Origin of the sequence: Methylobacterium nonmethylotrophicum (assembly GCF_004745635.1) — a bacterium.
GTDB lineage: Bacteria > Pseudomonadota > Alphaproteobacteria > Rhizobiales > Beijerinckiaceae > Methylobacterium > Methylobacterium nonmethylotrophicum.
In genome coordinates this window covers 397,852-454,133 of the sequence record NZ_SRLB01000004.1, presented here as the reverse complement: position 1 = coordinate 454,133, position 56,282 = coordinate 397,852, and the positions used below count along the sequence as shown (strand labels likewise).

Sequence of the window (56,282 nt, the reverse complement as noted above, 5' to 3'; positions counted from 1 at the left end):
CCTCGACGCGGCCTGGACCTGGTACGGGATCGTGGCGCTCGTCGGCGTCGCGGTGGCCTATACGCTCGCCCGCTTCCGCCGCTCGGCCCTGGGCACCGTGCTGGAGGCGATCCGCGAGAACGAGCAGCGGGCGCGCTTCCTCGGCTACCCGACCAACCGCTACAAGCTCGTCGCCTTCACGGTCTCGGCCACCGTCACGGGCCTCGCCGGGGTCCTGAGCGTCTTCACCCACCGCTTCGCCTCGGCCGAGCCGCTGGGCTCCGCCTTCTCGGGCGAGCTTCTGGCGATGGTGGTGATCGGCGGGATGCGCAGCCTCGCCGGGCCGGCGATCGGGGCCCTGTTCTTCATCCTGTTTCGCGAGATGCTGTCGATCTGGACCGCCAACTGGCTGTTCTGGTTCGGCCTCCTGTTCGTCGGCTTCATCCTGTTCTCGCCCGACGGGCTCGTCGGCATCGGGCGCCGTCTCTACCGGATGGTGCGGCCGGCCGCGACCGAGGACGCCGCCATGGCGGGCCGCAGGGCCGGCGTGCCGGAGAACCTGCCGCCCTTCCTGCGGCCGGACGGCGTGATCGACGGGGTGATCCTGGCGGCGCGGGGCATCGCCAAGCGCTTCGGCGGCCTGAAGGCGGTCGACGGCGTCACCATCGCGGTGCGCGACCGGACGCTCCACGCCCTGATCGGCCCCAACGGCGCCGGCAAGACCACCGCCTTCAACCTGATCTCCGGGATGTTCCGGCCCGATGCCGGCACCGTGACGCTGGCCGAGACCTCGATCGCCGGCCTCGCGCCGGAGCGGATCTGCGCCGCAGGCATCGGCCGCTCGTTCCAGATCACCAACCTCTTCCCGGCGCTCACCGTCGAGGACAACGTGCGGCTCGCCGTGCAGGGCCGCCGCCCCGGCCGGTTCCATCCCTGGCGCGACGCCCGCGCCGACCAGGCGACCGCGGCCGAGACCGCCGAGATCCTGCGCTGGCTCGGCCTGGCCGGGCTCGAACGGGCGGAGGCCGGGTCGCTCTCCTATGGCGGCCAGCGCCTGCTCGACATGGGGGTGGCGCTCGCGACGAAGCCCCGGGTGCTGCTCCTCGACGAGCCGCTGGCGGGCCTCGCCGCCGCCGAGCGCACCCGCATCGGCGACATCATCAAGCGCGTCTCGACCGAGGTGCCGGTGCTGATGGTCGAGCACGACATCGACCGCGTCTTCCAGATCGCCGATGCCGTGACGGTGATGAACGAGGGCACGGTGCTGGTCGACGGCACGGTGGAGGATGCCCGCACCTCGCCGCGGGTGCAGGAGGTCTATATCGGCTCCGGCACCGCCGCGATGGCGGCGCGTCCCCGCCCGAGCGCCGCCGAGCCGCAGGTGGTGCTGTCGCTGGAGGGCGTCGACACCTTCTACGGCAAGAGCCACATCCTCACCGGCGTCACCTTCGCGGTCCACGCCCACGAGATCGTGGCCCTGCTCGGCCGCAACGGCGCCGGCAAGTCGACCTGCCTCAAGACCATCACGGGGCTCGCGCCCCACGCCGCCGGCCATCTCCGCCTCGGGACGGACAGCCTCGACGGCCGCTCGGCCGCGGCGATCGCCCGGGCGGGCATCGGCTACGTGCCGCAGGGGCGCGGCCTCTTCGCCGGCATGAGCGTCGCCGAGAACCTGGAGCTCGGCCGGCTGAAGCGCCGCACCGGCAACGGCGTGCACTGGGACGAGGAGCGGGTGCTCTCCTACTTCCCGCGCCTGCGCGAGCGCTGGCACACCCCGGCCGACTACCTCTCGGGCGGCGAGCAGCAGATGGTGGCGGTGGCCCGGGCGCTGTCCGGCGACGTACGGGTGCTGCTCCTCGACGAGCCGTTCGAGGGCCTGGCCCCGGCGGTGGTCGAGAGCCTGTTCGAGACCTTCGACGCCTTGCGCCGCGAGGTCTCGATCGTCATCGTCGACCACAACCTCGACCTCGCGCTCGCCCTCTCCGACCGCACCGTGGCGCTGGAGCGCGGCCGGGTGATGCATGACGGGCCCTCGCAGGCCCTGCGCGACGACCTCGGCCTACGCCGCCAAGTCCTGTGGCTGTGAGTTCCTGATCATGATCCGTTCCGAGGGAGATTCGTCGCCGATGCCAACCGTCGCCGTCGTCGGGGCCGGGCTGATCGGCCGGTCCTGGGCCGTGGTCTTCGCCCGGGCCGGGTTCGCGGTCCGCCTCACCGACATCCACCAAGCGGCGCTCGACGCCGCCCCCGGGCACGTCGAAGAAGCCCTGCGCCAGCTTGAGAGCCACGGCCTGGTCACGGACGTCCCGGCGGCGCTCGCCCGGATCCGGACCTGCCCCAGCCTGGCGGAGGCGGTCGCGGGCGCCGACCTCGTGCAGGAGAACGGGCCCGAGACGGTGGAGGCCAAGCGCGCGCTCTTCGCCGAGCTCGACGCCCTGTGCGATCCCTCGACGATCCTCGCCTCCTCGACCTCGGCCATCGTCGCCTCGCTGTTCACCGAACACCTCGCGGGGCGGGGCCGCTGCCTCGTCGGCCACCCGGTCAACCCGCCCCACCTCGTGCCGGTGGTGGAGCTGTGCGGCGCGCCCTGGACCGATCCGGCCGTGGTGGAGCGCGCCCGCGCCCTCTACGAGGCCGCCGGCCAGGCGCCGGTGACGGTGAACCGCGAGGTCGAGGGGTTCGTGCTCAACCGCCTCCAGGGCGCCTTGCTCTCGGAGGCCTTCCGCCTCGTCGCCGAGGGGGTGGTGAGCCCGGCGGACCTCGACAAGACCGTGGCCGAGGGTCTCGGCCTGCGCTGGTCCTTCCTCGGGCCCTTCGCCACGATCGACCTCAACGCGCCCGGGGGCGTGGCCGATTACGCCGCCCGCTACGGCGGCTTCTACGGCCGGCTCGCCGCCGACCCGGCCCCCGCTTCCGTCTGGTCGCCGGAGAGCACCGCCCGCATCGTCGGCGCCTGGGACGGCGGCCCCGATCCCGCCCCGCCGGCGGAGCGCAGCCGCCGCCGCGACGCGCGCCTCGCCGCCCTCATGGCGCACAAGCGCGCCCAGTCCTAAAAGGAGAGCCTCATGGCCAAGAGAAAAGTCGTCATCACCTGCGCCGTCACCGGCGCGATCCACACGCCCTCGATGTCGCCGCACCTGCCGGTGACCCCCGACCAGATCGCCGAGGCCGCGATCGGCGCGGCGGAGGCCGGTGCGGCGATCGTCCACCTGCACGCCCGCGACCCGAAGACCGGCAAGCCCGACCAGTCGCCTGAAGCCTTCGAGCCATTCCTGAAGGTGATCAAGCAGCGCTCGAACTGCGTGGTGAACCTCACCACCGGCGGCGCCCCGACCATGGGCATCGACGAGCGGCTCGGGCCGGCAGCCCACTTCAAGCCGGAGGTCGCCTCGCTCAACATGGGGTCGATGAATTTCGGCCTCTACCCGATGCTGGAGCGCTTCAAGAGCTTCCAGCACGACTGGGAGCAGCCCTATCTCGAGGGCTCGCGCGACCGGATCTTCAAGAACACCTTCGCGGACATCGAGCATATTCTCACCACCTGCGCCGAGAACGGCACCCGGTTCGAGGTCGAGTGCTACGATATCGGCCATCTCTACACCCTGGCCCACTTCGCCGACCGCGGCGTGATCAAGCCGCCGTTCTTCGTCCAGAGCGTGTTCGGCATCCTCGGCGGCATCGGGCAGCATCCGGAGGACGTGCAGCACATGAAGCGCACCGCCGACCGGCTGTTCGGCGCCGATTACCGCTGGTCGGTGCTGGGCGCGGGCCGCAACCAGATGACCATCGCCGCCCAGGCGATCGCGCTCGGCGGCAACGTCCGGGTGGGGCTGGAGGATTCGCTGTGGATCGGCCCCGGCCAGATGGCCGAGTCCAATGCCCAGCAGGTCCTGAAGGCGCGCCAGATCATCGAGGGGCTGGGGCTGGACGTGGCGACGCCCGACGATGCGCGCGAGATCCTGGCGCTGAAGGGCGGGGACCGGGTGAACTTTTAGGCGAAAGATCCGAGATATACTTCGGAAGGCTCCGCCCTCAACCCTCCCCCCTCTGCGGGGGAGGGTGCCCCACGGAGTGGGGCGGGAGAGGGGCAGCGCGACGCTGATCCAGGTGGCGCCTGTCACCACGGTCGCGACCTTTCCGGAAACGTGGTTCCCCTCTCCCGGCCCCTGCGCACGCAGGGACCACCCTCCCCCGCAGAGGGGGGAGGGTTCTTGCGCGGGGGCCGATGCCGTCTGCTTACGGCACCAGCGCCCCCTGCGTCTCGACATACACCGCGTAGACCGACGTACTGGCCGTCATGAACAGCCGGTTCCTCTTCGGCCCGCCGAAGCAGAGGTTGGCGCAGGTCTCCGGCAGGTGGATCTTGCCGATGAGGTCGCCGGACGGCGCGTAGCAGCGCACCCCGTCCTCCTTCGGGTCGGCCCAGCCCATCGAGCACCAGACGTTGCCGTCGACATCGGTGCGCAGGCCGTCGGTGAAGCCCGGCGCGAAGTTCTCCGCGAAGACCCGGTCGCCGGTGAGCCGGTCGCCCTCCACCGTGAAGGCGCGGATGTTCGAGCGCCCGCCATGGGTGAGGCCGGTATCGGCCACGTAGAGGGTCTTCTCGTCGGGCGAGAAGGCGAGGCCGTTCGGCCGGTCGATCCCTTCCGCCACCACCTTGGCCTGGCCGGTCGCCGGATCGAGGCGGTAGACCCGGGTCGGGAGTTCCGCCTTGTCCTTGTGGCCTTCGTAGTACCCGTCGATGCCGTAGCCCGGGTCGGTGAACCAGATCGCGTTGTCGGAGGCCACCACCACGTCGTTGGGGGCGTTGAGCGGCTTGCCGTCGAACTTGTCGATCAGCACCGTGATCTTGCCGTCGGGCTCCGTGCGGGTCACCCGCCGGGTGTCGTGCTCGCAGGTCAGCAGGCGGCCCTGCCGGTCGCGGGTGTTGCCGTTCGAGTAGTTCGAGTTCGCCCGGAACACGCTGACATGGCCGTTCTCGAGCCAGCGCATGATCCGGTTGTTGGGGATGTCGCTCCACAGGAGATAGCCGCCGTCGCGGAAGTAGACCGGGCCTTCAGCCCAGCGGAATCCGGTGGCGATGCGCTCGATGGCGGCGTTGCCGACCTTGTAGCGGAAGCGCTTGTCCAGCACCTCGACCCGCGGGTCGGGGTAGCGGGTGCCCGGCAGGTCGCCGAGGGGCAGCCGGTCGGCCCGCGCCGCGACCGTGGTGGCCGCGAGCGCGGCGGCGCCCGCGAGGACGTCACGTCGATTCATCACTCGTCTCCTCCCGTCCGGTGTCTTCGCGCCGGACAGGAGGATTGTAGGGGAGTGGAGCGCCGTGTCTCGTGGTTTTCCATGGGCCGACCGCCGTTGTGGCGATCGGGCCACCGATGTATATATAACGTGTATATACGGAGTCGTCATGACCATCGCGAAGCTCTTCATGTCCGGCGGGAGCCAAGCCGTCAGGCTGCCGCGGGAATTTCGCTTCGACGGCAGCGAGGTCGAGATTTTCCGCCGTGGCGACGAGGTCGTCCTGCGCGAGCGCCCGGCCAATCTCTCCGTGCTCCTCGACATTATCGACAGCATGCCGGCCGACATGCTGACCGATCTGCATGATGGCCCGCCGCAGGAGCGCGAGGGCCTGTGAAGCCTCGCTACCTGCTCGATACGAACGTCATCATCGCGCTCCGGCGCAGGCGGCCGCGCTCGGTCGTCGACCGACTGAATGGGCACCGTATCGGCGAAGCCGTCATGTCGGCGGTGACATACGGAGAGCTGTGCTTCGGGGCGGAGAAGAGCGTGGATCGAGACAACGCTTTCGCAGTCCTCGCCCGACTGGTCGCCGTCGTTCCAATCGAGATCGGCGAGCCGGAGCAGACCGGCCGCCGCTATGGTGAACTCCGAGCCACGCTCGGACGACAAGGTCAACTGATCGGCAACAATGATGTCTGGATCGCCGCGCACGCACTCGCGTCCAACCTCACGCTCGTGACCGGGAACGTCGGTGAGTTCAGCCGCGTGCCCGGTCTCGTCATCGAGGATTGGACGGCCCAATAAAGGCCGTCCGGGTCCATTGCATTACGTCCGGTACGCTTCCCCATCGAGCCCGTGCGGCCTTCCTGCCGCCATCAGCGTCTCCCACACCGGATCGGGCAGCGGCACGCCCTCGGCCAGGCGCTTGGCCCGCGTGCGCCGCTCCGGCTCGCCCGGCAGCAGCACCTCGCCGCCGGGTACCGGCCGGGCGCTCTTGAAGAAGTCGAGATAGGCGCGGGTCTCAGCCACCATCGCATCCTCGGAGCCGAAGGCCTCCGGGGTCATGTAGAGCGACAGCATCCCGTTGCAGAACCGCCGCGTCCCCGGCCCCGCGGTGCCGGACCCGGTGAGCGCGCCGGCGAGCAATTCGCACATCAGGGCCAGGCCCGAGCCCTTGTGCTCGCCGAAGGCCCGGATCGCGCCGGCGCCGTTGCGGTTGTCGCGCTCGAGGCCGTCGAGGGGGCCGTACAGGGTCGCGGGGTCGGCGGAGAGGCGCCCGTCGGGCTCGATCAGCACGCCCTCCGGCAGCGGCTTGCCGCCCTGCGAGGCGACCAGCACCTTGCCCTCGGCCACCGCCGAGGTGGCGAAGTCGAGGATCACCGGCTGGGCTCCCCGAACCGGAAAGCCCGCCGCGAAGGGGGCGGTGGAGAAGCGGCGGTCGACCGAGCCGAAGGGGGCGACCAGCAGGCTGCCCGCCACGTTGACGAAATGCACCGAGACGAGGCCGGCGGCGGCGGCCTGCTCGGCCCACTCGCCGATGCGGCCGAGATGCCCGGCATGCCGCAGGGCCACGATGGCGACGCCGTTCTCGCGCGCCTTGCGGATGCCGAGCTCGGTCGCGAAGGGACCGGCGGTCTGGCCGAAGCCGTAATGGGCATCGACCAGCGCGAAGGCCGGGCCGTCGCTCACCACCTCCGGCGTGCGGTCGGCCTCGACCTCGCCCTCCTGGAGCCAGGCGACGTAGCGCGGCACCCGGATCACCCCGTGGCTGTCGTGCCCGGTCAGGTTGGCGGCCACGAGATAGCGGCCGATCCGCTCGGCCTCCGCGTCCGAGCAGCCCTCGCGCGAAAAGATGTCCCGCACATAGGCGGTCAGGCCGCTGGCTGAGATCTGCATCGCAATCCTCCCGGTTTCTTGGTTCTGGCGGTCGAGACCGACCGCGTTCCGGCGGCCGCGACCGGCCGCATCGTGACGGCCGGGAGAATGGCCGCGGCGGCGCCCGAGGTCGAGGGCGTCCGGCGCAGGGGTGACCCGGCTTTTTCAACCCCGGGGGGTGGACATGGCAGCGCTGCCGGTGTCACATCCGCGCCAAGGCCGGGCCCTTGGAGCACCGGTCATTCTCCATGGGAGGAACAGGCTGATGAGGACGACGCGCCGCGTTTTCCTGAAGAGTGCGGCCACGGTCGCGGCCACCGGCCTCGTCGCGCCGTCGATCATCCGGCCGGCGAGCGCTCAAGCGGGCGGCACGATCCGCATCGGCATGGTGCTGCCGGTGACCGGGCCCGGGGCGGATGCCGGCCGCTTCGCCCTCAACGGCGCCAAGATCGCCCTCGAGGCCGTCAACAAGGCCGGCGGCGTCCTCGGCAAGCCGATGGAGCTCATCACCGAGGACGACCAGACCACCAATCCGGGCGCGGTGCTCGCCTTCTCCAAGCTCGCCTCGCAGCCCGATCTCGTGGCGTTCCTGGGCTCGATCCGCTCGACCCAGAACCACGCCATGGCCCCCGACATCCTGAAGACCGGCAAGCCGGTGGCCTTCGGCGGCACCGACCCGGTGCTGACCCAGCTCGGCAACCCCTGGCTGTTCCGGTTCCGGCCGAACGACAGCTTCTCGGCCCGGGTGATCGCCGAGTACGGCGTCAGCAACCTCGGCAAGAAGAAGTGGGCGATCATCCACTCGACCGACGCCTTCGGGACGAGCGGCGCCAAGGCGCTGACCGAGGCGTTGGGCAAGGCGGGCGCGACGGTGGCGCTCGACCAGGGCTACACCAACCAGAGCCAGGACTTCACGCCCGTCGTGCTGGCGATCCGCCAGTCGGGCGCCGACGTGATCGGCTCGTACTTCACCTTCGAGAACGACCTCGGCATCTTCGCCCGCCAGCTGCGCCAGCTCGGCGTGCAGGCGCCCTGGGTCGGGTCGCCCTCGATCGTCAACGTCACGGCGCTCAAGCTCGCCGGCCCCTCGCTCTACGGCACCTACGGCGTCGCCGACTACGCCGAGGAGTCGAGCAACGTGGCGCGCGACTTCGGCAAGGCCTACCGGGCGGTGATGAAGCTTCCGCCCGACAACCAGTCGTCCTGGACCTTCGACGCCGTGACGGTGCTGGCCAAGGCCATCAACGCCGCCGGCAAGACCGACCCGAAGGCGATCCGCGAGGCGCTGCTCGCGGTGCGCGGCCACGAGGGTGCGGAAGGCACCTACAACTTCGACCAGAACGGCGACGGCCTGCACGGCTACAACGTGGTGCGCAACGACAAGGGCAACATCGTCTTCGACAAGCGCATCGACTTCTACAAGGCCTGAACTCTCGGACAGTCGATCGGGACGGCGATGAGCCGTCCCGATGCCGTTTCGGCCGCTGCGTTCCCCGCGGCGGCGCGACCCTTTTCATCCGACCGGGGCGGGCCCGCATGGACCTCATCCTCCAGCTTCTGTTCACAGGGATCGGCATCGGCGCCGTCTACGCGCTCGTCGCGCTCGGCTTCGTGCTGATCTTCCGCGCCACCAACGTGGTGAACTTCGCGCAAGGCGAGTTCTCGATGGTGGCGGCGTTCCTGATGGTGGTCTTCGCCGTCGACCTGCAATGGCCGTACTGGCTGTCGTTCCTGCTCGCGATCGGCGGCATGGCCCTGCTCGGCGCGCTGTTCAACCTCGGCGTCTACTATCCGCTGCGCCATCGCACCTACCTGCCGGTGATCATCTCGACGATCGGCGCCTCGATCTTCCTCGCCAACACCACGCTCGCGCTCTACGGGCCGCAGCCGCAGGTGCTGCCGCCGGTCTTCGAGACGCAGGGCTTCCTGATCGGCCCGGTCTTCCTGGACACCCAGTACCTGCTGATCATCGCCGTCACCGCGGTCCTGGTGGCGTTCCAGTACTGGTTCTTCGAGCACACCCTGATCGGCAAGAAGCTGCAGGCGACCTCGCAGGACAAGGAGATGGCGGCCCTCCTCGGCATCCCGGTCGCCGGGATGATCATGCTGACCTTCGTGTACAGCGCGGTTCTCGGCGGCATCGCCGGCATCCTGGTGGCGCCGGTGCTGTTCGTGTCGATCCAGATGGGCGCCACCATCGCGCTGAAAGCGTTCGCCGCCACCATCATCGGCGGCTTCGGGGACGTCACCGGCGCGATCATCGGCGGGCTCGCTCTCGGCATCATCGAGACCTTCGGGGCGGCCTACGTGTCGGTGCCCTACAAGGACGCCTTCGCGTTCATCGTCCTCGTCGCCTTCCTGGCCCTGCGCCCGCAGGGCATCTTCGGCGAACGCATCGCGGAGAAAGCATGACCGGCTCCCCTCGCCCCGTCGCGGCGGACCCGGTGTCCGCTCACCCCGCCGCCCGCCGCTTCCCCCTCGGCAGCCTCGCCTATGCGGCGCTCGTGGCAGTCGCGGTGTTCCTCGCCGCCACGACGCCGTTCAGCGGCTACGTGCTCAACATCCTGATGCAGGCCGCGACCTACGCCATCGCGGTCATCGGGCTGACCGTCGTGCTGGGTCTCTGCGGGCAGATCAACCTCGCCCAGGCCGCCTTCTTCGGCATCGGCGCCTACGCGGTCGGCCTCGGCACCGTCGATCTCGGCATCAGCTTCTGGCTCTGCCTGCCGATCGGCCTCGTCCTGGCGCTGATCCTCGGCGCCGTCCTCGGCGCCTCGACGCTGCGCCTCGGCGGCCACTACCTCGCCATGGTGACGATCTCGTTCCAGCAGATCCTGACGCTGATCATGATCAACTGGATCCCGGTCACCCACGGCCCGGACGGCGTCCCGAACATCAAGCGCCCCGGGCTGTTCGCCGACGGCCAGAGCTATCTCGCGCTCTGCGTCTTCGTGCTGGCGGCGGTGGCCTACGCGGTCTGGCGCATGCCCAAGACCCGGCTCGGCCGCGCCATGCGGGCGGTGCGCGACAACGAGCTCGCCGCGGGCGTCACCGGCATCGACATCTACCGCACCAAGGTGATGGCCTTCGCCATCGGGGCGCTGCTCGCGGGCCTCGGCGGCGGGCTGTTTGCCGGCAGCTTCACCTATATCAGCCCGGACCAGTTCTCCTTCGCCGAGTCGGTGGTCTTCCTCACCATGGCGCTCCTCGGCGGCGTCGGCTCGCCGGTCGGCGCGGTGATCGGCACCGGGCTCCTGATCCTGATCCCGGAATGGCTGCGGTTCCTGAAGGAGATCCCGGGCCTCTACCTCGCGATCTACGGCCTCGCCGTCATCCTGATCGTGGTGTTCATGCCGGAGGGCATCTGGGGCTTCCTCGGCGACCAGGTGAAGCGCCTGCGGCCGCGCAGACCCGCGCCCCCGCGGGCCCAGGACCTCACCCTCACCCAGGACGCGGCGTCGGCCGCTCCTGTGCTGGAGGTCGAGGGCCTGTCGAAGCACTTCGGCGGCCTGAAGGCGGTCGACGAGGTCAGCTTCACGGTCACCCGCGGCGGCATCCACGCGCTGATCGGCCCGAACGGCTCTGGCAAGACCACGACGCTCAACGTGCTCTCGGGCCTCTACACCCCGACGGGCGGGCGGGTGCGCCTCAACGGGCAGGACATCACCCGCTTCGCGCCGCATCAGCGCGCCGCGGCCGGCCTCGGGCGGACGTTCCAGAACATCCGCCTCTTCCGCTCGATGAGCGCGCTGGAGAACGTGGTGATCGGCGCCGAGCGGCCGGGCAACGGCATCGTCGCCCATGACCGCGCCTCGCTGGAGGCACGGGCGCGGGCGGCGCTGGCCTTCGTCGGGCTGGAATCCAGGGCCGACGAGCCGATCTCGTCCTTCTCCTACGGCCACCAGCGCCTCGTCGAGATCGCCCGGGCGCTCGCCGGCAACCCCGTGCTGCTCCTCCTCGACGAGCCGGCGGCGGGCCTCAACTCGAGCGAGAAGAACGCGCTCACCGTGCTCCTGCGCCGGATGGCCGCCAAGGGCCTGACCATCCTGATCATCGACCACGACATGACGCTGGTGAGCGACGTGGCGAGCCACATCACCGTGCTGAACTTCGGCCGGCGCATCGCCGACGGGGTCACCGCCACGGTGTTGCGCGAGCCCGCCGTGATCGAGGCCTATCTCGGCCAGGAATCGACCGAGGGGCCGAGCGTCGGCCTCAAGACCGACCTCGCGCCGGCTTGAAAGACAGGAGACACGGATGGCACTCCTGGAAATCCGCGACCTGACCGTGCGCTACGGCGAGATCGAGGCCGTGCGCGGCATCTCGTTCTCGGTCGAGGCCGGCGAGGTCGTGACCCTGCTCGGCTCGAACGGGGCCGGCAAGTCGACGACGCTCAAGACCATCTCGGGGCTGGTGAAGCCGGCCGGCGGCGAGGTCCTGTTCGAGGGCCAGTCGCTCCTCGGCCTCAAGCCCGAGGAGATCGTGCGCCGGGGCGTGGCGCACGTGCCCGAGGGGCGCCGGGTCTTCCCGGGCCTCACGGTGCGCGAGAACATCATGCTCGGCGCCTCGAACCGGAAGGGGCTCACGAGCCGCCAGATCCGCGACGAGGCGGAGGGCATGTTCGAGCTCTTCCCCGACATCCGCCGCTTCGGCGACGCGCTGGGCTGGACGCTCTCGGGCGGCCAGCTCCAGATGGTGGCGCTCGCCCGCGGCCTGATGGCCAAGCCCCGCATCCTGCTCCTCGACGAGCCGTCGCTGGGCCTCGCCCCGGTGATCGTCCAGGCGGTGTTCGCGATCATCGCCGAGGTGCGCCGGCGCGGCACCACCGTGCTCCTCGTCGAGCAGAACGCCCGCATGGGCCTCTCGGTCGCCGACCGCGGCTACGTGCTGGAGACCGGCCAGCTGGTGCTCAGCGGCGAGCCGCAGGCCCTGTGGGCGAACGACGACATCCGGGCGGCGTATCTGGGCGGGCGGGCGAAGGCCGAGGCCCTGGCGCATTGAGGATCGGTCGAGCGCATCGAAGGCGCATCTCACCCGCGACCTCATCCTGAGGTGCGCGTGAAACGAGCCTCGAAGGAGGGTTCCAGGGATCGCGGAGCCTTCTGGAGCCCTCCTTCAAGGTTCGCTGCGCTCACACCTCAGGATGAGGTTCCGGGTCGGATGAAATTCCAAATCGCCCGGAACGGCCCTATACCTCGACAAAGGTTCTGAAGGTCCCGCCCATGTCCACCCCGACCCCCCTCCACCCCACCAATCCCCGCTTCGTCCGCCTCAGCCACGAGGACAACGTCGTGGTGGCGGTGGACCCGATCGTGCCCGGCGCCGCCGTCGAGGGCGTCACCGCCTCGGCGCGCGTGCCGCGGGGCCACAAATTCGCGGTGGTGACGATTCCCGAGGGCGCACCGATCCGCAAGTTCGGCCAGATCATCGGCTTCGCCAGTCGCGCGATCGCCCCGGGCGAGTGGGTGCACGAGCACAATGTGGGCCTCGGCGAGGACAAGGGCGACTTCGCCCGCGACTACCGCTTCTGCGAGGAGGCGAAGCCCGTCGCGATGGTGCCGGAGGGCCAGCGCGCCACCTTCGAGGGGTACCGCCGGGCGGACGGACGGGTCGGCACCCGCAACTACGTCGGCGTGCTCACCTCGGTGAACTGCTCGGCCACGGTGGCCCGCTTCATCGCCGAGGAGGCGCGCCGCTCCGGCCTCCTCGACGAATTTCCGGGCATCGACGGCATCATCCCCCTCACCCACGGCACCGGCTGCGGCTACGACATCCAGGGCGAGGGCGCCGACATCCTCAAGCGGACGCTGTGGGGCTACGCCGCCAACCCGAACATGGGCGGCGTCATCATGGTGGGCCTCGGCTGCGAGGGCCTGCAGATCGACCGCTGGAAGCGCGCCTACGGCATCGAGGAGAGCGAGACCTTCCGCAGCTTCACCATCCAGGACACCGGCGGCACGCGGCGCACCATCGCGGCCGGCGTCGCGGCGCTCCGCGAGATGCTGCCGGCCGTGTCACGCGCCAGGCGCGAGACCGTGCCGGCCTCCGAGCTGATGCTCGCCCTGCAATGCGGCGGCTCGGACGGCTATTCGGGCATCACCGCCAACCCGGCGCTCGGTGCCGCGGTCGACCGGCTGGTGGCCGAGGGCGGCACCGCGATCCTGTCGGAGACGCCGGAGATCTACGGCGCCGAGCACCTGCTGACCGCGCGGGCGGCGAGCCCGGAGATCGGCCACAAGCTCGTCGAGATGATCCACTGGTGGGAGGCCTACACCGCCCGCAACGGCGGCGAGATGAACAACAACCCCTCGCCGGGCAACAAGGCCGGCGGCCTCACCACCATCCTGGAGAAGTCGCTGGGCGCCACCGCCAAGGGCGGCTCGACCACGCTCCAGGGCGTCTACCGCTACGCCGAGCCGGTCACGGCCAAGGGATTCGTCTACATGGACACGCCCGGCTTCGATCCGGTGGCGGCGACCGGCCAGGTCGCGGGCGGGGCCAACGTGCTCTGCTTCACCACCGGCCGCGGCTCGGCCTATGGCTGCAAGCCGACCCCGTCGATCAAGCTCGCCACCAACAGCGAGATGTACCGGCGGATGCAGGACGACATGGACATCGATTGCGGCGACGTGCTCGACGGCGTCTCGATCGAGGAGAAGGGCCGGGAGATCTTCGAGACCATCCTGCGGGTCGCGTCGGGCGAGCGCACCAAGTCCGAGGGCTTCGGCTACGGCGATGCCGAGTTCGTGCCCTGGCAGATCGGCGCGGTGATGTAGCCGGCGCGATATGGCGGCGGCGGCCGAACCGTTCTAAGGGGCGCTCCGGGGGCACACCGACAAGAAGGCCCCGGAGGACACCACGATGACACCGGACGCAAGCCGCGGGAGCGATCTCACCCGCCGCCAATGGCAGATGACGCTGCTCGCGAGCCTCGGCGGCGGGCTCGAATATTACGACTTCATCGTCTACGGGATCTTCGCCAAGGACATCGCCGCGGCGTTCTTCCCGGCGAGCGATCCGGTCGCGGCCCTGACCCTGTCGCTGGCGGTGTTCGCGGTGGGCTACCTCGCGCGGCCGCTCGGCGGCCTGGTGCTGAGCCATTTCGGCGACCGCTACGGCCGCAAGACCGTGTTCGTGGTCACGGTCTTCTCCATGTCGGCCTGCACGCTGGGCATGGGCCTGGTGCCGCCTTACGCCTCCTGGGGCGTGTGGGCGACCCTGCTCCTCGTGACCTTACGCTTCGTGCAGGGCCTGTGCATCGGCGGCGAGCTTCCCGGCGCCATCACCTTCGTGGTCGAGACCGCCTCGCGCCGGCCGGGGCTGGCCTGCGGCATCGTCTTCTGCCTCGTCAATGGCGGGGTGCTGCTCGCCGCCCTCGTCAACCTCGCCCTGCAATCCACCCTGCCCCCCGCCGCGATGGCGGAATACGGCTGGCGCATCGCCTTCCTGTTCGGCGGGGTCGTCGGGCTCGTCAGCTTCGTGCTGCGGCGCTCGCTGGAAGAGACGCCCGAGTTCCTGCGCCTGCAGGACCGCGCCGCCCGCAGCCCGATCGGCGAGGTGCTGCGCCACCATCGCGGCCAGGTCCTCGCCGGCATCGGCATCGTGGCGCTCACCGCCGGCTTCAACGGCATCCTGTTCGCCCACATGCCGGCCTACCTGATCCAGGTCCTCAAGTACCCGCCCAAGACCGTGGCGCTGGCGATGAACGTCGCGCTGTTCGCGATGTCGGCCTCGCTGCTCTTCGCCTCCTTCTTCGCCGACCGGGTGCCGCCGCGCCGGCTGATGCAGGTCTCGGCCCTGGTCATCCTGATCGGGGTAATCCCCGCCTACCAGGTGCTGGCGCGGGGCGACGCGAACCTCTTCCTGGTGCTGCCGCTCCTCACCATGGCGGTCGCCGGCGCCAATGGCAGCTTCGCCTACCTGCTCGCCGGGCTGTTTCCGACCCGGGTCCGCTTCAGCGGCGTCGCGCTCTCGCTCAATATCGGCTTCACGCTGCTCAGCGGCCTGGGGCCGCTGGCCGCCAACGCGCTGATCGGCGCCACCGGCTGGACGGCAGCACCCGGGCTCATCATCGCGGCCTCCGCGCTGATCGGGCTCGTGGTGGCGAGCCGGCTGTCGAACCGGCCGGCGATGCTGGCCGAGGCGGTGCCGGTCTCCGGCTGAGCGCCGCGGCCGGACCGGTCAGCGCCTGCGCCGGGCGATCCAGGCGCCCCAGAACAGGCTGGAGAAGAAGCGCAGGGGCGGCTCGAAGCCGCCCTCGCGGAGCAGGTCGGCGACCGCCTGCTCCGAATGCGGCGGGTCCGCTCCCTGCAGGATCTTCGCCCGCTTGGCCTCGACCTCCTCCGGGCCGGCGCCCTGCTGGCGCCACCGCTCGCCCCAGGCGGCGAGCAGCAGGGGCTGGCTCGCATAGGCCTGGTGGTTGCCGGCGAGGATCAGCGGCGCGCCCGGCCTCAGGCGCCGGGCGATGTCCTGCAGGATCGCGCGCTTGGCGTCGTCGCCGGCCAAGTGGTGGAGCACCCCGATCAGGGTCGCGGCGTCGAAGGCCTCGTCCGGCGGCAGGTCGGAGACCGTGCCGCGCACGATCTCCGTCCGCGCGTCGAGGCCGCTCTCGGCGAGCCGGGCGACCGCGAGGGCCAGCATCGGCCCGGAGGGATCGACCGCGGTGAAGCGCCAATGCGGCTCGAGCGCCGCGGCAGTGACAACCTCCCGGGCGCCGCCACCGGCGCCGGCCACCAGGATCCGCGCCGCGCGGCCCGTGCCGAGCGCGGCGGCAAGCATGCAGGCGGCCAGCTCGTGGCAGGCATCGTAGCCGGCGAGCGCGATGCGGCTCTGCTGCTCGTATTCGCCGGCGCGGGAGGCATCGAATTTCCCGGCGGCGTCGTGCGTTGCGGTCACAGGTCTCGTTCCGGTCGCGGAGCGGGCCCGCGAGTTGGGATAGCCGGCGCGCGTCAGCCCTGCGGGTGCCGCTGGCGCCAGCGCGGGCCGGGGCCGCGCATATAGTGCAGCTCCGGACGGTAGGGATCCTGGAGCGTCGCGATGAGATCCCGCCAACGCTGGGTGAGGCGTCCGACGAAAGCCATCAGCATGGAACTTCCTCCTGCACGCGACTGATTCGCGAAACAAGCCAGGCAGGGATCGTGCCGGCCGAATCTTACGAAACGATTGCGTGCGAGGCTGGTCCGAGGCTTTGGCGAGAGTGCGACGGTGACGTGGACAGGTCAGGGCAGGATCCCGGCGAGCTTCAGGACGCCCGCGACGATCACCGCCAGCACCACGCCCCAGAGATCGAAGGGCATCGCGGCCCACCAGGCGGTGCTCTCCGCCCGCGGCAGCGGGGCGTCCGGCGTCCCTGCGACGTCGTGCATGGTTTTCTCCCTGGGGCCGCGCATCCTCGGGCATCCGTCTCGGGCGGAGGTCCCTGCCGCAACCTACAGCATGACGCCCTGAACGGCAGCAGAAAGGCGGAAATTCGTCCAGGTACTGGCGCTCAAAGATGCGCCGGTCTCGGGAATTGCCTATGCGGTGTGCGAGGCGGATGCCGCGGATGCGGATCCGGTCTCGCCTGGATGTCGCGATCTAGGACTCCCTCGCCGAGGAGGGCCGCCGGAGGCAGACGCGGTGCGGGCGCTCCCCAATCCCCGCGGGCGGTCATCGTGTTCACGCATCTCGCCTGTCCGATGAGGGGCAGTGGGTTGCCCTGACCGGCGTCGGGGTCGGGAGACGCGGTCGCGGCGCGGATGGTCGGGCCGAGGCGGTCGGGCGGCTGCCGCCCGGAAGAAGGAGAGGCCCGCGGCCCGTGTCACCCGCCCTGGTTGCCGGATCGCCACCTGGCCGGCAGCCCGGCGCGCGCGATCTGCTCTCTCGGCGGCGATCGAGCCGCCCGCGCCTCGCCGACCGGGTGGCGCGAGCGCGATGGCTCCTCGCTCTGGTCGGAGAACGGGACGCGCTGCACCGCCTCGCATGGCGCCGAGGTCGGGGCCTCCGGGACCTTCCGCGGGGCCCAGGCGCTCGACCCCGCTCCCGACAGGGCGATCGTCTGCGGCTTCCCCTCGGCGTCATGCGCCCCTATCGACCGTGTCCGCCCGCCGCCGGGCCGCGAGATGACGATCTGAGCGCTCTCCCGGCCCGGCGCGACCGTCGCCCAGCCGTCATGTCATCGCAAATGCAACCTCGTCCTGAGGTGCTGCCGCTCGCGGCAGCACCTCAGGATGGAATCGTGGATGGGACAGGCCGGCCCTCGGAGAGCGATGCAGGCCGGACGCCTTACGCCTTCAGCCGCTCGGCCGCCCAGGCGATGTGGTCGTCCATGAAGGTCGAGATGAAGAAGTAGGAATGGTCGTAGCCCTCGCGCCGGTTGAGGGTCAGGGGGATTCCGGCCTTGGCGCAGGCTTCCTCGAGCAGGTGCGGGCGCAATCCGTCCTCGAGGAACGAATCCGCCATGCCCTGGTCGACCAGGAATTCGGGGAAGCGGCGACCGTCCTCGATCAGCGCCGTCGCGTCGTGGGCGCGCCAGGCCGCGCGGTCCTCGCCGAGGTAGCGGGCGAAGGCCGGCGCCGACCAGCCCGCCGTCGAGGGCTGGACGATGGGCGCGAAGGCGCTGCAGGAGCGGTAGCGCTCCGGATAGGTCAGGGCGAGCGTCAGGGCGCCGTGGCCGCCCATCGAGTGCCCGAGGATGCCCTGGCGCGTCATGTCGACGGGGAAGTTTTTCGCCACGAGGGCGGGCAGCTCCTCGGAGACGTAGGACCACATCCGGTAGTGCTCGGCATAGGGCGCCTGCGTGGCGTCGAGGTAGAAGCCGGCGCCGCAGCCGAACTTCCAGTCGTCGGGATCGTCCGGCACGCCGGGTCCGCGCGGGCTGGTGTCGGGCGCCACGAAGGCGACGCCGTGCCGGGCCGCCGCGCGCCGGTACTCGCCCTTGTCCATCACGTTGGCGTGGGTGCAGGTCAGGCCCGAGAGGTACCACAGCACCGGCACCGGGCCGTCCGCCGCCTGCGGCGGCAGATAGACCGCGAAGGTCATGGGGCAGCGCGTGGTCTCGGCCTGGTGCCGGTAGACGCCCTGCACGCCCCCGTGGGACAGCGCTCTGCTGACGGTCTCCACCCTGGATGCTCCCTGGTTGTTGCGCGGGGTTGGGGGGCGGATCGAACGCCCCCCTGCCCTGTTTCGGCTCAGTAGACGACGACGGACCGGATCGACTTGCCCTCGTGCATGAGGTCGAAGCCGTGGTTGATCTGATCGAGCGGCATGGTGTGGGTGATGAGATCGTCGATGTTGATCTTGCCCTCCATGTACCAGTCGACGATCTTCGGCACGTCGGTCCGGCCGCGGGCGCCGCCGAAGGCCGAGCCCTTCCAGACCCGGCCGGTGACGAGCTGGAACGGCCGCGTCGCGATCTCGCGCCCGGCCTCGGCCACGCCGATGATGATCGACTCGCCCCAGCCGCGGTGGCAGCATTCGAGCGCCTGGCGCATCACGTTGACGTTGCCGGTGCAGTCGAACGAGAAGTCGGCGCCGCCGCCCGTGACGTCGAGGATCGCCTGCACCACCTTGTCGGTGCCGACCTCGTTCGGGTTGATGAAGTGGGTCATGCCGAACTTCTCGGCCATGGCCCGCTTGTCGGGGTTGATGTCGACGCCGATGATCTTGTCGGCCCCGACCATGCGGGCGCCCTGGAGCACGTTGAGGCCGATGCCGCCTAAGCCGAACACCACCACGTTGGCGCCCGGCCAGACCTTGGCGGTGTAGATCACCGCGCCGATCCCGGTGGTGACGCCGCAGCCGATGTAGCAGATCTTGTCGAAGGGGGCGTCCTCGCGCACCTTCGCCACCGCGATCTCGGGCAGCACGGTGAAGTTCGAGAAGGTCGAGCAGCCCATGTAGTGGAAGACGGTGTTCGACCCCGGGCTCGCGCCGGTCGACTCGCAGCGGAAGCGGCTGGTGCCGTCCGGCATCACGCCCTGGCCCTGCGTGGCGCGGATCGCCGTGCAGAGGTTGGTGCGCCGCGACAGGCAGGACTTACAGTTGCGGCACTCGGGCGTGTAGAGCGGGATGACGTGGTCGCCGGGCCTGACCGAGGTCACGCCGGCCCCGACCTCGCGCACGATGCCGGCGCCCTCGTGGCCGAGGATGGCCGGGAACTTCCCCTCCGAATCGAGGCCCGACAGCGTGTAGGCGTCGGTGTGGCAGATGCCGGTGGCCATCACCTCGACCAGCACCTCGCCGGCCTTCGGGCCCTCGATGTCGATGGTCTCGATCGTGAGGGGCTTCTTGGCCTCCCAGGCCACGGCCGCACGCGTCTTCATGATCCCGCTTCCTTTGTCTCGTCCATCCGGTCCGGAGGAGGCGCCCCTTGCTGCGGGCGCCCGTGCTCCCGGTCGCGATCGATGCCCGGGGGTGCATCGTCGGCCGGACCCTCGCTGCCCCTCGCAACCTGCCGGTCGCGCGCTTGCCTGCTAGCATCGCACGAAACGGACCGCGACAGCGGAGCCATTCGGATTTTGGTCCGAGACTTAAGTCCGGGTCCGGGACGGGGCCGGCGCGCGGCCTGCCGTGGCCGGCCACCCGGCGACCGGACCGCTCACCCCGGCGGCAGCGCGACCTGGCGCATCCGGAACGCCGTGACGGCGACGCGCTCCCAGATCCCCGCCGCCTTGAACGGGTCGGCGGCGTGGAAGGCCTCGACCGCCGCCCGGTCGGGGGCCTCGACGATGAACAGGCTGCCGATCATCGTCTCGCCGTCCTCGGCGAGCAGCGGGCCCGAGACCAGGATGCGCACCGGCAGGTCCCCGCCGAGATAGGTCTTGTGCGCCTCGTAATGGGCGAGGCGCCGCTCGACGGCACCGGCATGGTCGAGGGCGTGGATCGCGTAGTGGGGCATCCGATTCACTCCGGTCGGTCGGGCTCGCCGAGGCCGGCTTTGCGCTCGGCGGCCAGCAGGGCGGCGAAGAAGTCGAGGTCGCGCAGGTCGGTGCGGCCTTGCGCGGCGTAGAGGTCGCGCACGAGCGCGGCCACCGGCATCGCGACGCCGGTCGCCTCGCCGGCGGCGACCGCGAGGCTCATGTCCTTGAGCATCTGGGCGACCGAGAAGGCGGGGGTGAAGTCGCGCCGGCGCAGGGGGTCGAGCTTGTAGGCGACGAGCGGCGAGGCGGCGACCGAGGAGCCCAGCACCGCCAGCATCGTCTCCCAGGCGACGCCGCCCTTGCGGGCGAGCGTCAGCGCCTCGGCGGCGATCTGCGCCGTCGAGCCGACGAAGTGGTTGATGGCGAGCTTGAGGTAGCGCGCCTCCTCGGCCGTCCCGACATTGTGGATGGTGCGGGCGAAGGTCGCGAGCAGCGGCCGCGCTCGCTCCAAAGCCGCCTCGGGCCCGGAGCAGAACAGCGTGAGGGCGGCGGCCTCCGCCGTCGCCGTCGAGCCCGAGACCGGGGCGGCGAGGGAGAGGACCCCCCGCGCCTCGGCCGCCCCGCGGATCTCCGCGCTCGTTTCCGGCGAGACGGTGCTGGTCTCGACCAGAACGCTGCCTTCCGCCATCCGGGCGATCAGCCCGTCCGGCCCGAGGGCGACGGCGCGTAACGCCGCGTCGTCGGGCAGGCTGGTGATGACGATCTGGCAGGCCGCGATCCGGTCGAGGTCGGCAGCCTCCGCCCCCGGCACCGCGGCGATCCGGGCGGGGTCGCGGTCGAGGGCGAGGAGCGGGTGACCCGCCGCCGCGAGGTGGCGCGCCAAGTGGCCGGCCATGGGCGCGCCGAGCTTCCCGAGGCCGATCCAGCCTGTGCTCATGAACGGCTCCGTCATGCGGTGAGCGCTTTGCCCTTGGTCTCGGGCAGGAGGAACGCCGCGAAGGCCATGGTGGCGTAGGCCGCCGCCGCGAACAGGCCGATCGCCTGGCCGAGCGGCATCGTGGCCGAGATCACCCCGACCAGGGTCGGGAAGATGGCGCCGATCGCGCGGCCGAAATTGTAGGCGAAGCCCTGGCCGACGCCGCGCACCCGGGTCGGGAACTGCTCGGTGAAGAACGCTCCCATGGCGCTGAACACGCCCGAGGCGAAGAAGCCGAGGGGGAAGCCGAGCACTAGCATCGCGGCGTCGCCGAACGGCACCATCGTGTAGGTCGTCACCACCACGCCCGCCCCGATGGCGAAGACCAGGAAGGTGGCGCGTCGGCCGATCCGGTCGGCGAGGTAGGCGCCCGCGAGGTAGCCGCAGAACGAGCCGACGATCAGCACCGCGAGGTAGCCGCCGGAATTCATCACCGACAGGCCGCGCTCGGTGCGCAGGAAGGTCGGCAGCCAGGTCGTCACCGCGAAGTAGCCGCCCTGCGCCCCAGTGCTCATCAGCGCGCCGAGCAGCGTGATGCGCAGCAGCGGCGGCCGGAAGATCTCGAAGAAGGACGGTTTGTCGCCGGTCGCGGCGATCTGCGCCTGCGAGGCCTTGTAGACCTCCGGCTCCTCGACGTAGCGGCGCAGGAAGAACACCAGGAAGGCCGGCGCGATGCCGACGAAGAACAGGGCCCGCCACGCGGTCTCGGGTGGCATCAGCGAGAAGAACAGGGTGTAGAGGAGCGCGGCGGCGCCCCAGCCGATCGCCCAGCCCGACTGCATGGTGCCGAGCGCCTTGCCGCGGTGCTCCGGCCGGATGGTCTCGCCGAGCAGAACGGCGCCCGCTGCCCACTCGCCGCCGAAGCCGAGGCCCATGAGGGCGCGGGCCGCGAAGAGCTGCTCGAAGCTCTGTGCGAGGCCCGACAGGAAGGTGAAGCCGGCAAACCACAGGATCGCGATCTGCAGGGTGCGCACCCGGCCCCAGCGGTCGGCGAGGAAGCCGGCGAGCCAGCCGCCGATGGCGGAGGTGAGGAGCGCCGCGGTGCCGAGCGCCCCGGCCTCGGCGCGGGTGACGCCCCAGGTGGCGATCAGGGTCGGGATGACGAAGCTGTAGAGCTGGACGTCCATGGCGTCGAGCGCCCAGCCGCCGACGCAGGCGCCGAGCGCCCGCTTCTCCTTGGGCGCGAGCTCCGAGATCCAGATCCCGCCGCTCCCGGCCGGGGCGGCGGCTGTTACCGATGGGGTGGTTATCTCGCTCATGACGGTCTCCTCCCGTTGGTGGATGGTTCCGGATTGCCCCGTTGGCCGGGGTCGTCTTGTTATCGTATCGACGCTCCTGTTCCGTGCACGTCGAATTCTTCATTGTCCCGTGTTTGAAGATGCATACGTCGCGCCGTGTGCATCCTCCTCTCCCCGCGGGCGGGGAGAGGCCTGAGCTCCGAAGGGGCTCAGGGAGCAGCGAACCGCAGGTTCGCCGCGAGGGTGAGGGGGTGCTTCCGGAATTGCCTCATTCGGCACCTCCCCCTCACCCTCGCTTCGGCTCCGCCTGCGCTCACTTCACCCCCGACAAGGGGGGTGAAGTCCTCTCCCCGCCCGCGGGGAGAGGAGACATCCGCGCCCTACTCGGCCGCACGCAGCGCCGGCACGCGGCCTTTCCCGAGCACCTGCCCCACGGCCGCCCCGAGCCCCGCCGCCCCGGCCGCGTCCCGCGCCCGCCAGGCGACGTGCCCGTCCGGCCGCACCAGGATCGCGCCGGATTCCGTGACCTCGCGGAGCGCCGCCCAGTCGCCGAACGGGTCGGCGGTCTCGCGGCCCGGGCCGATCGCCACGACAGGGAGCGCGATTCCGTGCTCCGCGGCGGCGCCTCGCGCCGCCTCGCGCCACGCGGCCTCGCCGCGGATGCCGGTGAGCAGGGTGAAGCGGCCCCGCCCGACGAGGTCGAGGGTCGAGATCCGGCGGCCCGCCCGGTCGGTGAGCCAGGCATGGGGCAGGCGCGCGCCGGGCCAGGTCGTCGCCGCGTAGTAGAGTTCCGGGTCGCGCGGATAGGCAGGCTCGGGCGTGCCGTCCGGCGCCACCGCCGCGGAGGCGTAGCGCCGGTTCATCTCGACGCCGTGGCAGTTGAACTCGTAGCTCTTGGCGGCGATCGCCCGGGAGAGGGCGGCGCGGCAGGCCTCGCCGGCGGGCGTGTCGGCCCCGTGCTCGGCCATGCCGGCGCGCATCGCCTCGGGGTCACCGGCGTCGAAGTTCAGCGCCGAGAAGATCGGGCCGAACTCCTCGATGCTCTTGTTCGCCCGGGTGACGATCTGGCGGCCGACCGGGGCGCGCTCGGCGTCGTAGCTGTCGAGGAGGGCGGGATCGGCCTGGCCCTTCAGCACGAAGGCGAGCTTCCAGGCGAGGTTGTAGGCGTCCTGCACCGAGGTGTTGGAGCCGAGCCCGTTCGACGGCGGATGGCGATGGACCGCGTCGCCCATGCAGAACACCCGGCCTTGCGCGTAGCGGGTGGCATAGAGGTGGTTCACCGTCCAGGTCGAAGTCGACTGGATGCTGATCGGGATCGTCTCGTCGCCGATCAGCGAGCGGGCGATGCGCGTCGCCTCGGCCTCGTCGACCTGGGGTGGCGGCCCGTCGATGTCGTAGCCCCAGACGATCAGCCACTCGTCCCAGGGGCGCACCATCCGCACCAGCCCCATGCCGATGCCGCCGATCTGCGAGCCCGGCTGCAGCACCCAGTAGAGCACGCTCGGGCGGTGCGCGACGTAGCGCGAGAGATCCGCCTTGAACACGATGTTCATCGAGCCGGCGACGCCCATCCGGCCCTCGAACGGCAGGCCGATATCCTCCGCCACCTTCGAGCGGCCGCCGTCGGCGCCGATCAGGTACTTGGCGCGGATGCGGTACTCGTTGCCCGAGAGCCGGTCGCGCACCGTCGCGGTGACGCCGTCCTGGTCCTGCTCAAGCCCGAGATACTCGGTGTCGAAGCGCACCCGCGTGCCGCGCGCCGCCGCGGCGCCGAGCACGACGGGCTCCAGCAGCGTCTGGGGCACGTCGCACATCTTCGAGGGGCTGGCGAGGTCGTAATCGGCCTGCCGGTTCGGATGCGTGCCCCAGGATTGCAGCCGCCCCAGCTCCTCGCCGGCCAGCGAGGTGCAGAACACCGTGTCGCCCATCAGCTCCTGCGGCGCCCCCTGCTGCGCCACCTCGCGCTCGATGCCGAGGTCGCGGAACACCTCCATGGTGCGCTGGTTGGTGATGTGGGCCCGCGGCGTGTCGGCGAGCCAGCGGTACTTGGTGACCAGGATGTTGCGGATGCCGTAGGTCGAGAGCGCGAGGGCGGCGGTCGATCCGGCCGGCCCCGAGCCGACGACGAGAACGTCGGTTTCGATCATGGCGTTGGCTCCCTTGCTTGGCCTTCGGGGATTCGGGGTTTTTCTTGTTGCGGCTTGTCCCGCCCACGACCTCATCCTGAGGTGCACGCGAAGCGTGCCTCGAAGGAGGGCTCCAGGGATCGCAGAGACGTCTGGAACCCTCCTTCGAGGCCGTCGATCAAAGATCGAATCGATCTTCGATCGCCGGTCACCTCAGGATGAGGTCGCGGGTGGGAGAGATCGGATTCCGGTCCGGGCCGAGGTCCGGCCGGCCCTCACTTCGCCTTGAGGCCGAAATCGTAGGCCAGGTGCCGGTACGGCTTGTCCATCTTCCGTCCGTCCGGCGCCGTGCCGGCCGGGTGCTCCGCGAACTCCGCAATGAGCGAGTTCTTCACCCCGAACACCGCGTCGGAATCGAGCCACGGGCTGTCCGCCGCGAAGACGTGGGTGATCAGGGTCTCGTGCCCCTCGGCGCCGATCATGAAATGCACGTGGGCCGGGCGGTTCGGGTGGCGGCCGGTGGCCTTGAGCATGTCGCCGACCGGGCCGTCATCGGGGATCGGGTACCAGGCCGGCACGATGGTCCAGAAATGGAAGCGCCCCTCCGCGTCGGTGCGGAACTGCGCCCGGCCGGCGAGGCCACCGAGTGCATCGAGCTGCTGCACGTCGTAGGCGCCGTCCTCGTCGGCGTGCCAGACATCGACCGTGGCGCCCGCGAGCGGACGGCCGCCGGCCGAGGCGACCGAGCCGGTGACGAGGAGCGGCGTGCCCTCGAGCGGGCCGGCGATGTCCGCGCCGTTCGGCCGCTCGGGCGCCGCCTCGACGTAGAACGGCCCGAGCACCGTCGTCTCGGTCGCGCCCTCCGGCATGCGGTGGTTGATGGCGTCGACCAGCATCGAGACGCCGAGGGTGTCGGAGAGCAGGATGAATTCCTGCCGGTGCTGGTCGCAGAGATGGCCGGTGCGGGTCAGGAAGGCGATGCCGGCCTGCCACTCCTCGAAGGTCAGGTCGACGTCGCGCACGAAGTCGTGCAGGTGGCGCACCAGGCTCGTCACGATCGTCTTCAGGCGCGGGTCCGGCGTGTCGGCGAACCGGTCGACCACCGCCTGGGTGATGGTGTGCTCGTTGAAGTCGCGCATCGGCGAACCTCCCTGTCTGGTCTTGTTGTCTCCCGGGCGTAGGCCCGGTCGTCGCTCAGGCCGCGTCCGGCCGGCGCCCATGATAGGCGTCGTCGAGGAGCCGGCGGATCCCATCGCGCGCGAGGGACCGCGGATTCGGGTAAGGACTCGCCACCGCGGCGTCCGCCGCCCGCTCGAGCCCGGCCTCCGGCATGCCGAGGGCTTCGAGCGCCGTCGGGGCGCCGAGCCGCGCGGCGAGGTCGTAGAGGCCTTGCGCGGCGCTCGAAGCCCCGAGCGCCCGGGCGACCCGCGCCATGGCGTCGGGGACGGCGGGCGCGTTGTAGGCAACCGCGTGCGGCAGCACGACCGTGTGGGTCTCGGCGTGGGGCAGGTCGAAGGTGCCGCCGAGCACGTGGCAGAGCTTGTGGTGCAGCGCCATGCCGACCGTGCCGAGGCAGGCGCCGGCGAGCCAAGCGCCGTAGAGCGCGTCGGACCGCGCCGCGCGATCCTGCGGGTCGGCGACGATGACCGGCAGGGCCCGGGCGAGGGCCCGGATCGCCTCCTCGGCCATCAGCGAGACGATCGGGTTGCGGTCCTCGGCATAGAGCGCCTCGACCGCATGGGCGATGGCGTTCATGCCCGAGGTGGCGCTCAAGGCTACCGGCAACCCGAGCGTCAGGTCGACGTCGTAGACGACCACCTCCGGCAGGATCTTTGGGGATTTCTGCGTCGTCTTGGTGCCGTCCCGGGTCTCGCCCAGGATCGGCGTCATCTCGGACCCCGCATAGGTCGTCGGCACGACGATCTGGTCGAGGTCGGTGCGCAAGGCGAGCGCCTTCGACAGGCCGGTGGTCGAGCCGCCGCCGACGGCCACCAGGCAATCGGCGTCGAGGGCGCGCAGCTGCGCGAGCGCGCCGTCCGTCACCGCGACGGGGGTGTGCATCACGGCGTCTGCGATCACGCCGGCGGCGCGATCCCCGAGGAGGGCGGCCAGCGCCTCGGCCTGGCCGCGTTGCGGCGGGGTCGCCAGCACCACCGCGCGCTTCCGCCCGAGGCGCTCCATCTCGTCGCCGACCTTGGCGAGCGTGCCGTGGCCGAAGACCACGCGGGTCGGCAGGCCGGGGAAGCGGAACGGCTCCATGGTCAGGCCCCCACCGCGTAATCGACCTGGTGGCGGGTGATCCGCAGGCCCTCGATCTCCGCCCGCACCCGCCCGTGCTCGGGATGGTCGCGGTAGCGGTCGAGGGCGGCGTCCGAATCGAACTCGCTGTAGAGCACTACGTCGCAGGCGTACTCGATCCGGCTGCGGTCGAGGCCCACCTCGATGTGCAGGAGGCCCGGGATCTTGCCGCGCAGGCCCTCGAAGGCGCTGCGGATGCGCTCGGCATTGCCCGCCCGCTCGTCCGGCGAGGCGCCGGCCACCCGCCACATCACGATGTGCTTGATCATGGCGTCCCTCCCCGCGGCGCCCTCCGGCGCCGTCAGGGAGATTTTTAAGTTTTTCGCGGGCACCGCATAAGATGACCCGATCGTGAATCACTTTTGCGCAGAGCGAGACAAATGGACCGGCTCGGCCAGCTCGATCTCCTGGTGGCGGTGGCGGAGGCCGGCAGCATCAGCGGCGCCGCCCAGGCCCGCGGCCTCTCGGTCGCCGCGGCGAGCCGCACCCTGGCGGCGCTGGAGGAGCGCCTCGGCGTGCTGCTGGTCCGGCGCAGCACCCGCACCCTCTCGCTCACCGACGAGGGCGCCAAGCTGCTTACCCGCGCCCGCGGCATCCTGGCCGACGTCGCCGACAGCGAGGCGGAGGTGACGGGGGCGGTCCTCGCCCCGAGCGGGCTCCTGCGGGTCAGCGCGTCGCTGTCCTTCGGGCTCCTGCACATCGCGCCGCGCCTGCCGGCCTACCACGCGCGCTATCCCAACGTGCGCGTCCACGTCGAGATCTCGAACCGCTACGTCGACCTGATCGATGCCGGCATCGACGTCGCGATCCGCACCCGCGAGTTCGAGCCCGACCGCGCCATCACCATCCGGCGCCTCGCCGAGACGCGGCGCATCCTGACCGCCTCCCCGTCCTACCTCGCGGCCCACGGGATCCCGGCCCACCCGCACGACCTCGCGCGGTACGCGCTGCTTCTCTACGTCTATGCCAACAACCCCAACGAGCTGAGCTTCACCCGCGGGGACGAGACGGTGCGGGTGCCGGCCCACGGCCTGCTCGAATCGAACGATGGCCAGATCCTGCGCGCCGCAGCGCTCAACGGCATGGGGATCCTGGTGCAGCCGACCTACATCGTCCACGACGACGTCGCGGCCGGGCGCCTGGTGCCGGTGCTCGACGAGTGGGACTTGCCGCGGCTGCGCATCAACTTCGCCTATCCGACCCGCAAGCACCTCTCGGCCAAGGTGCGCTCGTTCATCGCCTTCATAGCGGCAGAGTTCGAGGCGAACGACTATGCCGGCCGCTGGACCCGGATGCCCTGCCGGTCATGCTGAGATCCGCATCCGGCTGCCCGGCCGCTCTCATCGGCGCGCGAGCACATGACTTGACGAGGTAGCAACTGAGAGCCTTTTTTGATTGGCTCCCAAAGATTTTACAGCCTCAGAGTCATTCCCGGACCGCACAGCGGAGCCCGGAGTCCAGATGCGCTGAAGGTACGGAGAAAAGCGGACCGCGTCCCGCTTCATCCAGAATGACCTGAGTGTCTGGATTCCGGGCTCCGCTGCGCGGCCCCGGAATGACACTGAACTCTTCAATAATTATGATATTATCAAGATACTGTCGCAACACAAAACCACAGATGTAATATGGGCCCCGCTTGATCTGTTCTAATAAAATAAAGCGCTCCCCCCTCTCCCGCGTGGGCTTGCAGATTCACACATCGCTTTTGAAGTCCAACCCTTTGTAAAAGCGCGCACTTCCCCTCCCCCTTGTGGGGAGGGGATAGGGGTGGGGGTGGTGCAGAAGGCACCGCACAGCTCAACGCGGCACCACCCCCACCCCCTTACCCCTCCCCACAAGGGGGAGGGGAGGCGCGCTCCCTTCAATGGGGAGAGCAATCAGACCGGGTTGTGTGAATGCGATAGCCCGTGTGGGAGAGGGGATCCCGCGCTTGAAGCGCGTCGGTGCCGATCAAGCCGAGCTCGTACGACCGCCCCCCCCATCGCCGCACTGTCGGGAACCGCAGCACGCGGTCAGGGTCGAAAAACGCTACGCCCTGTCGAGGCCGACCAGCTCGGCGATCAGGTCCGCACCGGCGGCCGGCGAGCGCTCCCCCGCCGCCACCCTCCGCTCGGCCTCCGCCGTCCGCCGGCGCACCTCGGCGCTGCCGGTGAGGCGCTGGTGCAGGCGCTCGTGGACCAGGGCCCACATCCACTTCACGTCCTGGCTCCGGCGCCTGGCCGCGATCTCGCCGGACGCCGTGAGCTTGCGGCGGTGGTCGAGCACCGCCTCCCACAGGGCGTCGAGGCCCTGGCCCGACAGCCCCGAGATCGTCGTCACCGGCGGCGTCCAGGTGGCGCTCGCCGGCGTCAGGATGTGGAGCGCCGCCCGGTACTCGGCGGCGGCGGCGGTGGCCCGCCGCATCCCCTCCTCGCCGTCGGCCTTGTTGACCGCGATCATGTCGGCGAGTTCGAGGATGCCCTTCTTGATGCCCTGCAACTCGTCGCCGGCGCCGGGCAGCATCAGCACCAGGAAGAAGTCGGTGAGGTCGGCGACCGCGGTCTCGGACTGGCCGACGCCGACGGTCTCGACCAGCACCACGTCGAAGCCGGCCGCCTCGCAGAGCAGCATCGTCTCGCGGGTCTTGGCCGCCACGCCCCCGAGTGTGCCGGAAGAGGGCGAGGGCCGGATGAAGGCGTTCGGATCGACGGCGAGCCGCGCCATCCGGGTCTTGTCGCCGAGGATCGAGCCGCCGGTGCGCGACGAGCTCGGGTCGACCGCCAGCACCGCGACCTTGTGGCCCCGCGCCGTCAGGTTCGCCCCCAGCGCGTCGATGGTGGTCGACTTGCCTACCCCCGGCACGCCCGTGATGCCGACCCGCACCGCCTTCCCCGCATGCGGCAGGGCCGCGTCGAGGAGGTCGCGGGCGGCGGCCCGGTGGTCGGCCCGCTTCGACTCGACCAGCGTGATGGCGCGGGCGAGGGCGGCGCGGTTGCCGGCGAGAAGCTGGGCGAGGTCGGGGGCCGGAACGGTCATGCCCGCCTTTCTGCCGGCTCGCCGCCCGCCCGTCGAGGCCCCGCCCTGTGGATGGCGGCCCGCCGGCCGTGACCTCCGGGCAACAGGCGCGAGGATGCCCGGGCACGACGCCATGCGGTCACGCTCCTGCCGCATCGCGGGCCTGAAAGCCGTGGCGAACGGCCGGCCGGGCCGGAACCGAAACGGGACGCCATGACACTGAGAGCCGCGCCGACGCGCCGGGGCCTTGCCCGCCTCGGCTTCTCCGCCCTCGCCAGCCTGTCGCTGGGCGGCTGCCTCGGCGAGGGCCTGCTCGGCGAGCCACTCCCTGAGCGGCAATCGGCCCTCGACGTCAGCCCGGTGCTCCTCGTCGCCACGACCCGCCGCCCGGCCGATCCGGCCGGCCGCCCGCCCTACTTCACCGACCAGCGCGGCCGCGGCCTCGCCTTCGCGTCCGTGCGCCTGTCGGCGCCCGACCGCTCGCTGATCGGCAAGGTCTCGTCGGTGGTGACGGGCGATTGGCGCATCGCCGCGTCGCCCCGGGTCGTCACCGGCCCCGAGGCCGCCACCGCCTTCGCGGAAGCGGCGCTCGGGCGCGACGTTCTCATCTACGTCCACGGCTACCGCGAATCGTTCGAGACCGCGGCGGTGAGCGCGGCGCAGCTCTCCGACGGCATCCGCTTCCGCGGGGTCTCCGGCCTGTTCAGCTGGCCGTCCGCCGGCAAGACCTTCGATTACGGCTACGACCGCGAGAGCGCCCTGTGGTCGCGGGACGCCTTCGAGGACCTGCTGCGGGCGCTCGCCACCGCGCAGGGCGGGCGCATCCACATCGTCGCCCACTCGATGGGCACGCTCCTCACCCTCGAGACCCTGCGCATGCTGCGGGCCGATGCCGGCGAGGCGGCCCTCGACCGGATCGGCGCCGTGGTTCTGGCCGCGCCCGACATCGACATCGACCTCTTCACCAACGGCATCGAGCGCCTGGGCACCGCGGCGCAGAAGATCACGGTGATCTCCTCGACCAACGACCGGGCGCTCGAATTGTCGAGCACCATCGCGGGCGGCGTCATCCGGGCCGGGGCGGCGGATCGCAGCCGCCTCGAGGCGCTCGGCGTGCGGGTCGCCGACGCCTCGGATTACGGCAGCGGCCTCATCAACCACGACCTGTTCCTGTCGAACGTCGAGGTGCAGCAGGTGATCAAGCGGGCAGTGGCGCGGGCCGACGGGCGCTGATCGCCGTCGCGGAATTTTTCGGCAGGCCCGCAAAGGATCCGGAATGGCCGGCGCGTCTCAGTTTCGGGGCGCCGCGGACGTTACGCCCCGCGATCAGGGAGGCCACCATGCCCACGACACGCGTTTCTCTGGGGCTCCTGACGACCCTCCTGCTTTCGGCCGGAAGTCCTGCCGTGGCGGGGGATGCCGTCAAGCCGTCCGGCCCGGCCTCCGCTCCCGCGCAAAGCACTTTCGCGCGCGACCTGGTGGCCGCCCGGCAGGCGAACGCGAAGGCGCAAGCCGAGGGGCGCCCCTCGGTCTGGATGCTGCTCCCGGCACCCGCCGCGAAGCCGGTCCGCGCGCCCGTCGGCGAGTGAGGCCGGACGCGGTCACTGGGCGTCCAGCCGCACCGCGACCTCGTTGCGCCGCAGGAACGGCAGCGCGAAGGGCGGGTCGTAGCCCATGAAGAACGGCGGCGCGGCGGGTTTGCGGCCGGCGGCCCGCAGCACCTCCGTCAGGATCCGCTCCTGCTCGGCCCGGGCTTCCGGCGTGATCCGGCCGGAAAAGCGCAGGGCCGCGATCCGCTCCGGCGGCACCGCGACCAGGCGCACGCCGGCCTCGGTCGGGGCGGGCGCGCCGGCCGCCGCGACGGCGTGCGGCAGGAAGAACCGTATCGTGCCGCCGGTGCCCTGCTCGACCGGGACCGTCATCGCGATGCGCTGCCCGCCCGCCTCTACGGGCGCCGTCATGGCGATGCGGTCGCCGGCCCGGTTGGCGCCGGTGATGTAGCGAAACAGCCGCCCGAACGCCTCGCCGTCGCCCTGGCCGCGCGCGTCGGTCTCGACGGCCAGGCGCGCCTCGTAGGCGCGGATCTCGACGCCGCGGTCGAGCCGCTCGACGACCGCGTAGCGGGGCTGGTCGTAGAACGACCGGATCCCGAACACCCCGAGGAAAGATTCGATCAGGGTGACGGCGTAGTAGAGGATCCTGTCCATCGGGCGCGGTCCGGCGCGTCAGAGCGGCAGCGCGTGGCTGATCAGCACGACGGCGCGCCCGACATGGCCGCCCTCCGCGATCTCGCGGACGATGAACTGCGCCACGTCGGCCCGGGCGATCAGCCCGTTCCTCCACGACGACTTCCGGTCGAGCACCTGGTAGCGCCCTGTCGCCGCACCGCCGGTGAGCACGCCGGGGCGGACGAAGGTCCAGTCCAGGGACGAGCGGCGGATGCGCATTTCCTGGGCATCCTTGTCGTCGTAGGCGCGCCCGAAGACGAGGCGGAACGGCAGGCGCTGCAGCGGGCTGATCGCCGCGCGGCTGTCGCCGGTGCCGAAGCCCGTGACCGCCACCAGCCGGCGCACGCCCGCCTGCTCCATCGCCGGCACGAGCACGTTGGTCGCGTCCGAGAACAGCCGCACCGGCCCGAGCAGGTCGCGGACCGGGACCCCGAGGGCCTGCACCACGGCGTCGACGCCTTCGAGCGCGCCGGCGATGTCGGGCGCCGACAGGGCGTCGCCGGGGAAGCGTTCGAGGTTGGGATCGGACAGGGCGATCTTGCCGGCCGAGCGGGCAAAGGCCCGCACCCGGTGCCCCGCGACGAGCGCCGCCTTGACCGTCTCCAGGCCGATGCCCTGGCTGGCGCCGATGACGAGGAGATGGGCCATGGATGCGTCCTGGATCTGCGTGGGGCGGCAGACCCTAGAAACGCTCGCCGGCGAGATGGTTGCTCGCGCTGCGGCAGATTTCCGGCCGAGCCGGAGCGCAGGCGACGGAGCTGCCGGATTCGACGAGGGGGGGACCCTGCTGCGCACATCAATGCACCGACATCCGGTTCAAGACCTCGTCCTGAGCGCCTGTCCGATGGGCCCCTGCAGGAGAAACATTCATCACGTACGTCCGGGGCCGCGCAGAGGATCTGCATCGTCATTGCCGGATCAAACCTCAGATCACGGTCAAGTCACCCGTGCAGACACTCTCCCTGGCCAGCAAGACGGACCGGCCGCCATCCCCGCCTGCCCGGCCGTCCGGCCGGGCAGGCGGGGACGTGTCACACCCGCGCCTCCTCGAAGGCCCGCACCCATTCCGCACAGATGCCCGAGCGCACGATGTCGTCGAGGCCGAACTCGACGATCGGGATCGGCATCATCCGGCTCTTGACCAGGTGGATCACGGTGCGCAGCCCCGAGGTCTCGCGCAGGTCGGTCTGCGAGACGTCGCCGTTGATGATGACCTGGGTGTCGTCGCCGATCCGGGTCAGGAACATCTTGATCTCGGCGGGGGTGGTGTTCTGGGCCTCGTCGAGGATCACCAGGCAGTTCTTGAAGGTGCGGCCGCGCATCACCTCGAAGGGCACGACCTCGATGTCGCCGGCCTTCACGGCGATCTCGAAGGCACCCTCGCCCATGCGCTCCTTCATGGTCTCGGTGAGGGGGGCGACCCAGGGGGCGATCTTCTCCTCGAGGCTGCCGGGAAAGTATCCGAGGGAGCGACCGGAGGGCACGTTCGGCCGGGTGATCACCACCTTGGCGACGCGGCGCTGGCGCAGAAGGTCGGCGGCGCGGGTTCCGGCGATGTAGGTCTTGCCGGTACCGGCGGGGCCGAGAACGATGACTTGCGGGTGGGACCCGAGGGCTTCCAGATACTCGGCCTGACGGGCCGTCATCGGCTGAATCGGTGGCGGATTACGCTCTTCCTCGAAGCGGGTGCGGTGCACCCGGATCGGGCGGTCATCGACCAGTTCAAGTCGTGCGCGTCGTCTCTTCATGGATCAACACTCCCACTGGACTTGCGGTGCCGACTATCGTGTGCCCTCTCGTGTCCCAGATCTCCTTTGTTCTTCTGAACGACTCAAAGCCTCACGGGCCGCAACGGTTCCAGGCGGGGTTGACGCAGGCGGTGGACAAGTCCGCCCCGTCGCCCAGCAGGGTAAGCAGCCGATGATGAACGAGCAATTCTCGCGCCGCACCATGAACCGCCGAAAAATGCGCACGCGGTGCGGAGCGACGGAGGAGTGATGAAAACCACACAGGAGCGGGGGGATGCAGCGGGACGTCGGCGCGGTCGCGAACCCGCGGGCCGGAGGAGGTCGCCACCTGATCGCCGCTCCCGGTCTGGCGCGGGCGGGGCCCGCGCGGGACGGCCTCAGCCCGGCTGGACGAAGCTGTCGAGGACCATCTTCCGGCCGGCCTTGTCGAAGTCAACGGTGAGCTTGTTGCCGTCGACGGCCGCCACCGAGCCCGGTCCGAATTTGGTGTGGAAGATGCGCGCGCCCGCCTCGTAGGCCGAGGGCGTGCCGGTGGACTTCGCCACCAGCGTGCCCTCGATCTGCTGCGGACCGCGCCGCCCAGGCGACGTCCCGCGCCCTCCCCCACCGAACCGATCCTGATTGTAGCGATCCTGGCCCGCGGTCTGGGCCTGCGCCCGCTGCCAGCCCGGCGTGGCGTAGGACGAGCCGAAGGCCGGGGCCTGCCGGTCGAACCGCGAGGGACCCTGCGCAAAGCTCGCCGGCGCGTCGAGCACGGCGACGCTCGCCTCGGGCAACTCGTCGATGAAGCGGCTCGGCACGGTCGAGGACCACAGGCCGTGGATGCGGCGGTTGACCGCGAACGAGATCTTGGCCCGCTTGCGCGCCCGGGTCAGGCCGACATGGGCGAGCCGCCGCTCCTCCTCCAGGCCCGCCCGCCCGCTCTCGTCGAGGGCACGCTGGTTGGGAAACAGGCCGTTTTCCCAGCCGGGGAGGAAGACCGTGTCGAACTCGAGGCCCTTCGCCGCGTGGAGCGTCATCAGGCTCACCCGGTCGCCGCCCTCCGCTTCGTTCGCGTCCATCACCAGGGAGACGTGCTCGAGGAAGCCGGCGAGATCCGGAAACTCCTCCATCGAGCGCACCAGCTCCTTCAGGTTCTCGAGCCGGCCGGCGGCGTCGGCGGTGCGCTCCTTCTGCCACATCTCGGTGTAGCCGGATTCCTCCAGGATCGTCTGCGCCACCTCCGTGTGCGGCTGGTCCTCCAGGAGCTTGGCCCAGCGGGAGAAGCTCTGGCACAGGGCGCGCAGGGTCGAGCGGGGCTTGGGCTTGAGCTCCTCGGTCTCGCTCATCATGCGGGCGGCCTGGAGCAGCGGCACCTTGGCGCGGCGCGCCAATCCGTGCAGCGCCTGCAAGGTCGCGTCGCCCAGGCCGCGCTTCGGCGTATTGAAGATCCGCTCGAAGGCGAGGTCGTCGGAGCCGTTGGCGACGATGCGCAGATAGGCCAGCGCGTCGCGGATCTCGGCCCGCTCGTAGAAGCGGGGGCCGCCGACGACGCGGTAGGGCAGGCCGAGCTGGACGAAGCGGTCCTCGACCTCGCGCATCTGGGCCGAGATGCGCACCAGGACGGCGATCTCCGCGAGCTTGTGGCCCCTGGCCTGCAGGCTCTCGATCTCCTCGCAGACGAGGCGCGCCTCCTCCTCCGAATCCCACGCGCCCGTGACCGTGACCTTCTCGCCCTCCGGGCTGTCGGTGCGCAGGGTCTTGCCGAGCCGCCCCTCGTTGTGGGCGATGAGCCGCGAGGCGGCGGCCAGGATGTGGCCGGTCGAGCGGTAGTTGGTCTCCAGCCGCACCACCAGGGCGCCCGGGAAGTCGTGCTCGAAGCGCAGGATGTTGTCGACCTCGGCGCCGCGCCAGCCGTAGATCGACTGGTCGTCGTCGCCGACGCAGGCGACGTTGCGGTGCCCCTGCGCCAGCAGGCGCAGCCAGAGGTACTGGGCGACGTTGGTGTCCTGGTACTCGTCGACCAGGATGTAGCGGAAGCGCTGCTGATAGCTGGTCAGGACATCCGGGTTCTCGCGCCACAGCCGCAGGCAGAGCAGCAGGAGGTCGCCGAAATCGACCGCGTTGAGGGATTTCAGGCGCTCCTGGTAGGCGGCGTAGAGCGTGCCGCCCTTGCCGAAGCCGAAGGCGCCGGCCTCCCCGGCCGGGACCTGCTCGGGGGAGAGGCCGCGGTTCTTCCAGCCGTCGATGGTGCCGGCGAGGCTGCGGGCCGGCCAGCGCTTCTCGTCGAGGTCGGCCGCCGCGATGACCTGCTTCAAGAGCCGCAGCTGGTCGTCGGTGCCGAGGATGGTGAAGTCGGAGCGCAGGCCGACGAGCTCGGCGTGGCGGCGCAGGATCTTGGTGCCGATGGCGTGGAAGGTGCCGAGCCACGGCATCCCTTCGCCTGCCGGCCCGATCAGCGCGCCGATGCGCTCCTTCATCTCCCGGGCGGCCTTGTTGGTGAAGGTCACCGCCAGGATGTCGAAGGGCCGGGCGCGGCCGGTGGCGATCAGGTGGGCGATGCGGGTGGTCAGCACCCGGGTCTTGCCGGTGCCGGCGCCGGCCAGCACCAGAACCGGCCCCTCCGCCGCCTCGACGGCGCGGCGCTGCTCGGGGTTGAGACCGGCGAGGTAGGGCGCGTCCTGCGGCACGATGGCGGCGCGGGCGCGGGCGGAGATCGAGGTGGTGGCGGTCCCGGCCGGGATGTCGCGAGTCATGCCTGCATCACTGGACCAAAACGCGAACGGCGTCGAGGGTGGCGCGCGCATACATCCGCGTGAGGCGCCGGAACCTTGCAGGGGGCTCGGCGTCGTCCCACACATTTGCCCCTCACACGGAGAGGATTCCGATGCGCGCCCACAGCCTCCTGATCCTGAGCGTGACGCTCGCCGCGCCACTCCCGGCCCTGGCCCAGAACCAGGTGCCGATCAGCCGCTCCGAACGGACCGTCGAAGGCATCAACCGGTCGATCGAGTCCAACAGCGAGATCCGCGGCATCCAGCAGCAGAACCGCTTCGAGAACAACCAGATCCGGGGCGACATTCAGCGCCAGCAGAGCATGCCGCAGCCGCCGGTCGTCGTCCCGCGGCGCTGAAGCGCCGGTTCGCGTTTCTCGCCGCCGAGGGCGCCGGCTGGGGCGCCGGCTCGCGTCAGTGCCGGACCCGGACGCCGGCGGCCGCGAAGGCCACGGTGTCCGGCCGCGGATGGCCGCGGGACGGGATGCCGATCACCCGGCCGAGATCGTCCGGCCGCGGCAGCCGGGCATGCGAGCCGAGCATGACGGCGAGATTGGCCTGGATGTCCTCCGGGAACGGCGCCACGCGCCGCGTCGCCGGATCGACGTGGAGCGAGAGGTTCTCGGAGGTCGCGGCGACCCAGCCCTCGGTGGCGTGCCGGATCTCGGAATAGAAGTGCAGCCGCTTCTCGTCGAAGGCGATGAGCTGGAGCGTCACCCGCACCGGATCGTCGAGCACCAGCTCGCGGCGGTAGCGCACATGGACCTCGGCCGCGAAGGTCGTGCCCCGTCCGGCCTCCATGTAGTCCGGCCCGAGGCCGACGACGCCGAACGCCTCGTCCACCGCCCGGTCGAACAGGACGTGGTAGTAGGCCATGTTCAGGTGGCCGTTGTAGTCGATCCAGCCCGGCTCGATCGCCATCGTCGACGACACGAACGGCGCGAAGAAGAAGACCGATGCGGGACGGTCGTCAGCCATTGTGGGGCTCCCGTTCAGGCGCAGGCGGGATGACAAGGGCGCCCAGGGACGTACCACGCCTCTCCGGGGGATGCACCCCCGGATGCGTTGCACCTTGGGGCAAGGTGTCAGCTCCGCAGCGCACTTCTCCGTGACCGGGGCCCCGGATATGCCGGGCCGGACGCGGCTGCTAGAGTGGCCGGCAAAAGGCCGGGCCCGCCCGGTCGCGAGAATCCGTCCGGGAGGTCGATTGTCCCATGAACGCCCTGAGTCCCGCCCCCGCCCGCGAGCGCCCGTCGCCTGAGACCGTCGCGGCGGTGATCCGCGAGCTGACGGCGCAGTTCGGCAACCGCGTCGTCACCTCGCAGGCGGTGCGCGAGCAGCATGGCAGCACCCTGACCTGGGTCGCCAACCAGCCGCCGGACGCGGTGGTCTATGCCGGGAGCACCGAGGACGTGCAGGCGGTGGTGCGGGTCTGCGCCGCCCACAAGATGCCGGTCATCGCCTTCGGCACCGGCACCTCGCTCGAGGGCCACGTCAACGCGCCGTATGGCGGCATCTCGATCGACCTGAGCAGCATGAACAAGGTGCTGGCGGTCCATGCCGAGGACCTCGACTGCGTCGTCCAGCCCGGCGTGACCCGCAAGGCGGTGAACGAGCACCTGCGCGACCAGGGCCTGTTCTTCCCGATCGACCCGGGCGCCGACGCCTCCCTCGGCGGCATGGCGGCGACCCGGGCGTCCGGCACCAACGCGGTGCGCTACGGCACGATGAAGGACAACGTCCTCTCGCTCACCGCCGTGATGCCGAACGGCGACGTCGTCCGCACCAGCCCGCGGGCGCGCAAGACCTCGGCCGGCTACGACCTCACCCGGCTGCTGGTGGGGTCCGAGGGCACCTTCGGCATCATCACCGAGCTGACGCTCAAGCTCGCCGGCATTCCGGAGGCGATCTCCGCCGGCGTGTGCCCCTTCCCGACCATCAAGGCGGCCTGCGACGCCGTCATCGTGACGATCCAGTCCGGCCTGCCGGTGGCGCGCATCGAGCTCCTCGACGAGGTCCAGGTCGCGGCCTGCAACGCCTACTCGAAGCTGACCCTGCCGGAGACCCCGCTGCTCCTGGTCGAGTTCCACGGCTCGGATGCCAGCGTGCGCGAGCAGGCCGAGCGCTTCGGCGAGATCGCGGCGGAGTTCGAGGGCGGTCCCTACGAGTGGGCGACGAAGGCGGAGGACCGCACCCGGCTCTGGCAGGCCCGCCACGACGTCTACTGGGCGGCGGTCGGCCTGCGCCCGGGCGCGCGGGTCATCGCCACCGACGTCTGCGTGCCGATCTCGCGGCTCGCCGAATGCGTCGACGAGACCAAGCGCGACATCGTCGAGAGCGGCATCACGGCGCCGATCGCCGGCCATGTCGGCGACGGCAACTTCCACACCTCGCCGCTCGTGATGATGGACGATCCCGACGAGATCGCCCGGGTCACCGGCTTCATCGAGCGCCTGGTCGCCCGCGCCATCGCCATGGAGGGCACCTGCACCGGCGAGCACGGCATCGGGCAGAAGAAGATGCGCTTCATGGAGCTGGAGCACGGGCCGGAGGCGCTCAACCTGATGCGGACCCTCAAGCGGGCGATCGACCCGGACAACATCATGAATCCCGGGAAGGTGGTGACGGTGTAGGGCTGGCCCCGGCGGACCCGGTGGCGCAGCGACAGCGTCACCGGGTGGAACCCGGCAGAGCCGGCAGCCAGGCGGCGCCCTCCCCCACCAGGAAATCCCAGAACGCCTGTCCGGCGGGGCTCAGGACCTTGTCGGCCCTGCGGACCGCGTACCAGTCGCGGCGGATCGGCAGGCCCGCGACGTCGAGGAGGACGAGGCGGCCCTCCGCCACCTCGGCCGCCACGGTGTGGCCCGAGATCAGCGCGATGCCGAGGCCCGCCATCACGGTCTGCTTGATGGTCTCGTTCGAGCCGCTGTCGATGCCGATGCGGGCGCGCCGGATCAGCAGGCCGGCCATGAACTCCTCGAACACCGTGCGGGTGCCCGAGCCGTATTCCCGCACCAGGAACGGCTCCTCGGCGAGCTCCTCCCGGGTCAGGCCGTCCCGCCCGGCGAAGCGGTGGCCGGGCGGGGCGATCACCACCAGGGGATGGGGTCCGAACCGCTCGGCGGTGATCGGGAAGTCCCGGGGCGGCCGGCCCATGAGCGCGAGGTCGACCCGGTAGTCGCGCAGGGCCTCGACCGTGGCGCCCCGGTTGCCGACCACGAGGTCGATCTCGACGCCCGGATGCGCGTGCACGAAGCCGCCGACGATGCGGGGCGCGAAGTACTTGGCCGTCGACACGACGCCGACCGAGACCCGGCCGCCGCTGCCGCCGCGCAGGGTCCGCAGGCGCTCGGTGCAGGTCTCCAGCACGGTCCCGATGCTGTCGATGGCCCAGAGCAGCTCGCGGCCGGCATCGGTCGGCTTGAGGCCCGCATGGGTGCGGTCGAACAGCAGGAGGCCGATCTCGTCCTCGAGCCCCTTGATCCGCGCCGTCAGCGCCGCGGGGGTCACGTTCAGCTCCTGGGCCGCCCGGGTCATGGTGCCGAGCCGCGCGATCGCCGCCACCGCGTGGAGCTGCTTGAGGGAGAGGTTGCGAATCCGGTCCTGCGCCATCCGCTCCTCGGCCGCGAGTCGTCCTTGAGAGCCCGATCCGACATCGCGGCCGGCGGCGCATCCCGTACTTCGGGACAGGATGACGGAACCCGGGCCGGGCGCCTAATCTGCCGGGACCGGACACGGGCAGGCCCGACCGGAGACGGGCTGGCCCGAAACGTCAGGACATGCTCGGAGACACGGACATGCTGCTGAGCGCCCGCATCGACGCGACCCCACCGCGGCGGGGGACGGCCGCACCGGCCGCCGGACAGGTCGCCGCCGGACAGGTCGCCGCCGGCCAGGTCGCCATCGGACAGGTCGCCGCCGCCCTCGCGGCCGCCGCCGCGGCGACGGCCCACGCCCTCGCGGTGGCCCCTCCCCGGGACGCTCCGGCCGCCGCCCGCCGGGCCTTCGCGGAGGCCCTGCGGGACGCCGAGGTCGCGGCGATCGCCTGGCGCGACCGGGAGGCCCCTGAGCCGTGGACGCCCGGGGCCGCCCTCGTCCTGTCCTTAAGCCCGCTCGAAGGGGCCGACGACCTCGACGGCGGCATGCCGGCCGGCACCCTGTTCTCCTTACGGCTCGCAGGCCCGGACGCGGAGGCGGCCTTTCTGGCGCCCGGCCGGACGCAGGTGGCGGCGGGCTTCGTCACCTACGGGCCGCGCACCCTCCTGACCCTGACGGACGGGGCCGCCACCACGACCCGGGTCCTCGACCCGCGCAGCGGCGCCTTCCGGCCCCTCGCGATGCCGGTCCGCATGCCGCAAGAGGGCCGGCACGGCGATGCCTGGGGCCGGCACGGCGACGAGCGGGGCCGGGACGTCGCCGCGGCCTGGTGCGGATCCCTTGCCTGGTGCGGATCCCTGGCGGCCGCGGCGCAACGGGTGCTCGCCCGCGGCGGGCTGCATCTCTGCCCGGCGGAGACCGGAAGGGAGGCCGGGACCGTCCGGCTCGTCCACGAGGCGGCGCCGGTGGCGCTCGCGATCGAGGCCGCCGGCGGCGCCGCCACGGACGGGCGCGGGCGTGCGATCCTCGACCTCGCCGCCGCCGACCTGGATCAGGACACGCCCTTCGCCTTCGGGTCGGCCCGGGATGTGGCGGACCTCGCCCGCCGCCGCGACGAGGTCCGCGACGCCGGGCGCTCGCCGCTCTTCGCCCGCCGCGGCCTGCTGCGGACCTGACGGTGTCGGCGCTCCACCCGATCGTGTCGGTCACCGGGTCGTCCGGCTCCGGCACCACCTCGGTGCGCAACACCTTCGACCAGATCTTCCGCCGCGAGGGCGTGACGGCGGCCTTCATCGAGGGCGACGCCTTCCACGCCCTCGACCGGGCGGCGATGCGCGAGGCGATGGCCCGCGAGCCGACCCTGAGCCATTTCGGCGAGCGGGCGAACCTGCTCGCCGAGCTCGAGGCGGTGTTCCGCCAGTACGGCGCGTCCGGGCGCGGCCGCACCCGCCACTACGTGCACGACGCGGAGGATGCCGCGCGCTTCGGCGCGGCGCCCGGCACCTTCACGCCCTGGGAGCCGTTTCCCGAGGGCTCCGACCTGCTGTTCTACGAGGGCCTGCACGGTGCGCTCGCCAACGAGCGCGTCGACATCGCGGGACACGCCGACCTCAAGATCGGCGTGGTGCCGGTGATCAACCTCGAATGGATCCAGAAGCTCCACCGCGACAAGGCCGCGCGGGGCTATTCCATCGAGGCGGTGACCGACGTGATCCTGCGCCGGATGCCCGACTACGTGACCACCATCTGCCCGCAATTCACCAACACGGACATCAACTTCCAGCGCATCCCGACGGTCGACACCTCGAACCCGTTCATCGCCCGCTGGATCCCGACCGCCGACGAGTCGATGGTGGTGATCCGCTTCCGCGACCCGAAGGGCATCGACTTTCCCTACCTGATCTCGATGATCGCCGGCAGCTTCATGTCGCGGGCGAACTCGGTGGTGATCCCGGGCGGCAAGCTCGACCTCGCGATGCAGCTGATCCTGACCCCGATGATCCTCCGCCTGGTCGAGCGCCGGCGCCGCCTGCTGTAGCGGCGCGCACCGAACCCCGGCAGGCGCCCGCCGCCGACGTGGCAGGCGGCGGCCGCCCGGATCGCGGAGCGCGCACCCTCCCGTCCCGCGCAGCGGCTCGCATCCCGGTCGGCGCGGACGACCGCAGCCGGGGCTGCCGCGACCCGCTCGCTGACCGGGCCGAACCCGCCCCGGCGAGCAACCGCCCGGGTCCGCCCGCGACGGCGGCGATCGTCGGGTCGCTCCTGCGGATCGGCCCGCGTCGGACCGCGGCAGCCCGGGGGCGACGGTGTCGTCCGGGGACCCCGGAGGCTCATCCGCGGCACGGGTCTCCCGGGACGGGACGGCACCGTCCGCCGGGACGCTGACGAGGCGGGCAGGACGATTGGCACCGATGCGGGCCGAAAGCTGTCCCCAGGGTCAACCCGAAATATGACCCGGAAAGAAAAACCCGCCGCAGCGCCGCCATCGCCGAACGTCGACGCATCGTGCCGCTCGCCCAGCGTTTCCCCCGCCTGCGCGCGTCCAGGCATCATCCTCCGAGTGGAGCTTGGGTTTTTTTTTAACGATTATCTAACTTGGCCGTAGCGGATCGTCGGCAATCGTGATAAATCAATTTTTAACAAGATCTTGAAAAATTCCGATCGGTCGATTTACGACGAAGATCAGGGGCTTTGCATGTCGGACCAGCTGACCCTCTCGCGGCGCTCGCCCGACGCAGCTGACGCAGTCCCGGCACCGCGAGGGACGCCGGCAAGCCCGTCCGACCGGCGTCCGCGCTCCGATACGGGCACGATCGTCATCCACTGGGTCGTCGCGATCGCGATGGTCGCGAGCCTGATCACGGGCCTGCGGATTTCCGCCGACGCGCCCGTCGCCCGGACGGCGAAGTTCCTGGCGCCCCTGCTGCCCCAGGGCGAGGTCTGGACGGTTCATTTCGTGGCGGGTCTCAGCCTGTTCTTCGGCATCACCGCCTACGTCGTCTACCTCGTGCGCGGGCGGCTCACCGACCGCAACGGCCTCTCGCGCCTGCGCGCGATCCTCGTCGGCGGGCGCAGCACGATGGCCCGCAAGGCGCGCTGGGGCGGCATCAATGTCGCGCTGCACTGGCTGATCTACGCCGTCACCCTCGTCCTCACCGCGACCGGCGTCGCGCTCTATCTCGGCTACGGCGGCTGGGTGGTGTGGCTGCACGCCACCTGCGCGCTGGTGTCGCTGGCCTACATCGCGGTGCACACCCTGGCGCATTTCCTCTACGGCGGCCTGTGGCAGCTCCTGCGGCTGTTCCGCCCGGCACCCCTGGCGGACGGCGCGGTGCGGCGGCGCCGGCCCCTGCTGGCGGCCGCGTCCCTCGGCATCCCGGTCGTGGGCGGCCTCGCCTTCGCCGATATCGGCGGCCGCTCGACCCTGGTCGTCGACAAGGTGCCGGCCGGCCCCGACCTCGGCAGGCTCCTCGACGACCCGGTCTGGCGCACGGCCCGGCCCGTCTCGGTCAGGACGATGCAGGGCGCCAATTTCGGCGGCACCGGCGAGACCACCGTCGAGATCCGCGCCGTGCGGGACGACGCCACCATCTACTTCGCCTTCCGCTGGTGGGACCCGTCGCAGTCGCTCAAGCGCGTCCCGCTGATCAAGCGGGAGGACGGCTGGCACGTCATGGACGCCGACGCGGCGCGGGCGGACGTGACCGCCTATTACGAGGACAAGCTCGCGGTGATCTTCTCGCGCTCCGACGCCTTCGGCAGCGGCGGCTCGACCCATCTCGGCCCGAAACCCCTGCCCGACGCGCCGGCGCCGATGAACGGCCGCGGCTACCACTACACCACGGACGGCAGCTACATCGACATGTGGCAGTGGAAGGCGGCCCGCGGCGGCATGCTCGGCGTGGTCGAGGACATGCATATCGGCCCGCCGATCGACCCGACCGCGGCCGAGCGCGCCGTCAAGGGCCGCTACCAGGCCGGCTACTGGGGCGATCCCGGCACCAGCACCTATCGCTACAACTTCCGCTTCGAGGGGCCGGGCGGGTACGCGGCCGCCGTCGAGCCGCTGCGCCTGCCCAAGGACTGGCGCGCCACGGTCGCCAGGCTCGGCACCGTCGACCTGTCGCCGGACGCCGCCAGCTCCGAGGGCGCGCAGTGGTGGATGGTCGAGAAGACCGAGACGGTGCCCTATTCCGCCGCCCTCGACGCGGAGATCCCGGTCGGCACCGTGATGCCGGGCGTGCTGATCACGGACGGCTATTCCGGCGACCGCGCCGGCATCTCGGCCGCCGCGCACTGGGCCGACGACCACTGGACGCTGGTGGCCTCGCGCAAGATCGCGACCGGCAGCAAGTACGACGTCGACTTCCTGCCCGGCAACACCTTCTACCTCTACGTCTCGGCCTTCGACCACACGCAGACGCGCCACACCCGGCACATGCGTCCGGTCGAAGTGCTGCTGCGCTGAACCGGGACGAACCGCCATGGCCCAACCCCTCGCCCTGGTGATCAACGGCCGGCGCATCGCGGCCCGGGCCGGGCAGACCCTGCTCGAGGCGGGCCTGGCCGGCGGGCGCGTGATCCCGCACGACTGCGCCACCGGGCAGTGCGACACCTGCCGCGTCCGAATCCATGCCGGGACGGTCGACGACGCGGGCACGCGCATCGGCGAGACCGTGCTGGCCTGCCGGGCCCGGCTCACCAGCGAGACCGTCATCGAGTTCGACGAGGTGCCGGACGTCGTCCGGCGCAGCGGCAGCGTGGAGCGGGTGGTCGCGCTCACGCCCGACATCGTCGAGGTCACGGTGGCCTTGCGCAAGCGCCTCGCCTACCTGCCCGGGCAATATGTCCGTGTCACCTTCGCGGGCCTGCCGCCGCGGGACTACAGCCCGAGCCTGCGGGCGGACGGATCGGGCGAGCTGCACGAGCTGGTCTTCCAGATCCGCCGCCAGGAGGGCGGCGCCGTCTCCCCCCATCTCGGGCAGCGGGTCGGCGCCGGGCACGCGGTGAAGGTCGAGGGGCCGTTCGGCCAGGCCTTCCACCGGCTCGGGCGCGGGCGCCTCGTCATCGTCTCGTCCGGGGTCGGCTGGGCGCCGGCTTGGGCGGTGGCGCGGGCGAGCCGCCTGCGCGAGCCGGAGCGCGGTCTCGTGGTCGTCGCCGGCGGGCGGCACCCGCAGAACCTCTACATGCGCCCGGCGCTCGACTGGCTGCGCGAGCGGGGCGTCACCACGATCCTGACCTGCAGCGGGAGCAATCCGCCGGCCGACGCGCGGCCCGGCCGGCCGACGCTCCACCTGCCGATGCTGACGGCGGACGACACCGTCCTGGCGGCCGGCGCCCCCGGGATGGTCGCGGCGGTCCAGTTCCTGGCCGCGGCGGCCGGCGCGACCTGCTACGCCGACCCGTTCCACGCCGCCGAGCGAGGATCCGCCAGCAAGGAGCCGCCGACGACGAACTTCATCCAGCGTCTTCTGCGGCGGATGTCGCGGGATCACGGCGTCGAGGCCGACCTGCCGACGTGAGCGGAGGTGCAGCCTGGATTGTCGCTCGAGATTTTGCTCCACGTTGTTTTCGGGGGCGGTCCGGCGATCGCTTTCGCGAAGGATGATTAGCGGTCTGTTAACTAATCACCTATGCTGCCTGACCCGGTGATTGGAATTTAAAGGTTTGGGCCGCAGAGTGCGGTCATGGCACAAGCATTCATCAGGATCCGCAAGGTCTGCGTCGCCGCGCTCCTCACCGTCACCCTGGCGACCGGGGGGCAGGCAGAGGAGCTCGCCGTCGTCGGGACGGGTGACGGGATCGAGATGCTGCAGGCGCTGGCGACCGCCTACAATGCCGAGCCGGGCGAGACCCGCATCGCGGTGCCGCCGAGCATCGGCTCCGGCGGGGCGGTGGCGGCGGTAGGCGGCGAGCGCCAGAAGCTCGGCCGGGTGGCGCGTCCGCTCACGGAGGCCGAGAAGGCGCAGGGCCTGGTCGAGGTCCCGCTCGTGCGCATCCCCTCCGCGATCTTCGTCCACCGGGACGCCGGGGTGACGGGCCTGACGAGCGACCAGGTGGCGGGTATCTTCTCGGGACGGATCGAGAACTGGAACGCGGTCGGCGGCCCCGACCTCAGGATCCGGGTGGTCCGGCGCGAGGAGACGGACAGCACCCTCGCGGTGCTGCGCGCGAGCATGCCGGGCTGGCGCGACCTCGTCCTCACCACGCGCTCCAAGACCGCGACGACGACCCAGGACGCCGTCGAGACGGTGCGGCAGACCCCCGGCGCGATCGGCTTCGGGCCATTCTCCCCGGCCCTGGCGGGGACCATGACGGTCCTGGCGATCGACGGCCACGCCCCGCGCGATCCCGGCTATCCGAGTGCCGTGACCCTCGCGCTGATCTACAAGGCGGCCACCCGGGACGCGGCCTCCGCCGCCTTCCTCGCCTTCGCCACCTCCGAGCGTGCGGGGCGGCTGCTGGCGGAGCGGGGCGGCGCTCCGCTCAAGCCGTGACCCGCCCCCCGTTCCTGCGGACCCTGCGCGCGCGCCTCGTCGGCGCGACGGTCTCGACGGCCGCCATCGCGCTCGCCGTGCTCGTCTCCCTCGTGGCGCTCCGGTCCGGACAGACGCTGAGCGAACAGGCCCGGGAGGTGTCGAGCTGGTCGGAATCGCAGCTCTCCGGGCGCCTCCTCAGCGACGCCAAGCTCGCGGCCTCCCGCCTCCAGATCCAGCGCGAGGACGTGGAGCGCCGCTTCGCCACGCTCGCCAGGCGCTGGGACGTGGCGAAGGCGGTGTTCTCCGGCAACACGGTGGCGGCCTCCGAGCTCCTGCGGCCGGCCCTCGCGCTGGCCGACCTCGACGGGGTGATCGCCTTCGACCTGAACCTGCGCGCCCTGACCGCCGACCGGGTCGACGCCGACCTCCTCTCGGCCAATGCGGGCCTCGCCCGGACACCCCTTTCGGCCGCCCTGCGGACGATGATGGCCCGGAACGACCGCGAGCGGTCGACCGGGTTCGTGCTCAGCCTGCGCTGGGACGAGGCGCTCGCCCGGGCGCTGGCCGCGGACGAGACCGGCACCGTGGTTGACGTCCTCGGTCAGCCGCTGTTCGACGATTTCGGCGAGGTGGTCGGCGGGCTCGTCGGCTACCGCGTCCTGCGCCCGCGGGAGCCGACGCTGGCGGCGTTCTCGGCCCTGAGCGGACGCGACGTGCTGATCGTGGCCGGCCCGCGCCTGCTCTCCTCGGCGGGCGCCGAGCGCAACGGCGTCGTGCTGGGTGAGCCCTCGGGGGCGGGCCTGCGGGCCGTCGCCGGGGCCGACAAGGTCGCGCGGTGCATCCCCATGGCGCCGAGCCTCCGGATATGCGCCGCGGCCCCCTTGCGGGAGCTCGAGCAGCTCACCGGCAAGGTCGTCAGCATCGGCGAGGGCAGCTCCCGCTCGCTCCTCAGCACCCTCTGGGCTTTCGCGGGCCTCACCCTGCTCCTCGTCGCGGTGGTGCTGCTGATCCTGTCGAGCCGCATCACCCGCCCGCTCGTCCGGATCGCCGAGACGGTGTCCGAGGTCGCCCGGGGCAACTGGCACGTCGCGGTGCCGGAGGTCGGCCGCAAGGACGAGGTCGGCGACATCGCCCGGGCCGTCGTGGTCCTCGAGCACTCCCTGGCCGAGCGCGACCAGCTGCGGGACGACGTCTTCCGGCAGAATGCGGCCCTGACCGAGCGCGAGGGCCAGCTTCAGGAGCAGAACGCGCGGTTCGACGCGGCCTTGAACAACATGTCCCAGGGCCTGTGCATGTTCAGCGCCAACGGCCGCCTCAAGGTGTTCAACGCGCAGTTCCTGCGCATCTACGGGATCGCCCAGGGCGCGCTCGCGTCCGACCCGACCCACGCCGAGGTCCGGAGGCTGGCCGGCCTGGCGGAGGCGCCGGGCACCGGGACCGTCCCGCCGGGCCCGACCGCGACCGCGACCCTCGCGGACGGGCGCTGCGTCGCGATCCGGGTCCAGCCGATGGCCGACGGCGGCTGGGTGGAGACCCACGAGGACGTGACCGCGAGCGTGCGCGCCCAGGCGCGCATCACCCACCTGGCGACCCACGACGCCCTGACCGGGCTCCCGAACCGCGTCCTCCTGGCCGAGCGCATGGCCGCGGCCATCTCTGAGCACGGGCGGGGCGGCCGCGCAGCCGCCGTGATCTGCCTCGACCTCGACGACTTCAAGGGCATCAACGACACGCTCGGCCACCCGGCGGGGGACGAGCTCTTGCGGCAGGTCGGCCGCCGGCTGACGGCGTTGAGCCCGCCCGGCAGCACCGTCGCGCGCCTCGGCGGCGACGAGTTCGCCGTGGTCCTGTCCGGGTCCGACCTGCCGGACGCGGCGATCCGGCTGGCGGACGAGGCCCTGGTCCAGCTCAAGCGCCCGTTCCTGATCGCCGACCAGCTCGTCTCGGCCGATGCGAGCCTCGGGATCGCGGTCTCGGCGGAGGTCGACGCCGACGGCGACCACCTGCTGCGCCGCGCCGACCTCGCCCTCTACGCCGCCAAGGCGGAGGGCGGCCGGCGGGTGCGCGTCTTCGAACCGGACATGGAGGAGCGCCAGCACCAGCGCCGCTGGCTGGAACGCGAGCTGAAGCTCGCGATCGAGAGCGGGCAGATCGCCCTGCACTACCAGCCGCTGTTCGACCTGACGACGAATGCGGTGACCGGCCTCGAGGCGCTCGCCCGCTGGCACCATCCGGAGCGAGGATGGATCTCGCCGGGCGAGTTCATTCCCGTCGCCGAGGCGACCGGCCTCATCGACGCGCTCGGCGCCTACGTCCTGCGGACGGCCTGCACCGACGCGATGGACTGGCCCGGCCACCCGCGCGTCGCGGTCAACATCTCGCCGATGCAGTTCCGCAGCGGCGACCTCGACCAGCTCGTCGAGCAGGTCCTGCGCGCGACCCGGCTGCCGAGCCGCCGCCTCGAGCTCGAGATCACCGAATCGGTCATCCTGAGCCAGGATCGGGCGACCTACGACATGCTGACCCGGCTGCGCCGCCTCGGCGTGCGGTTCTCGATGGACGATTTCGGCACCGGCTACTCGTCCCTGAGCTCCCTCAACGGCTTCCGGTTCGACAAGATCAAGCTGGACCAATCGTTCGTCCGCAACCTGCTCGAGAAGGACGAGGCCGCCGCGATCGTCCACGTCGTGGCCGAGCTCGGCCGCACCCTGCGGATCACCACCACGGCGGAGGGCGTCGAGACGCCCGAGCAGCTCGCCCGGCTGCGGGCGAGCGGGTTCTCGGAAGTCCAGGGCTACCTGCTGAGCCGGCCGCTCCCGGCCGCCGCCGTGCCCCGGTTCCTCCTGGCCCGGAACGACCTGATCGCGGCGGCCTGAGAGCCTGTTTCGAGCCTGCGGCAGGCTGTGCGACGCCGCCTCGGGCGATCGCCGGGACCGACCTGCCGGCCCCGTGTGACGGTTCGGCGATCGCGCTTCGGAACGCCCGCATGCGGCACCTGGTCGGCAGCGTCGACCGCGCCGGCGACGCGGCGCCGGCCCTGTCCGGCGAACGACCCCGCTTCAGGCTCCCGCCGCCGCGACAAGCCAGGCGCAGAACGCGCGCACGGCCGGATCCTCGGCGCGGGTCTCGGGGACGAAGGTGTGGTAGCTGCGCGCCGGCAGCGACGGGCCGGCAAAAGGCAGCGTGAGCCGGCCGGCCGCCACGTCGTCGGCGATCAGCCGCGCCGGGCCCATCGCCACGCCGAGGCCGTCCAGCGCCGCCTGGAGCGTCAGGTAGAAGTGCTCGAGCGTGACCGAGGCCTGCGGCTGCAGGTCCGGCACGCCGGCGGCGCGCAGCCATTGCGGCCAGACCTGCGTCATCGTTGCGGCATGCAGCAGGGTGTGGCGGCACAACTCCGCCGGCTCCGCGAGCGGGAGGCGCCGCAGCAGGCCCGGGCTGCAGACCGGAATACGGGTCTCGGGCAGGAAGAGCCGCCCGACATGGCCTGGCCGCGCGTCCGGACCGCCCCGAATGGCGACGTCGAACGGCTCGGCGATCTGGGCGAGGGGAACGTTCGAGGTGGTCAGCCGGACCTCGACCGCCGGGTTGGCGAGCTGGAAGGCGGAGAGGCGCGGGATCAGCCAGCGCAGGGTGAAGGTCGCGAGCGCGTTCACCCGCAGCAGGCGCGGCCGCCCGCGCTCCACCTCGCGCGCGGTCGCGAGCGCGACGCGGTCGAGGGCGGCGCCGATCTCCGCCAGGTAGCGGCGCCCGACCTCGGTGAGGACCACGCGCCGGTTGTGCCGCTCGAACAGGGGCAGCTGCAGCCACGCCTCCAGGGCCTGCACGTGCCGGCTCACCGCGCCGTGGCTGACGCCCAGCTCGGCGGCCGCGCGGGTGAAGCTGGCGTGGCGGCCCGCGGCCTCGAAGGCGCGCAGGGCGTTCAGGGGCGGCAGGCGCCGGTGCATTCGGGTCAGGTTTCCTCACGCGAGCGTCAGGATAAGACGTTTGTCAGGGGCGTGCGAGGACGCGATCGTGCGAGGGAAACGACAGCGAAAGCCCGATGTCCCTCGCTCCCGATCTCGCCTCGCCCCATCCCACCGTGCCGGACAACGATCCGCGGCGGAGCCTGCCGGGGCGGACCCTGGCGGCAGCCGGCCTCAACCACGCCCTGCACGACGGCTACACCGACCTGATCTACGTGCTGCTGCCGGTCTGGCAGGCGGAGTTCGGCCTTGGCTACGCCGCACTCGCGCTCCTGCGCACGCTCTGCACCGGCTCGCTGGCGGCCCTGCAGATTCCCTCGAGCCACCTCGCGCGGCTGTGGGGCGCGCGCCCCATGCTGGTGCTCGGCACGCTCGTGAGCGCCGCCGGCTACGCCCTCGCCGGCCTGTCGGGCGGTCTCGTCGGTCTCGGCATCGCCCTCCTGCTCGTCGGGGCCGGCTGCAGCACGCAGCATCCCCTGGCCTCGGCGGTGATCGCCCGGGCCTACGGCCGAGCGGCCCGCGGGCCGCTCGGGACCTACAACTTCGCGGGCGATCTGGGAAAAGCCGCGGTGCCGCCCGTGGTGGGCCTGCTGATGACGCTCGCGGATTGGCGCGTGGCGCTCTGGCTCGTGGCGGGGGCGGGCGCCGCCGTCGCGCTGGCGGTCGGCCTGCTGCTGCCCCGCGATCCCGTCGCGCGGGACGCGCCGTCGGACGAAAGGCGGCATGCGGTCCGCAAGGGGGGGTCGGAAACCGGCCGCACCGGCTTCGGGCTCCTCGTCGCCATCGGCATGCTCGACAACGCCGCGCGTCCCGCCTTCCTGCTCTACCTGCCGTTCCTGCTCGGGCAGAAGGGGGCGGCGCTGCCCCTCGTCGGGCTCGCGCTCTCGCTGGTGTTCATCGGCGGCGCGCTCGGCAAGGCGATCTGCGGGCGCCTGGGAGAGCGGTTCGGCGTCACCCGGACCGTCATCCTCACCGAGGTCGGGACGGCGGCGGCGATCCTGGCGGTGATCGGGCTGCCACTCCGGCCCGCCCTCGTCGTGCTGCCGCTGCTGGGCCTGCTCCTGAACGGCACCTCCTCGGTCCTCTACGGCACCGTACCGGACCTCGCGCCGGGGGGCCGGGTCGAGCAGGCCTTCGCGGTGTTCTACACCTTCACCCTCGGGGGCAGCGCGCTCGCAGCACCCCTCCTCTACGGGCGCCTCGGCGACCTCGCCGGCCCGCGCTGGGCGGCCGTGGCGGCGGCCGCGACGGCGCTCGCCGTCGTGCCGCTCATGCTCGCTCTCTCGCGCCATCTCGGCAGGGCCGCACCGCGCCGGCCCGACGCGGCCGGCCCGCGATAGGCGCCGCGCGCTCAGCCCCCCGATGGATCGCCAGCCGCCACGTCCATCAAGCGGGCGAGGTCGTGGATCAGGGCCGCCAGTTCCGGCTCCTGGACGAGCGCGGCCGCCGCCTCGCCGCTGACCCATTGCAGCTCGCGCTGCCCCTTCTCGCGCCAGTCGTCCAGGCTGCCGGTGACGGCGAGGACGTAGACCGCCACCCGGCACGGGACCATGCCGCCGTCCGGCAGGCGCTTGGCGTAGGTGTAGTGGCCGGCCGGCTCCTTGCCGATCCGCCCGATCACGCCGGCCTCCTCCCGCGCCTCGATGGCAGCGGCGCGATGGGGCTTGCGGCCCTTCATCGGCCAGCCCTTCGGGGCGATCCAGCGCCGGCTCTCACGCGAGGTCACCAGCAGCACCTCGACACCGCCATCCGCGTCGCGGCGAACCGGCAGGGCCGCGACCTGCCGCAGGGGCTTTGCCGCGCGCCTGGCTTTCGCGGCCTTGGCCGACTTCTTGGGTTTGGGCGGGGGCCGGGGCTTTTGCGGCTTCGGCACGACGGGTCTCAGGCCACCAGGGCCGTCAGGGCATAGGCGCCCGCGCCGATCAGGGCCGCCGCCGGCAGGGTCAGCACCCAGGCCACCACGATGTCGCTCGCGATCCCCCACCGCACCGCCGAGGTGCGCCGCGCCGCCCCCACGCCGACGATCGCGCCGGTAATGGTGTGGGTGGTCGAGACCGGCACCCCGAGCCAGGTCGCCCCGAACAGGGTGAGCGCCCCGCCGGTCTCGGCGCAGAAGCCCTGCATCGGGGTCAGCCGGGTGATGCGCGAGCCCATCGTGTGGACGATCCGCCAGCCGCCGAGCAGCGTGCCGGCGGCCATCGCCGCCTGGCACGACAGCACCACCCAGAGCGGCACGTGGAATTCGGATCCCAGATGGCCCTGGCTGAACAGCAGCACAGCGATGATGCCCATGGTCTTCTGCGCGTCGTTGCCGCCGTGGCCGAGGGAGTAGAGCGAGGCGGAGACGAATTGCAGGAAGCGGAACCGGCGGTCGACCGCGAAGGGCGTGGAGCGCACGCACAGCCAGGAGACGATCAGGACGAGGAGCAGGGCGAGCGCGAAGCCGAGCAGCGGCGAGAGCACGATGGCGGCCGCGGTCTTGCCGAGCCCGCCCCAGACCACCGCCTGCCAGCCGGCCTTGGCGAGCCCGGCCCCGACGAGCCCGCCGACGAGCGCGTGCGAGCTGCTCGACGGGATGCCGAGCACCCAGGTGAGCACGTTCCAGGCGATGGCGCCGGCAAGCGCGCCGAAGATCACCCGCGCATCGACGAGGCTCGCATCGACGATGCCGGTGCCGAGCGTCTGGGCGACGTGCAGGCCGAAGAACAGGAAGGCGATGAAGTTGAAGAACGCGGCCCAGAGCACGGCGTATTGCGGCCGCAGCACCCGGGTCGAGACGATGGTGGCGATCGAGTTGGCGGCGTCGTGCAGGCCGTTGAGGAAGTCGAACAGGAGCGCGACGGCGATCAGGCCGGCGAGCACCGGCAGCGAGAGGGCGGCCTCCACGATCAGCGCTCCTACACGTTCTCGATCACGATGGCGCTGATCTCGTTGGCGACGTCCTCGAAACGGTCGACCACGTCCTCGAGATGGCCGAGGATCTCGCTGCCGATGATGTAGGCCATCGGGTCGCTGCGCTCGGTGCCGCTCCGTTGCGCGTGGTAGAGCGCCTTGAGGCCCTGCTCGTGCAGCGCGTCGGAGCGGCCCTCGACCTGGACCACCCGCTCGGTGAGCGCGGTCAGGCGGCCGGAATGCTTGCCGATGGCGGTCAGCAGCGGCACCGCCTCGGCGGTGAGCCGGGCGGCCTCCAGGACCGTGCCGCCCATCTCGCGCATGACCGGATCGAAGGTCCGCACCTCGAACAGCGTGATCGTCTTGGCGGTGCGGTTCATCTGGTCGATGGCGTCGTCCATCGACTGGATCAGGTCCTTGATGTCGCCGCGGTCGAAGGGCGTGATGAAGCTGCGGCGCACCGCCTCCAGCACCTCGCGGGCGATGTCGTCGGCCTCCTGCTCGCGCTCGGCGATGAGCCCGCACCAGCGCGGCACGTCCTCACCGCCCTCGAGCAGCGCCTCCAGCGCCTCGGCCCCGGCGACCAGCGCGCGGGCATGCCGCTCGAACAGGTCGAAGAAGCGGTCCTCCCGCGGCATCAATGCCCGGAACCAGCCCAGCATGCCCATCCGCCCCCGTCAGAGTGACCGTCTGCGATGATCTGGAAGCCGGCTAACTTCCTGCAAGGGGGCGACGCCGATCTCCGAGGGCGAAAGGGCGGAGTCCATGGATCCGTCGAGCGATAGTTTACAAATTCGATCGAATAAAATACCAGACGGGACGTCACCCCGTCGCGGCCTGCGCGCCATGCGCGCATCGGCGGCGGGCGAGCACAGCGAAGCGAGCATTGATGGCGATCGAACTCTCCACCAAGGCGCATCGGGCAATCCCGGGCGAGTTGCGGGCGGCCCCGCATGCGGCCCGCTCCAGGCCCTGGAGCGAGCGCGAGCTCGTCGTCCTCTCCTGGCTCGCGCCGCTCGCCTTCGCGCTGGCCTGGGAGGCCTTCTGCCGGTTCGGCGGCGTGAACAGGCAGGTGGTGCCGGCGCCGAGCGCGGTGCTCGCCACCGCCTGGACGCTCGCCGCCGACGGCTCGCTGTTCGTGCATCTCGGCTACAGCCTGCTGCGCGCCGCGACCGGCTTTCTCATCGGCGGCGGCATCGGCTTCGGGCTCGGCCTGCTCGTCGGCTTCTCGCGCCTCGCCGAGGCGCTGCTCGACCGCTCGGTCCAGATGATCCGGGCGATTCCCTTTCTCGCCCTCCTGCCGCTGGTGATCGTGTGGTTCGGGGTCGACGAGGCCGGCAAGATCTTCCTGGTCTCGCTCGGGGTCTTGTTCCCGATCTACGTCAACACGGTGCTGGGCATCCGCCAGGTCGACCCGAAGCTCCTCGAGGTCGCGAAGGTCACGGGGCTCAAGCTCCGCGGGCGCATCACCAGGATCATCCTGCCGGGCGCGATGCCGTCGATCCTGACCGGCGTGCGCTACGCGCTCGCCGTCGCCTGGCTGGCGCTCGTCATCGCCGAGACCATCGCCACCACCAAGGGCATCGGCTTCCTGGCGATGGATGCCCGCGAGTTCCTGCAGACCAACGTCATCGTGCTGACCATCGTCATCTACGCGGCGATCGGCGTGATCGCCGACGGCATTGCCCGGGCGCTGGAGCGCCGGCTGCTCGCCTGGCACCCGAACTACGCCAAAACCCCGTCCTTCAAGGGAGAGCGCCGATGAGCGCCGCCGTCACCGTCCGGGGCCTGCGCCGCCGCTACGGCGAGCGGGTCGTCCTCGACGGGCTCGACCTCAGGATCGAGCTCGGCGAGTTCGTCGCCCTGCTCGGCGAGAGCGGCTGCGGCAAGACCACCCTGCTGCGGGCGCTGGCCGGCCTCGACCCGGTCGATGGCGGGCGGATCGACGGTCCCGCCCAGCCGGCGGTGGTGTTCCAGGAGCACCGGCTGCTGCCCTGGGCTCCGCTCTGGCAGAACGTCGTCCTGGGGATCGAGACGCCGCAGGCGCGCGACCAGGCGGTCGCGGCCCTGCGGGAGGTGGGATTGGCCGGGCGCGAGACCGACTGGCCGCGCAACCTCTCGGGCGGGCAGGCGCAGCGGGTGGCGCTCGCCCGCGCCCTGGTGCGCGAGCCGCGGCTGCTGCTCCTCGACGAGCCCTTCGCTGCCCTCGACGCGCTGACTCGCATCCGGATGCACGACCTCATCAAGGACCTGGTGGCGCGCCACCGGCCCGGCGTCCTCCTGGTCACCCACGACGTCGACGAGGCGGTCGCCATCGCCGACCGCATCCTGGTGATGCGCGACGGCCGGATTGCCGCCTCCTATGACGTCGCCGCCGAGACCGCGTCGGGGCCGGCCCCGTTGCGCGGCAAGCTCCTCGACGAGCTCGGCGTCACCCTCCACACCCGCGCCGCCTGACCCCCGCGCGATCCCTTCGCAGGACCCTTCTCCCATGACCCGCTCAGACAGTTCCGGAATCGACCGGCGCCGGCTCATCCAGGGCGCCGGGCTGGCGATCAGTGCCGCCGCCACGGGGCTCGCCGTGCATCCGGCCCGCGCGCAAAGCTCCGGCAACACTGGCACCCGCAACACCGACACCGTCCGTCTCGGCTGGGGGCGGGGCGGCCTGCCGCTGATCGCCCGCGAGCGCGGCGCGTTCGAGAAGAGCCTCGCCGACCAGGGCATCACGGTGAAGTGGGTCGGCCCGTTCCCCAACCACGCGCCCTCGCTGCAGGCCGTGGTCGGCGGCAGCGCCGATTTCGGCTTCTGGGGCAGCACCACCCCGGCGCTCGCCGCCATCATCGCCGGATCGCCCCTCGTCTTCACCAACTACAACGTCTACGCGCCGCGCTCGACGGCGATCATCGTCAAGAAGAATTCCGGCATCGAGTCGGTGAAGGACCTCGCCGGCAAGAAGGTCGCGGTGAACCGCTCGGGTCTCGGCGAGTTCCTGCTGGTCGCGGCGCTGGAGAAGCACGGCGTCGACCGCAAGACCGTCGAGGTCGTGTACCTCAACCCGCC

General features: G+C 71.4%; 51 protein-coding genes (2 of these 51 only partly in view). 26 read left to right on the top strand and 25 right to left on the bottom strand.

The features are described 5' to 3' along the window. The 3 genes in view from EU555_RS06985 to kce are tightly spaced (at most 40 nt apart) and all read left to right on the top strand, a layout consistent with a single transcriptional unit that may run on beyond the window. Positions 1 to 2,065 carry the 3' portion of a branched-chain amino acid ABC transporter ATP-binding protein/permease gene (locus EU555_RS06985; protein ID WP_135413934.1) on the top strand. The gene continues 461 nt to the left of window position 1, outside the view, so 2,065 of the gene's 2,526 nt are visible here — the last part of the coding sequence; the start codon falls outside the window, past its left edge; its stop codon occupies positions 2,063 to 2,065. Between the two features lie 40 nt (positions 2,066 to 2,105). After that, complete coding sequence (locus EU555_RS06980; protein ID WP_135413933.1) at positions 2,106 to 3,032, top strand: 3-hydroxyacyl-CoA dehydrogenase; 927 nt, start codon at positions 2,106 to 2,108, stop codon at positions 3,030 to 3,032. A 12-nt stretch (positions 3,033 to 3,044) separates the two neighbouring features. Further along, entirely contained in the window at positions 3,045 to 3,974 is a 930-nt protein-coding gene (gene kce / locus EU555_RS06975) for a 3,5-dioxohexanoate:acetyl-CoA acetone transferase (protein ID WP_135413932.1), read from the top strand. A gap of 241 nt (positions 3,975 to 4,215) precedes the next feature. Here the strand turns inward: kce and EU555_RS06965 are convergent, their stop codons facing one another. Beyond that, a complete protein-coding gene (locus EU555_RS06965) occupies positions 4,216 to 5,235 on the bottom strand; it encodes an SMP-30/gluconolactonase/LRE family protein (RefSeq protein ID WP_135413931.1) in 1,020 nt (339 codons plus the stop codon). A gap of 148 nt (positions 5,236 to 5,383) precedes the next feature. Between EU555_RS06965 and EU555_RS06960 the strand changes: the two genes are divergently transcribed. Next, positions 5,384 to 5,611, top strand: a complete 228-nt coding sequence (locus EU555_RS06960; RefSeq protein WP_135413930.1) for an antitoxin — start codon at positions 5,384 to 5,386, stop codon at positions 5,609 to 5,611. Next, a complete protein-coding gene (locus EU555_RS06955) occupies positions 5,608 to 6,021 on the top strand; it encodes a type II toxin-antitoxin system VapC family toxin (RefSeq protein ID WP_135413929.1) in 414 nt (137 codons plus the stop codon). Before EU555_RS06960 ends, EU555_RS06955 begins: the two co-directional genes overlap by 4 nt. A gap of 21 nt (positions 6,022 to 6,042) precedes the next feature. On the opposite strand, the gene EU555_RS06950 is transcribed toward EU555_RS06955, so the two are convergent. Continuing rightward, positions 6,043 to 7,113 (bottom strand): malate/lactate/ureidoglycolate dehydrogenase, encoded by a 1,071-nt coding sequence (locus EU555_RS06950; protein WP_135413928.1) that lies wholly within the window; start codon positions 7,111 to 7,113, stop codon positions 6,043 to 6,045. A gap of 244 nt (positions 7,114 to 7,357) precedes the next feature. Here EU555_RS06950 and EU555_RS06945 point away from each other — a divergent pair, with 244 nt between their 5' ends. The 6 genes from EU555_RS06945 to EU555_RS06920 all read left to right on the top strand — a co-directional run bounded on the left by EU555_RS06945 (position 7,358) and on the right by EU555_RS06920 (position 15,255). Further along, positions 7,358 to 8,521: an ABC transporter substrate-binding protein gene (locus tag EU555_RS06945; RefSeq protein WP_135413927.1), complete on the top strand. Its 1,164-nt coding sequence runs from the start codon at positions 7,358 to 7,360 to the stop codon at positions 8,519 to 8,521. Positions 8,522 to 8,628: 107 nt separating this feature from the next. Next, positions 8,629 to 9,504: a branched-chain amino acid ABC transporter permease gene (locus EU555_RS06940; protein ID WP_135413926.1), complete on the top strand. Its 876-nt coding sequence runs from the start codon at positions 8,629 to 8,631 to the stop codon at positions 9,502 to 9,504. Continuing rightward, positions 9,501 to 11,333: a branched-chain amino acid ABC transporter ATP-binding protein/permease gene (locus EU555_RS06935; protein WP_135413925.1), complete on the top strand. Its 1,833-nt coding sequence runs from the start codon at positions 9,501 to 9,503 to the stop codon at positions 11,331 to 11,333. Before EU555_RS06940 ends, EU555_RS06935 begins: the two co-directional genes overlap by 4 nt. Positions 11,334 to 11,349: 16 nt before the next feature. Next, positions 11,350 to 12,093, top strand: coding sequence for an ABC transporter ATP-binding protein (locus EU555_RS06930; RefSeq protein ID WP_093568303.1), 744 nt, complete (start codon positions 11,350 to 11,352; stop codon positions 12,091 to 12,093). Between the two features lie 221 nt (positions 12,094 to 12,314). Next, the gene (locus EU555_RS06925; protein ID WP_135413924.1) at positions 12,315 to 13,868 is read left to right on the top strand and encodes a UxaA family hydrolase; all 1,554 of its coding nucleotides are present in this window, start codon (positions 12,315 to 12,317) and stop codon (positions 13,866 to 13,868) included. An 85-nt stretch (positions 13,869 to 13,953) separates the two neighbouring features. After that, positions 13,954 to 15,255, top strand: coding sequence for an MFS transporter (locus EU555_RS06920; protein ID WP_135413923.1), 1,302 nt, complete (start codon positions 13,954 to 13,956; stop codon positions 15,253 to 15,255). Positions 15,256 to 15,273: 18 nt separating this feature from the next. On the opposite strand, the gene EU555_RS06915 is transcribed toward EU555_RS06920, so the two are convergent. From EU555_RS06915 to EU555_RS06870, 12 genes are all read right to left on the bottom strand, one after another. Beyond that, a complete protein-coding gene (locus EU555_RS06915) occupies positions 15,274 to 15,987 on the bottom strand; it encodes a class I SAM-dependent methyltransferase (RefSeq protein WP_135413922.1) in 714 nt (237 codons plus the stop codon). 53 nt (positions 15,988 to 16,040) lie between these two features. After that, positions 16,041 to 16,178 (bottom strand): hypothetical protein, encoded by a 138-nt coding sequence (locus tag EU555_RS36060; protein ID WP_167858468.1) that lies wholly within the window; start codon positions 16,176 to 16,178, stop codon positions 16,041 to 16,043. A 132-nt stretch (positions 16,179 to 16,310) separates the two neighbouring features. Beyond that, positions 16,311 to 16,457 (bottom strand): hypothetical protein, encoded by a 147-nt coding sequence (locus EU555_RS36055; RefSeq protein WP_167858467.1) that lies wholly within the window; start codon positions 16,455 to 16,457, stop codon positions 16,311 to 16,313. Positions 16,458 to 17,355: 898 nt separating this feature from the next. Then, positions 17,356 to 18,192: an S-formylglutathione hydrolase gene (fghA, locus tag EU555_RS06910; RefSeq protein ID WP_135413921.1), complete on the bottom strand. Its 837-nt coding sequence runs from the start codon at positions 18,190 to 18,192 to the stop codon at positions 17,356 to 17,358. 68 nt (positions 18,193 to 18,260) lie between these two features. Next, positions 18,261 to 19,394, bottom strand: a complete 1,134-nt coding sequence (locus EU555_RS06905) for an S-(hydroxymethyl)glutathione dehydrogenase/class III alcohol dehydrogenase (protein ID WP_135413920.1) — start codon at positions 19,392 to 19,394, stop codon at positions 18,261 to 18,263. Positions 19,395 to 19,669: 275 nt separating this feature from the next. Continuing rightward, positions 19,670 to 19,969 carry a YciI family protein gene (locus EU555_RS06900; RefSeq protein WP_135413919.1) on the bottom strand — a complete coding sequence of 100 codons (300 nt, stop codon included), beginning with the start codon at positions 19,967 to 19,969 and terminating at the stop codon, positions 19,670 to 19,672. Positions 19,970 to 19,974: 5 nt separating this feature from the next. Then, positions 19,975 to 20,868 (bottom strand): NAD(P)-dependent oxidoreductase, encoded by an 894-nt coding sequence (locus tag EU555_RS06895; RefSeq protein ID WP_135413918.1) that lies wholly within the window; start codon positions 20,866 to 20,868, stop codon positions 19,975 to 19,977. Positions 20,869 to 20,879: 11 nt separating this feature from the next. Further along, positions 20,880 to 22,166: an MFS transporter gene (locus tag EU555_RS06890; protein WP_135413917.1), complete on the bottom strand. Its 1,287-nt coding sequence runs from the start codon at positions 22,164 to 22,166 to the stop codon at positions 20,880 to 20,882. 359 nt (positions 22,167 to 22,525) lie between these two features. After that, positions 22,526 to 24,292 carry an FAD-dependent oxidoreductase gene (locus tag EU555_RS06885; RefSeq protein WP_135413916.1) on the bottom strand — a complete coding sequence of 589 codons (1,767 nt, stop codon included), beginning with the start codon at positions 24,290 to 24,292 and terminating at the stop codon, positions 22,526 to 22,528. 254 nt (positions 24,293 to 24,546) lie between these two features. Beyond that, positions 24,547 to 25,410, bottom strand: a complete 864-nt coding sequence (locus EU555_RS06880) for an intradiol ring-cleavage dioxygenase (protein WP_135413915.1) — start codon at positions 25,408 to 25,410, stop codon at positions 24,547 to 24,549. A 55-nt stretch (positions 25,411 to 25,465) separates the two neighbouring features. Then, the gene (locus tag EU555_RS06875) at positions 25,466 to 26,530 is read right to left on the bottom strand and encodes a maleylacetate reductase (protein ID WP_135413914.1); all 1,065 of its coding nucleotides are present in this window, start codon (positions 26,528 to 26,530) and stop codon (positions 25,466 to 25,468) included. A gap of 2 nt (positions 26,531 to 26,532) precedes the next feature. Beyond that, on the bottom strand, positions 26,533 to 26,838 hold the full coding sequence (locus EU555_RS06870; RefSeq protein ID WP_135413913.1) for a Dabb family protein: 306 nt from the start codon (positions 26,836 to 26,838) through the stop codon (positions 26,533 to 26,535). Positions 26,839 to 26,949: 111 nt separating this feature from the next. Here EU555_RS06870 and EU555_RS06865 point away from each other — a divergent pair, with 111 nt between their 5' ends. Continuing rightward, a complete protein-coding gene (locus EU555_RS06865; protein WP_135413912.1) occupies positions 26,950 to 27,882 on the top strand; it encodes a LysR family transcriptional regulator in 933 nt (310 codons plus the stop codon). 715 nt (positions 27,883 to 28,597) lie between these two features. Here EU555_RS06865 and meaB read toward each other — a convergent pair. Beyond that, the gene (meaB, locus tag EU555_RS06860; RefSeq protein WP_135413911.1) at positions 28,598 to 29,584 is read right to left on the bottom strand and encodes a methylmalonyl Co-A mutase-associated GTPase MeaB; all 987 of its coding nucleotides are present in this window, start codon (positions 29,582 to 29,584) and stop codon (positions 28,598 to 28,600) included. Between the two features lie 192 nt (positions 29,585 to 29,776). On the opposite strand from meaB, the gene EU555_RS06855 reads away from it, so the two are divergent. Both EU555_RS06855 and EU555_RS06850 read left to right on the top strand, forming a co-directional pair. Further along, the gene (locus tag EU555_RS06855; protein ID WP_135413910.1) at positions 29,777 to 30,796 is read left to right on the top strand and encodes an alpha/beta hydrolase; all 1,020 of its coding nucleotides are present in this window, start codon (positions 29,777 to 29,779) and stop codon (positions 30,794 to 30,796) included. Between the two features lie 107 nt (positions 30,797 to 30,903). Next, positions 30,904 to 31,152, top strand: a complete 249-nt coding sequence (locus EU555_RS06850) for a hypothetical protein (protein ID WP_135413909.1) — start codon at positions 30,904 to 30,906, stop codon at positions 31,150 to 31,152. A 12-nt stretch (positions 31,153 to 31,164) separates the two neighbouring features. On the opposite strand, the gene EU555_RS06845 is transcribed toward EU555_RS06850, so the two are convergent. The 4 genes from EU555_RS06845 to EU555_RS06830 form a co-directional block, all read right to left on the bottom strand. Beyond that, positions 31,165 to 31,770: an SOUL family heme-binding protein gene (locus EU555_RS06845; RefSeq protein ID WP_135413908.1), complete on the bottom strand. Its 606-nt coding sequence runs from the start codon at positions 31,768 to 31,770 to the stop codon at positions 31,165 to 31,167. An 18-nt stretch (positions 31,771 to 31,788) separates the two neighbouring features. Further along, positions 31,789 to 32,439, bottom strand: coding sequence for an NAD(P)-dependent oxidoreductase (locus EU555_RS06840; protein ID WP_135413907.1), 651 nt, complete (start codon positions 32,437 to 32,439; stop codon positions 31,789 to 31,791). Positions 32,440 to 32,822: 383 nt separating this feature from the next. Further along, positions 32,823 to 33,539 carry a PhoH family protein gene (locus EU555_RS06835; protein ID WP_135413906.1) on the bottom strand — a complete coding sequence of 239 codons (717 nt, stop codon included), beginning with the start codon at positions 33,537 to 33,539 and terminating at the stop codon, positions 32,823 to 32,825. 377 nt (positions 33,540 to 33,916) lie between these two features. Next, entirely contained in the window at positions 33,917 to 36,274 is a 2,358-nt protein-coding gene (locus EU555_RS06830) for an ATP-dependent helicase (RefSeq protein ID WP_135413905.1), read from the bottom strand. 131 nt (positions 36,275 to 36,405) lie between these two features. Here EU555_RS06830 and EU555_RS06825 point away from each other — a divergent pair, with 131 nt between their 5' ends. Further along, positions 36,406 to 36,651: a hypothetical protein gene (locus tag EU555_RS06825; RefSeq protein ID WP_135413904.1), complete on the top strand. Its 246-nt coding sequence runs from the start codon at positions 36,406 to 36,408 to the stop codon at positions 36,649 to 36,651. A 55-nt stretch (positions 36,652 to 36,706) separates the two neighbouring features. Here the strand turns inward: EU555_RS06825 and EU555_RS06820 are convergent, their stop codons facing one another. Further along, positions 36,707 to 37,270 (bottom strand): thioesterase family protein, encoded by a 564-nt coding sequence (locus EU555_RS06820; RefSeq protein WP_135413903.1) that lies wholly within the window; start codon positions 37,268 to 37,270, stop codon positions 36,707 to 36,709. Positions 37,271 to 37,506: 236 nt separating this feature from the next. On the opposite strand from EU555_RS06820, the gene EU555_RS06815 reads away from it, so the two are divergent. Further along, entirely contained in the window at positions 37,507 to 38,925 is a 1,419-nt protein-coding gene (locus EU555_RS06815; protein WP_135413902.1) for an FAD-binding oxidoreductase, read from the top strand. 37 nt (positions 38,926 to 38,962) lie between these two features. Here EU555_RS06815 and EU555_RS06810 read toward each other — a convergent pair whose 3' ends face one another. Further along, positions 38,963 to 39,889, bottom strand: coding sequence for a LysR family transcriptional regulator (locus EU555_RS06810; protein WP_135413966.1), 927 nt, complete (start codon positions 39,887 to 39,889; stop codon positions 38,963 to 38,965). A 200-nt stretch (positions 39,890 to 40,089) separates the two neighbouring features. Between EU555_RS06810 and EU555_RS06805 the strand changes: the two genes are divergently transcribed. The 6 genes from EU555_RS06805 to EU555_RS06780 all read left to right on the top strand — a co-directional run bounded on the left by EU555_RS06805 (position 40,090) and on the right by EU555_RS06780 (position 49,244). Further along, a complete protein-coding gene (locus EU555_RS06805; RefSeq protein WP_135413901.1) occupies positions 40,090 to 41,064 on the top strand; it encodes an FIG domain-containing protein in 975 nt (324 codons plus the stop codon). Positions 41,065 to 41,066: 2 nt separating this feature from the next. After that, positions 41,067 to 41,927 carry a phosphoribulokinase gene (locus tag EU555_RS06800; RefSeq protein WP_135413900.1) on the top strand — a complete coding sequence of 287 codons (861 nt, stop codon included), beginning with the start codon at positions 41,067 to 41,069 and terminating at the stop codon, positions 41,925 to 41,927. Positions 41,928 to 42,584: 657 nt separating this feature from the next. Further along, the gene (locus EU555_RS06795) at positions 42,585 to 44,357 is read left to right on the top strand and encodes an ethylbenzene dehydrogenase-related protein (protein WP_135413899.1); all 1,773 of its coding nucleotides are present in this window, start codon (positions 42,585 to 42,587) and stop codon (positions 44,355 to 44,357) included. 16 nt (positions 44,358 to 44,373) lie between these two features. Further along, positions 44,374 to 45,411: a 2Fe-2S iron-sulfur cluster-binding protein gene (locus EU555_RS06790; protein ID WP_135413898.1), complete on the top strand. Its 1,038-nt coding sequence runs from the start codon at positions 44,374 to 44,376 to the stop codon at positions 45,409 to 45,411. 165 nt (positions 45,412 to 45,576) lie between these two features. Further along, the gene (locus EU555_RS06785) at positions 45,577 to 46,386 is read left to right on the top strand and encodes a PstS family phosphate ABC transporter substrate-binding protein (RefSeq protein WP_135413897.1); all 810 of its coding nucleotides are present in this window, start codon (positions 45,577 to 45,579) and stop codon (positions 46,384 to 46,386) included. After that, on the top strand, positions 46,383 to 49,244 hold the full coding sequence (locus tag EU555_RS06780; RefSeq protein ID WP_135413896.1) for a putative bifunctional diguanylate cyclase/phosphodiesterase: 2,862 nt from the start codon (positions 46,383 to 46,385) through the stop codon (positions 49,242 to 49,244). Before EU555_RS06785 ends, EU555_RS06780 begins: the two co-directional genes overlap by 4 nt. Before the next feature lie 183 nt (positions 49,245 to 49,427). Here EU555_RS06780 and gcvA read toward each other — a convergent pair whose 3' ends face one another. Then, positions 49,428 to 50,312: a transcriptional regulator GcvA gene (gene gcvA / locus EU555_RS06775; protein ID WP_135413895.1), complete on the bottom strand. Its 885-nt coding sequence runs from the start codon at positions 50,310 to 50,312 to the stop codon at positions 49,428 to 49,430. A gap of 95 nt (positions 50,313 to 50,407) precedes the next feature. Here gcvA and EU555_RS06770 point away from each other — a divergent pair, with 95 nt between their 5' ends. Then, positions 50,408 to 51,670, top strand: coding sequence for an MFS transporter (locus EU555_RS06770; protein WP_135413894.1), 1,263 nt, complete (start codon positions 50,408 to 50,410; stop codon positions 51,668 to 51,670). 11 nt (positions 51,671 to 51,681) lie between these two features. On the opposite strand, the gene EU555_RS06765 is transcribed toward EU555_RS06770, so the two are convergent. From EU555_RS06765 to EU555_RS06755, 3 genes are read right to left on the bottom strand one after another with little or no spacing between them, the layout of a single operon-like run. Next, a complete protein-coding gene (locus EU555_RS06765; RefSeq protein WP_167858466.1) occupies positions 51,682 to 52,203 on the bottom strand; it encodes an NUDIX hydrolase in 522 nt (173 codons plus the stop codon). A gap of 8 nt (positions 52,204 to 52,211) precedes the next feature. Beyond that, the gene (locus tag EU555_RS06760) at positions 52,212 to 53,216 is read right to left on the bottom strand and encodes an inorganic phosphate transporter (RefSeq protein WP_135413893.1); all 1,005 of its coding nucleotides are present in this window, start codon (positions 53,214 to 53,216) and stop codon (positions 52,212 to 52,214) included. 11 nt (positions 53,217 to 53,227) lie between these two features. After that, complete coding sequence (locus EU555_RS06755; RefSeq protein WP_135413892.1) at positions 53,228 to 53,884, bottom strand: DUF47 domain-containing protein; 657 nt, start codon at positions 53,882 to 53,884, stop codon at positions 53,228 to 53,230. 227 nt (positions 53,885 to 54,111) lie between these two features. On the opposite strand from EU555_RS06755, the gene EU555_RS06750 reads away from it, so the two are divergent. The 3 genes in view from EU555_RS06750 to EU555_RS06740 are tightly spaced (at most 34 nt apart) and all read left to right on the top strand, a layout consistent with a single transcriptional unit that may run on beyond the window. Next, on the top strand, positions 54,112 to 54,987 hold the full coding sequence (locus tag EU555_RS06750) for an ABC transporter permease subunit (protein ID WP_135413891.1): 876 nt from the start codon (positions 54,112 to 54,114) through the stop codon (positions 54,985 to 54,987). Beyond that, complete coding sequence (locus EU555_RS06745) at positions 54,984 to 55,679, top strand: ABC transporter ATP-binding protein (RefSeq protein ID WP_135413890.1); 696 nt, start codon at positions 54,984 to 54,986, stop codon at positions 55,677 to 55,679. The genes EU555_RS06750 and EU555_RS06745 overlap by 4 nt, the downstream gene beginning before the upstream one ends. A 34-nt stretch (positions 55,680 to 55,713) precedes the next feature. Then, on the top strand, positions 55,714 to 56,282 hold the 5' portion of the coding sequence (locus EU555_RS06740; protein WP_135413889.1) for an NrtA/SsuA/CpmA family ABC transporter substrate-binding protein. 451 nt of this gene lie beyond the right edge of the window; only the first 569 of its 1,020 coding nucleotides appear in the window; the start codon lies at positions 55,714 to 55,716; its stop codon lies beyond the right edge, outside the window.

Coding starts and splice junctions, on each gene's coding strand:
- EU555_RS06980 (WP_135413933.1), top strand. CDS start 2,106: ATGCCAACCGTCGCCGTCGTCGGGGCCGGGCTGATCGGCCGGTCCTGG.
- kce (WP_135413932.1), top strand. CDS start 3,045: ATGGCCAAGAGAAAAGTCGTCATCACCTGCGCCGTCACCGGCGCGATC.
- EU555_RS06965 (WP_135413931.1), bottom strand. CDS start 5,235: ATGAATCGACGTGACGTCCTCGCGGGCGCCGCCGCGCTCGCGGCCACC.
- EU555_RS06960 (WP_135413930.1), top strand. CDS start 5,384: ATGACCATCGCGAAGCTCTTCATGTCCGGCGGGAGCCAAGCCGTCAGG.
- EU555_RS06950 (WP_135413928.1), bottom strand. CDS start 7,113: ATGCAGATCTCAGCCAGCGGCCTGACCGCCTATGTGCGGGACATCTTT.
- EU555_RS06945 (WP_135413927.1), top strand. CDS start 7,358: ATGAGGACGACGCGCCGCGTTTTCCTGAAGAGTGCGGCCACGGTCGCG.
- EU555_RS06940 (WP_135413926.1), top strand. CDS start 8,629: ATGGACCTCATCCTCCAGCTTCTGTTCACAGGGATCGGCATCGGCGCC.
- EU555_RS06935 (WP_135413925.1), top strand. CDS start 9,501: ATGACCGGCTCCCCTCGCCCCGTCGCGGCGGACCCGGTGTCCGCTCAC.
- EU555_RS06930 (WP_093568303.1), top strand. CDS start 11,350: ATGGCACTCCTGGAAATCCGCGACCTGACCGTGCGCTACGGCGAGATC.
- EU555_RS06925 (WP_135413924.1), top strand. CDS start 12,315: ATGTCCACCCCGACCCCCCTCCACCCCACCAATCCCCGCTTCGTCCGC.
- EU555_RS06920 (WP_135413923.1), top strand. CDS start 13,954: ATGACACCGGACGCAAGCCGCGGGAGCGATCTCACCCGCCGCCAATGG.
- EU555_RS36060 (WP_167858468.1), bottom strand. CDS start 16,178: ATGCTGATGGCTTTCGTCGGACGCCTCACCCAGCGTTGGCGGGATCTC.
- EU555_RS36055 (WP_167858467.1), bottom strand. CDS start 16,457: ATGCACGACGTCGCAGGGACGCCGGACGCCCCGCTGCCGCGGGCGGAG.
- EU555_RS06905 (WP_135413920.1), bottom strand. CDS start 19,394: ATGAAGACGCGTGCGGCCGTGGCCTGGGAGGCCAAGAAGCCCCTCACG.
- EU555_RS06900 (WP_135413919.1), bottom strand. CDS start 19,969: ATGCCCCACTACGCGATCCACGCCCTCGACCATGCCGGTGCCGTCGAG.
- EU555_RS06895 (WP_135413918.1), bottom strand. CDS start 20,868: ATGAGCACAGGCTGGATCGGCCTCGGGAAGCTCGGCGCGCCCATGGCC.
- EU555_RS06890 (WP_135413917.1), bottom strand. CDS start 22,166: ATGAGCGAGATAACCACCCCATCGGTAACAGCCGCCGCCCCGGCCGGG.
- EU555_RS06885 (WP_135413916.1), bottom strand. CDS start 24,292: ATGATCGAAACCGACGTTCTCGTCGTCGGCTCGGGGCCGGCCGGATCG.
- EU555_RS06880 (WP_135413915.1), bottom strand. CDS start 25,410: ATGCGCGACTTCAACGAGCACACCATCACCCAGGCGGTGGTCGACCGG.
- EU555_RS06875 (WP_135413914.1), bottom strand. CDS start 26,530: ATGGAGCCGTTCCGCTTCCCCGGCCTGCCGACCCGCGTGGTCTTCGGC.
- EU555_RS06870 (WP_135413913.1), bottom strand. CDS start 26,838: ATGATCAAGCACATCGTGATGTGGCGGGTGGCCGGCGCCTCGCCGGAC.
- EU555_RS06865 (WP_135413912.1), top strand. CDS start 26,950: ATGGACCGGCTCGGCCAGCTCGATCTCCTGGTGGCGGTGGCGGAGGCC.
- meaB (WP_135413911.1), bottom strand. CDS start 29,584: ATGACCGTTCCGGCCCCCGACCTCGCCCAGCTTCTCGCCGGCAACCGC.
- EU555_RS06855 (WP_135413910.1), top strand. CDS start 29,777: ATGACACTGAGAGCCGCGCCGACGCGCCGGGGCCTTGCCCGCCTCGGC.
- EU555_RS06850 (WP_135413909.1), top strand. CDS start 30,904: ATGCCCACGACACGCGTTTCTCTGGGGCTCCTGACGACCCTCCTGCTT.
- EU555_RS06845 (WP_135413908.1), bottom strand. CDS start 31,770: ATGGACAGGATCCTCTACTACGCCGTCACCCTGATCGAATCTTTCCTC.
- EU555_RS06840 (WP_135413907.1), bottom strand. CDS start 32,439: ATGGCCCATCTCCTCGTCATCGGCGCCAGCCAGGGCATCGGCCTGGAG.
- EU555_RS06835 (WP_135413906.1), bottom strand. CDS start 33,539: ATGAAGAGACGACGCGCACGACTTGAACTGGTCGATGACCGCCCGATC.
- EU555_RS06830 (WP_135413905.1), bottom strand. CDS start 36,274: ATGACTCGCGACATCCCGGCCGGGACCGCCACCACCTCGATCTCCGCC.
- EU555_RS06825 (WP_135413904.1), top strand. CDS start 36,406: ATGCGCGCCCACAGCCTCCTGATCCTGAGCGTGACGCTCGCCGCGCCA.
- EU555_RS06820 (WP_135413903.1), bottom strand. CDS start 37,270: ATGGCTGACGACCGTCCCGCATCGGTCTTCTTCTTCGCGCCGTTCGTG.
- EU555_RS06815 (WP_135413902.1), top strand. CDS start 37,507: ATGAACGCCCTGAGTCCCGCCCCCGCCCGCGAGCGCCCGTCGCCTGAG.
- EU555_RS06805 (WP_135413901.1), top strand. CDS start 40,090: ATGCTGCTGAGCGCCCGCATCGACGCGACCCCACCGCGGCGGGGGACG.
- EU555_RS06795 (WP_135413899.1), top strand. CDS start 42,585: ATGTCGGACCAGCTGACCCTCTCGCGGCGCTCGCCCGACGCAGCTGAC.
- EU555_RS06790 (WP_135413898.1), top strand. CDS start 44,374: ATGGCCCAACCCCTCGCCCTGGTGATCAACGGCCGGCGCATCGCGGCC.
- EU555_RS06785 (WP_135413897.1), top strand. CDS start 45,577: ATGGCACAAGCATTCATCAGGATCCGCAAGGTCTGCGTCGCCGCGCTC.
- gcvA (WP_135413895.1), bottom strand. CDS start 50,312: ATGCACCGGCGCCTGCCGCCCCTGAACGCCCTGCGCGCCTTCGAGGCC.
- EU555_RS06770 (WP_135413894.1), top strand. CDS start 50,408: ATGTCCCTCGCTCCCGATCTCGCCTCGCCCCATCCCACCGTGCCGGAC.
- EU555_RS06755 (WP_135413892.1), bottom strand. CDS start 53,884: ATGCTGGGCTGGTTCCGGGCATTGATGCCGCGGGAGGACCGCTTCTTC.
- EU555_RS06750 (WP_135413891.1), top strand. CDS start 54,112: ATGGCGATCGAACTCTCCACCAAGGCGCATCGGGCAATCCCGGGCGAG.
- EU555_RS06745 (WP_135413890.1), top strand. CDS start 54,984: ATGAGCGCCGCCGTCACCGTCCGGGGCCTGCGCCGCCGCTACGGCGAG.